Here is a 54,580-nt window from a genome sequence, read left to right as displayed (position 1 = left end):
GACGTGACAAGCTGCTGCTGGATGTCGGAAGCAAGCCTTTCGCTGTCTGCGCCTTCATATGTCGAATTAAAATACGTTTCCGTGCCCGATGCCGTTGATACGGCTGAATTCGTATGGAGGCTGACGAATAAATCGGATTGGCTGGCGCTTGCTTTCGCCACCCGCTCGTCCAAACGTAAAAAAGTATCGTCAGTCCTTGAAGCTACAGGTTTTGCGCCTTCTGTCTCCAATTTGGCGATCACCTTGTTTGACACCGCTAAATTGATGTTTTTCTCAAGCAGTCCATTTCCGCCGGCCCCGCTGTCTTCTCCGCCATGTCCGGCATCGATATAAATGGTTTTCCCTTGCAAAGGTTCAGCTGCATAAGCAGACGGCGCAAGCAGAAGCAGAGCGGCACCGAAGGCAGCAGCGCTTTTTGTCAGTAAACCCACGTTTTTTTCCTCCCCGTTTTCACATATCTGTTTCTTTTTTCAGTTCCTCAAGCCGTAATTGTCCGTTGCTCTCTTTTTTATAGGTGATTTGCACCGCCGTATGTTCAGGCAGAGACTGACATTCAAACCGCTTGGCGAAAGGCACCTTCACCTCTTGCCTTTCTCCGTCAATTTCGACCGCGATTGTATCGTTTCCGGCCGCTTTTATAAATGTTCCTTCCTGTGTAAATGACGGCGCCGCATCAGCCTCCGCGGTATACTCGCAGCCTGATAACAGCCATGCGGTGAAGATCAGAAGTATGACAGACTTCACACAGATCACCTCACGTTTTCTCATTCGGCTTTATCTTTGAACAGAATGGCCGATTTGTAAAGGGAGCCTTCATTCCTCCAGCGCTTTTCCATATTTGGAATGAAGGCTATCTGACCTGCTGTTTACCTGAACTTAGAAAGAAAACAAGCTGATCAGTCTATGAAAAAGGTTCTGTCTGAAGGCCGAATATGCAGAATTTAACGGAAACGGACGACTTTCTGTTCATTTTGAAAAAATATCAGATCGCCAAAAAAAAAGAGCCGCGTCATGCGCTCTCCCGAATAGAAACATTCATATTTATTTTGAGCTTTTCATAAAATGAACGGGACAACTTAAAAGAGCAGCGTATTGGCAGCAATGATGAGAATAATCACTCCGCTCAGCACCGTGCTGAACTGTCCGACGTGAAAAGAACCGATGCGCAATGATGCGGCTTTTTTTCCAAGCGAGCAGCCGATCCATATGGTCAAAAAGCTTCCGACCGCCGCAGTGATGGAAATGGCAGCGGGAGAAAGTCCGATCAACCCCGCGCTTAATCCGTTGGTCAGCGCATTTGCGGATACGGCCACCCCGAGAACCATGGATTCCAATATACCGATTTCTCCCGAACCGTCGGCATCCGCTGCCTCCGGATTTTGCAGCAGACCGGCAAAACGGCCTTTTTTTCCTGACGCGCCAACACGCGCTGTTTTTCTCGGCACAGCCAGCAGAATGATGCGGATACCGATGACAGATAAAATAAACGCCGCCAGCAATACAGGAAGAAAGCCCGGTAAAACGGCTGAAATCCATTTGCCGAAATAAATTCCGATATAACTGAATACAAAACAGATAAAAGCGATCATCATATTCGACGCATGCGATATTTTGATTTTTCTGATGCCGTATGACATCCCCACTCCTAAATTATCAATGCTCGAGGACACTGCCAAACCTAAAATCAATAACCAAGCCATGTTCGTTTCTCTCCATTCTTTGATTTCTTTTCAACATGTTGTGCCGTTGAATCTACACTATCCTATTCAGCCGCACAGAAAAGGTACCTTTTCTGCAAAAATTATTGATTAATGATCATCATTCCGGCGGAAACGAGGTGACACCCTTGACAGAAAATAAAAATAAGACACTGGGGCCCCTTTTAAAATCACTGCTTGATAAGCACTCGCTCTCCATGAGAAAACTCGGCGCCTTAACAAACATTGATACGGCCACCATCTCCCGGATTATAAACGGCAAGCAGAAGGCCAATTTAAAGCATCTTCAGGAATTTTCAAAACATCTCCGCACCCCGCTGGAGGAATTGCTTGAGGCGTCAGGCATAGACATCGGCCATGAAAAAGAAGCTGCGCCGCAAGACCCGATGCACGCGATTCAGGATATGCTGAATATGGCCGAGATGTTTGATCAGCCTTTTTCCCGGGAGCAAATTGAACGCGAACTGACCAGATATGAACAATATGCCAAAACCCAGCAGGGCCATCGCCTGATTTGCGATGAGTTTCAAAAGAAAATGGACAATGAAGAAAGCGTCGGCCCTTTTATTGATCATTTGAAAAACATGCATCATCAGTATATGGATGAATCAACACCGGCTGAAGACCGCGCGATTCTCGGGAGCGCGCTGCTGTATTATATTTTAGCGACCGACGTCATTCCGGATTACATGTTTCCGATCGGCTACCTGGATGACGCCATCGCCGTTCAAATCGCTTTGAACCGGCTGAAAAAAAAGTAAAGGCGCTTAAAAAAGCGCCCTTTTTGTGTTGAAAAATATGAAACACCGCATTACGGTTTTGTCAAAACAGAGACAGCTGTCATATGATACATCAACCTAACAAAAAGGAGGGTGTCTTCTATGGACAGCAACACAGTTGTGGCAGTGTGCGCTCTGTTAAGTGTTGTGATTCAGATCGGAACGATATTCGCCGCAGGAAAGTGGAAAAAAGAATAAACAAATTGACGGTTTTTTCGCACAAGCGTATGCTTATAAATAACCTTGTAAAAGATAAGAAAGAAGATATGCATATGAAAAAAATCATTCTCCTCTTCGCCGCCGCTGTCATATTCAGCTCGATCGGCCATCAAATTTCAGGAGGATATAAAGATCCTGAAAAGGAACGGAGAAAACCGTTTCATTCGTTTAAATGGTTCAGCCGGTCATAACCTCAGGAAGAAGAACAAGCAAAATAATTGCACACAATTAAAACATAAGCTAGAATACGGACGAGTTAAACTCCTAAGGAAGAAGGCGAAATGATGAAGCAAACTTATAAACCGCTGTTTGAACCTTTTACGTTCGAAAGCGGCGTCACCATACCAAACCGTATTTCAGTCGCACCCATGACACACTATTCATCAAATGATGACGGAACGATTTCCGACCGTGAATTAAGCTACATTACTCCCCGTTCAAAAGAAATGGGCATGGTCATTACGGCATGTGCAAACGTAACGCCAGACGGCAAAGCGTTTCCAGGCCAGCCCGGCATCTATGATGATTCTCACATTCCCGGCTTGAAAAAACTCGCTCAGGCGATCCAGTCTCAAGGAGCGAAAGCCGTTGTGCAGATTCACCACGGAGGATTGGAATGCCCTCCTGAACTCGTGCCAAACAACGACGTCGTCAGTCCGAGCGGCTCAGAAGAAGACGGGAGACAAACGTCCCGGGCTCTCACCGAACAAGAAATTGAGCACATCGTGAAAGCATTCGGCGAAGCGACACGCAGAGCGATTGAAGCCGGCTTTGACGGTGTTGAAATTCACGGGGCAAACGGGTACCTGATTCACCAATTTTATTCACCGAAAACAAACCGGCGCACAGACCGCTGGGGCGGAAGCGATGAAAAGCGCCTTGCGTTCCCGCTTGCAGTCGTTGACGCTGTCAAACAGGCAATTGATACACACGCTGAAAATCCATTCGTTCTCGGCTACCGCCTGTCACCGGAAGAGCCGGAAACACCGGGGCTTACAATGAAAGAAACATTCATGCTCGCCGACGCGCTTGCGGAAGAGAACTTGGATTATCTGCATATTTCACTGATGGATGTCAATTCCAAAGCCCGCCGCGGGGCGGATACTTCACGGACCCGGATGGATTTATTAAACGAACGCGTCGGCCATAAAGTGCCGCTGATGGCCGTCGGTTCCATCTATACCGCGGACGAAGCGCTTGCCGTATTAGAAAGCGGAATTCCGCTGGTGGCTCTGGGACGTGTCATTTTGATTAACCCCGAATGGGCGGTGCTGGTCAAAGAAGGCCGCGAACAGGAAATCGAAAAAGCCATTCAAGCATCTGAAATTGAGAAATACCGACTTCCTGAACCGTTATGGGAAATGATTCAGAATACAGGCGGCTGGGTGCCGTTTGAAAAGTAGACTAAAAAAACTGCCGGATGTCCGGCAGTTTTTTTGATTCACAAGTTTTTACCGCTTTGTTTACTCCTATTTCTAACACACAGCGTACATATAGTAAATAGATTAATAGAAAGGAGACCGTATATGATGGCTGGTTTTCCTATTACGATTAACAGTCTTTCCGGAAACGGGGTTGTCAATGTCGGCGGTGCGTTTTCGATAAGTCCTTTAACCGTATCAAAAACCGTCTACGGCTCAGGAGGGGGAAATACAGGGTTGGTCCTGCAAATGAATCAATCCAGTACATCTCAATCTTCAAGCTCTCAATACTCTGATCAAAATGTCACGAAAACATTATGACATCGTATTTCCCTCCCTTTCCGGCTGGCAGCAGCCGGATTCTTTTTGCCGTTTTGTTTAATCTTCTTCCATATCACAGCGTACATATAGTTAGTAGACTGTGAGAGAAAGGAGAAAAAATAGAATGAGCGGTTGCCCGATTACGATAAACAACGTATCAGGAAACGGAGTTGTCAATGTTGGCGGCGCCATATCCATCAGTCCGCTGACTGCATCAAAAACCGTTTTCGGTGCCGGAGGGGGAAATATCGGCATTGTCATTCAAAACAATGCTGTGAGCCACACCAAAATGTTTGAACATCAATTTTCAGATCAGAATATTGTAAAGTCAATTTAAGGGCTGACAAGCAGCCCTTTCAGCATAAATAAAGCAGGCTCACTGATTTCCCGAAAACTAGATTTTTAAACATCAGCGATCACCTTTCCATGTTTTGAATGATTTCAGTTCAAGATGAATAGAATGCAGATTGAAAGCATGAGTACTGAATCTCATTAAGGAAAGAAGGAATCGTGATGAAAAAACTTTGCCGGGAAGTTTGGATTGAAGTTGACCTTGATGCGATAAAAAAGAACGTACGGGCGATCCGCCGCCATATTCCGAATACGTCTAAAATTATGGCCGTCGTAAAAGCCAACGCTTATGGCCACGGGTCTGTGGAAGTAGCGCGGCAGGCACTGGAAAGCGGGGCGAGCGAGCTCGCTGTCGCCAGCGTCGAAGAGGGAATTGTGTTACGGAGAGCGGGAATTACGGCACCTATTCTTGTGCTCGGCTTCACAGCTCTCAGCTGTGTGAAAAAATCTGCCGTTTGGAACATAACATTATCAGCGTTTCAGGTCAGCTGGATCAAAAAAGCGAATCGGATATTGGAAAAAGAAGCAGATTCGAAACGGCTGTCCATTCATATCAATGTGGATACCGGAATGGGCCGGCTGGGTGTGCGTACGGAAGAAGACCTTTTAGCAGTGGTGAAAGCGCTCAAGTCGAGTACATACCTGTCATGGGATGGCATCTTTACACATTTTTCAACAGCGGATGAACCGGACACTGAGCTGACGATGCTGCAGCATGAAAAGTTTATCAGCTTTCTCCGCTTTTTAAAAAATCAAGACATTACGCTGCCTACCGTGCATATGTGCAACACAGCCGCCGCTATCGCATTCCCGGAATTCAGCGCCGACATGATCCGTTTAGGCATTGGGTTATATGGTTTATATCCGTCCGCCTCGATAAAGGAACTGAACCTCGTGGATCTCACACCCGCGCTAAGTTTAAAGGCGCGTATCGCTTATGTGAAAGCTATGGTGACAGATCCCCGGACCGTCAGTTATGGCGCCACATATATCGCCGAACCGGGTGAAATCATCGCGACGATTCCGATCGGCTATGCTGACGGTTACTCCCGCGCCCTGTCCAACCGCGGGTTTATTCTTCACCGCGGCAGACGGGTGCCGGTGGCGGGGAGAGTGACAATGGATATGATCATGGTCAGTTTAGGTGAGAATGAGGGCAAACAAGGAGAAGAAGTCGTCATCTACGGTAAACAACAAGGAGCCGAGATTTCCGTTGATGAAATTGCCGAAATGCTCGGTACGATCAGCTACGAAGTCCTATCTGTGTTAAGCCGCCGCGTCCCCCGCTTTTATTTCAGAGACGGCAAAATCATTAAAATATCAGCCCCGGTATTATACGTGTAGACGGCATAAACCCCGCATTTATGTATAGAACAAGTACCGGCGTGAGTGATTCCCATTGTTTTCGTCAGCAAAATTTCAAAACGCCTTCTCTTCCGCGTTCATGCACGGAATAGAAGGCGCGAAAAAGACATTTAGCCAAAAGCTTGTTACGAAGCTTTATGCTCCAATCTCAGCTTGTCAGCAACCATCGCGATGAATTCTGAATTGGTTGGTTTTGCTTTTGTCATGCTTACCGTATATCCGAACAGTGAAGAGATGGAATCAATATTTCCCCTGCTCCATGCGACTTCAATGGCGTGGCGGATGGCCCGTTCTACACGGCTTGCGGTCGTGTTGAATTTTTTGGCGATGTCGGGATAAAGGACTTTTGTGATGCTGCCGAGGAGTTCAATATCGTTATACACCATGGAAATGGCTTCACGCAAATAAAGATAGCCTTTGATATGGGCAGGCACACCGATCTCATGGATAATGCTTGTAATGCTGGCATCGAGATTTTTCCGCTTCGGCTCCGGCTGGCTGCGGATAATGCTGCTTTGCGCGGACGGCGCACGGTGTGTGACACTGCTGACATTTCCGCTTACCTGGCGGATATGGCCGACAAGGTTTTCCATATCAAACGGCTTCAGGATGAAATAGGACGCGCCTAAATCGACGGCTTTTTTCGTAACGTCTTCCTGACCGAATGCCGTCAGCATGATGACGTTCGGCTGCTTCTCGAGCTCTGATTCCCGCAGACGCTCCAAAACCGCAAGTCCGTCCAGATGCGGCATGATAATGTCTAAAACGAGTACATCAGGATTCTTATCTTTAAACAAAGAAAGACATTCCTGTCCGTTATAAGCAACGCCGATCACTTCCATATCATCCTGTCCCTCTATATATTCACTCAACAGGCTTACAAGCTCTCGATTATCATCAGCAACACAAACTTTAATTTTCTCCACGTTTCTTCCTCCCCCAATGTATTAACAGGACGCAACCCATTTGACTGCTACATGTTACATTCGACAAAACCACTACTTCCCCTTTTAAAAAATCCATATTTACCAATAATAGTGGTATATCTTTGTTTTTCTAGCATTTTCTAGGTTTTTCGACTAAAAATTAAGTTTGACAAATCAGGAAACGTGAATTTGTCGAAAAATCTTCATGTCTTATTTTACATGAATCCAGGAAAGAAGTGAAGAACGCATCACATAAAAAAACTGCCGGATCATCCGGCAGTCAGCTTGCTTTGTCTTTCCCGTAAACATCAACACCCGCTTCAGACAGCATCCATTCGATATGAACGCCGTAGCCGCTTGTCGGATCATTGACAAATACGTGGGTTACGGCTCCGACGACCTTTCCGTTCTGGATGATCGGGCTTCCGCTCATCCCCTGAACGATTCCGCCGGTTCTTTTCAGCAGTTTCGGATCTGTCACTTTCAACACCATTCCCTTTGTCGCCGGGAATTTTTGCGGCGTGGTGCTGACGATTTCAATATCAAATTTCTCTACTTTATCGTTTTCAATAACCGTCAGCATTTGCGCAGGTCCTTTTTTTACTTCATTTGACAAAGCAATCGGAAGCGCTTTGTCGGAAATGTTGTTTTTAATCGGCTGATGCAGTTTCCCGAAAATGCCGAACGGGCTGTTGCGGTTAATATCGCCGATCGTTTTCCGTTCTGACGAAAACCTTGCCAGTTTTTCGCCTGGATTGCCGCCTTTTCCTTTTTCAATCGATGTTACAGTTGAACGGACGATTTCTCCGTCTTCTACAACAATCGGTTTTTTTGTATCCATATCAGAGATGACGTGGCCCAATGCGCCGTATTTTTTTGTTTTCGGTTCAAAAAATGTCATGGTGCCGATGCCGGCTGCCGAATCGCGGATATAAAGGCCGATTCGATATTTCCCCTCGGCTTCGTCCTTTGTCGGAATCAGCTTTGTTTTGATTTTTTGCTTATCGCGTTTCACCAATAAATCCAAAGATTCACCGGTTTTGCCCGCTTTTTGAATAAACGGGGCGATGTCGCTCATTTTTTCAATTTTATGTCCGTTCATTTTAATAATGATGTCGCCAGATTCAATTCCCGCTTGTTCTCCCGGAGACTTTTTCCCATCCTTTGTCATCACCTGGTGAAAGCCGACGACCAAAACACCGACTGAATGCAGTTTTACACCGATGGACTGTCCGCCCGGAATGACCTTCAATTCTGGAAGAACACGCACTTTCGTTTTTTTAATGGGAAACCCGGCAAGATCATATACTACTTCTGACCGGCCTTGTGTTTGCCCTGTTATGTTTGCATGGCCGTGCTCTTCTTTCAGCGTAAAGGCTTCTGATAATTCGCCCTTTTCAGCGCTTATTGATGCATTGACCGGAACGGCTTGTGTCTGGTTTTCAAAGACGCTCATTTCTGACGGTATCAGTAAATATTCTTTAAACGGCTTAAAAAAGCCTACACTTAGTAAAGAAACAAGGAGAATTACACCTATTGCTTTCCTCATGTTATCGTGCATTCATTCCTTCACTCTCCTCGCTCCTATCCCACACCACTTTCTTTTTCTGCTACATCTATACTTTTGCCTTCCTGCGCTTGATTTATAACCGGCATACGAAGAAAAACATTGGATACACTGTTAGAGAAATGGAACAAAAAAATAAGCTGCCTGTATCAGCAGCTTATCCTGTCGTTTTTACCTGTCCGGCCTGTTTTAAAAGCTCTTGTGCATGCCGTTTTGTCAGATCGGTCACTTCAACGCCCGCAATCATGCGGCCGATTTCCGCTACCTTGTCCTGTTTGGAAAGCGGCGTGACATGCGTTGTCGTCCGGCCGTCTTTGAATTCTTTTGCGATCAGAAGGTGCGTATCCGCCATGGCGGCAACCTGCGGCAGGTGTGTAATGCAGAGCACCTGTGAACCGGTCGATACTTTATGGATTTTTTCTGCGATGGCTTGGGCAACCCGCCCGCTTACACCGGTGTCCACTTCGTCAAAGATGATGGAGGTGACATCCTGCTGGGAAGAAAAAATACTCTTCATCGCCAGCATCACCCGTGAAAGCTCGCCTCCGGAAGCGACCTTTGACAGCGGTTTTAAAGGTTCACCGGTGTTTGTTGAAATTAAAAACTTCACAAGGTCAATCCCCTTTTGGGTAAGCTGCACGGGCTGCCCGTTGACAACCGGTGCTTCACTGGCTGACGGATCGGTTTTCACGAGAAATTCCGTATCAAACGTTGATTTGCCCATATACAGACTTTTTAATTCCTGATGAATCGCTTCCGCCAGTTTCTTAGCCCATGCTTTTCTGATTTTTGATAAATTGGCGGCTTCTACGGCCACATCTTTGCCGACCGACTCCAATTCCTTCTTCAGCGCTTCAAGGTGGCTGTCGCGGTTCTCGATTTGATCGATTTCCTCTTCTATTTTGGAGCCGTATTCCAAAATGTCTTCTACCGTCGCTCCGTATTTGCGCTTCAGCTGTTTGATCTCATTTAAACGGGTTTCAATAAAATTCAGCCGTTCCGGGTCATATTCCAGATCATCTAACAGATTGCGCATCTGAAAGGTTGCATCCTCCAGCAGATAATAGGAACTTGACACGCTTTCTGACAGCTTTTGCAGCGGTTCATTGATATCCGAAATATCTTCAAGCTGGGCAGAGGCCATTCCGACCCAGTCAAGCCCCCCCTGCTCGCTGCGGAGCGCATTATAGGCGTTTTGCAATGATTCATAAATTTTTTCAAAGTTGGATATCTGCTTCCGCTCTTCCTGAAGAAGCTCGTCTTCATTCAATTCAAGCTTCGCCGACTCGATTTCTTCAAGCTGAAATTGAATCAGGTCTAACCGATGCGCCATTTCCTGCTCGCTTTCTGACAGCTTCTTCACTTTTTTGAGCAGCTTCATATAACGCTCATAGCCTTCATGGTAAGCCTGAAGCGCGGATTCGGCCTCAGCGCCCGCAAACCTGTCCAACAGCTCTAAGTGTTTATCGTCCTCCATTAACAGCTGGTTATCATGCTGTCCGTGAATATCTAATAAAAGTCTGCCGATTTCCCTCAAAGCCGCAATCGTCACTAATTTTCCGTTGACACGGCAGACGCTTTTTCCTCCGGCATTAATGTCCCTTCTCATGACAATCATGTCGTCAGATGCGTCTATTCCCTGCTCACGGCATACTTCAAAAACGGGATGACCGCTGTCCAATAGAAACAGTCCTTCAAGCTCGGCCTTTGTTTCACCGTAACGGACAAATTCAGACGAGCCGCGGCCGCCGACTAATAGGGAAACGGCGTCTATAATAATTGACTTGCCGGCCCCTGTTTCTCCCGTCAGGACGGTGAGCCCCCGCTCAAACGAAATCGTCAGTTCCTCTATAATGGCAAAGTTTTTTATTGATAGTTCAGCTAACAAACAGCATTCCACCTTTTATCTGATAATTACGCTACAGCAGCTCCAAAAGACGGCTTTGTACGCCTTCCGTATCTTCAGGCGTCCTGCAGATGATTAAGATCGTGTCATCTCCGCAGATCGTTCCCATGATTTCTTCCCATTCGAGATTATCCATCAGAGCGCCGATTGCCTGAGCATTCCCCGGCATCGTTTTTAATACGATCATATGACTTGCTGAGTCAATTTTTACGAACGCATCCATTAATGAACGCTTCAGTTTTGACAGCGGATTGAACCGCTGATCCGCCGGCAGGCTGTATTTATAGGAGCCGTTATTCGTCGGCACCTTTACGAGATGCAGCTCTTTAATGTCTCTGGAAACAGTCGCCTGGGTTACCTTATACCCTTCTTCTCTCAGCATGTCAACTAAGTCATCCTGTGTTTCAATCTCATGGCTTGTAATAAGCTCTCTGATTTTTATATGCCTTTGGCCTTTTGTCATGTAAGCACCTCTGTTTTCAAGCTGTTCTTGTCATTATGTTAACCGCTTCTTGATAAAAAGTACATGATGGCAGAAAAAAGGAATAATAGCCCCCTATTATTCCGGTACATCTGTCTTTTTGGCTTTTAATGTTTCATGTGCTTCGCGGACGGTACGGAGAATGTCTTCTTCCGGCAGTTCAGCGCCGTTTCCGTCTTCTCCGCCCCATTCCAAATGAAGCAGAAACTCAATATTGCCGTCTCCCCCTGTAATCGGTGAGAAGGACAGTCCTTTCACTGTATATCCTTCACAAGCGGCAAATTGATTCATGCGGCGGAGAACGTCAGTATGAACGCCTGGATCTCTGACAATGCCTTTTTTTCCGACGGATTCCCGTCCGGCTTCAAATTGCGGCTTCACCAGTGCGATACAATCGCTCCCCGGTACAAGCAGCGTTTTTAAAACCGGCAGAATGAGGCGGAGTGAGATGAAAGAAACATCGATTGTCGCAAATTCCGGCAAACCCTCTGTGAAATCGGAAGGCTCGGAATAGCGGAAATTCGTCCGTTCCATGACGACGACCCTCTCGTCCTGTCTGAGCTTCCAAGCAAGCTGATTATAGCCGACATCCACTGCGTAGGACCGCTCGGCTCCGTTTTGGAGGGCGCAATCCGTGAATCCCCCTGTAGACGAGCCGATGTCAATCATCGTTTTGCCTTTTACCGAGACGGGAAACACTTCCAGGGCTTTTTCAAGCTTTAATCCGCCTCTGCTGACGTATTTAAGAGGGTTTCCTTTTACCGTTAACGGAAGATCCCGGGCGATTTTTTCACCCGGTTTGTCCAATCGGTTTTCATTTGAGTAAACGATGCCCGCCATAATGGCGCGTTTCGCTTTTTCCCGCGTTTCCGCAAGTCCTTTTTCTACAAGAAGTACATCTAATCGTTCTTTTTTTGCTGTCATGATCCAATTCCTTTATGTGTCTTCGGCGGCATCAGCAGTTTGATCCGGTTCATAACCTCAGCCTTCGTGAGACCGATTTCTTCAAGCAGGGCGGTTACGCTGCCGTGTTCAATAAACCGGTCTGGGATGCCCATTCTGTCAATCGGTGTATGATACATGCCGAGGTCATGAGCGAATTCAAGAATCGTGCTGCCGAATCCGCCTTCAAGCACGGCTTCTTCTATCGTTAAAATCGGCAGACCTTCATTAAGAATGGCCTTCATCATTTGTTTATCAATCGGTTTTATGAACCGCGCATTCACGACACGCACGGACAGGCCTTCTTTATGCAGTTCTTCAGCCGCTTCCAGCGCCATTTCAATGGTCGTACCGAATGTTAAAATGACCGCGTCTTTTCCGGGACGGAGCACTTCCCATGTTCCGATCGGAATGGTTTTCAGCTCTTTATCCATCTTTACGCCGAGCCCGTTTCCGCGCGGGAAGCGCATCGCGATCGGACCTTCCTCATAATTAAGGGCTGTATTGACCATATGGCGGCCTTCATTTTCATCCTTCGGCATCATTAAAACGAGGTTTGGTATATGCCGCAAAAAGGCGATGTCAAAGACGCCTTGATGTGTCTCCCCGTCAGCGCCGACCAAACCGGCGCGGTCAATGCCGATAAATACATTCGCGTTTTGACGGCAGATGTCATGGACGACCTGATCGTACGCCCGCTGCAAAAAGGTCGAATAAATCGCAAGAAACGGCTTCATGCCTTGGAGCGCCATTCCAGCCGCCATCGTCGCCGCATGCTGTTCTGCGATTCCGACATCAAACATGCGTTCAGGAAATTCTTTCGCAAACCCTTCCAGTTTAGAGCCGACCGGCATGGCCGGTGTAATCGCGACAATTCTGTCATCCTCACGCGCCAGCTCCTGCACGGTGCCGCTGACAAGTCCGCTCCATGAAGGCGCCGCGGCTTTCGGCTTGACGAAATCACCCGTATTGATTTTATACGGACCCGTTCCGTGCCATGTGCCGATTGTGTCGGTCTCAGCCGGTTTATAGCCTTTGCCCTTTTTCGTAATGACATGTAACAGGACAGGGCCTTTCGTTTTTTTGGCGTATTGCAGGTTTTCAAACAGTTCGTGGTAGGAATGACCGTCAACCGGGCCTAAATACGTAAAGCCCAGCTCTTCAAAAAACATGCCTGACACAAGCATATATTTCAAACTGTCTTTTATCCGTTCCGCTGTGGCGGCCAATTTTCCGCCGACGGCCGGGATGCGCTTAAATAAATATTCAAGCTCGTCTTTTACCCATTGATATTTGCCGGCAGTCCGAAGCCGTCCCAGCATAGAATGAATCGCCCCGACATTCGGCGCAATACTCATCTCATTATCATTCAGGATGACGATCATGTCTTTTTTCTCATCACCGATATGGTTCAGCGCTTCAAGCGCCATTCCTCCGGTTAAAGCGCCGTCTCCGATAATCGGGATGATATATTCCTTCGATCCTTTAATATCACGGGCGGCAGCCATTCCCATCGCGCCTGAGAGCGAGGTTGAGCTGTGGCCTGTTTCCCATATGTCATGTTCGCTTTCGCTGCGTTTCGGGAAACCGCAAAGCCCTTTATATTGGCGCAAGGTTTCAAACTCCTTACCGCGTCCGGTTAACAGTTTATGAACATAGGACTGATGTCCGACATCCCATAAAAATTTATCTTTCGGACTGTCAAATTCTTTGTGAAGCGCAATTGTCAGCTCGACAACCCCGAGGTTCGGCCCGATATGGCCGCCAGAGGCAGACAGCGATGTGATGAGGAAATTGCGGATCTCCTCACTCAGCTCTTCCAGCTCTTCAATTGACATCTTTTTAAGAAATGACGGGTCCTGTATTGATAAAAGATCCAAAGCGGATCAACTCACTTTCAGCATGAATTTCTGCAAATTAAACAGTGTCTTTTTGAAAAAAGAAAAAGACTCCCTTTGTATTTTCATCGAAACTGCTTACATTTTACCATAGGAGCGGCAGCCCCTTCAAATCAGGACTGTTTTTAATGATCTCTCGCCGCGATTAAATCACAGAGGTCATGCAGCAATTCTTTCTGAAGAGAAAGGCCGGTGATGATCTGTTTCGCCTCGCTGATATGATACGCAAGCTTTTCTTTCGCGCCTTCAAGCGTTAAAAGCGATGGATACGTTGATTTTTCGTTCGACGTGTCTGAGCCGACCGGTTTGCCGATCCTCTCCTCATGCCCTTCAATATCAAGGATGTCGTCTCTGATTTGAAATCCGATGCCGATATGGCTGCTGAACAAACGGAGCTTTTCGACTTCATCCTCCGGTGCATCTGCCAAAATGGCGCCCGCCGTCACGGAAAAACCGAGGAGCTTGGCCGTTTTCCGCTCGTGGATGGATTCAAGCTCCTCAAGCGTTATCCGCTTTTGTTCCGCTTCCATGTCGGCAGCCTGCCCGCCGACCATTCCTTCCGTTCCTGCCGCGCTGATCAGCTCATCGACGAGACGGAGGCGTTTTTCTGCTGAAACCGCCTCAGACACGTAAGATGTGATCAATTTAAAGCTTTCTGTCAGAAGCCCGTCTCCGGCCAATACGGCCGCCGCTTCTCCGAAGACTTTATGGTTTGTGGGCTTTCCCCGGCGCAGATCATCATCGTCCATGCAAGGAAGATCATCATGGATTAAAGAATACGTATGAATCATTTCGACAGCGCACCCAACCGGAATCCCGTCTTTTTCATCTTTTCCGTAAGCATTCAGAACGGCTAAGACGACGAGGGGGCGCAGCCTCTTTCCGCCCGCTTCCAAAGAATACAGCATAGATTTTTTGAGGGTTTCCGGCATCGCAAGCCGTTCTGTATATAAAGAAAGCTGCTGTTCAATCAGTTGTTTGCGCGATGCTAAAAATGCGTCCAGTTTATTTGTCACCTTCGTCTTCCTCCTGAACGCTGAAAGGTGCAAGTTCTCCGTTATCTTTTAAAATAAAGTCCATTTGCTTTTCGACATGCTGAAGCTTTTCATGGCACATTTTTGAAAGGGCCATCCCTTCCTGAAAATAATTAATCGCCTGCTCCAGCGGCACGTCTCCTTCTTCAAGCTTTGCCACAATGCCTTCAAGGCCTTTCATCGCCTCTTCAAATGTCAGCTCTTCACTTTTTTTGGTTTCTGTCATTTTCGTTCGCCTCTCTTTTGCAATACTTCACACGTCAGAACGCCGTCTGTCATCTTTACTTCAAGCGTATCATTTTGTTCCACTTGATCAACGCTTTTGATCAGCTCTTTGTCTTTATAGGCCAGACTGTATCCTCTCTCCATCACCTGAAGGGGACTTAATGCATTCAGTTTACCAAGAACCGTCTGAAACTGCGAATGAAGCTGCTTCAGCTGGACATTCATGCTTCGGGCGAGCTGATTTGAGCGCTCCTCGTACCGTTTTTTCGCCTGTTTCAGCTGGGTTTCAGGGTGGAGCGCCGTTAATCTGTACGTATTCCGCTCCAGCTGCCTTTGTTTCCTGTCCGTAAGCCCTGTGAGCTGTGATTGGAACTGCTGATACAAAAGGTCAAACTGCTGTTCTTTTTGGGTATACAATCGTTTCGGAAAACGGAACGCGTAGGATGACTGGAGCGATTGGACCCGTTCTTTTTTCTTGCTGATATGCTGCTGCATCGCTCTTGTCAGGCGGACTTCCGCCGTTTTTGTCCGTTCCATTAAGTCCGTCGTGTGGGGAACGGCGATTTCTGCCGCTCCTGTCGGCGTTGCCGCCCGGATATCCGCGACGAAATCACTGATTGTAAAATCTGTTTCATGTCCGACGGCTGATATAATCGGAATGGCGGAAGCAAAAATCGCCCGGGCCACGATTTCTTCGTTAAATGCCCACAATTCTTCGATCGAGCCCCCTCCCCTTCCGACGATCAGGACGTCACACATTTTTTGTGCATTGGCTTCTTCAATGCGCTTCACAATCGATCTGCTGGCATTTTCACCTTGAACGAGCGCGGGAAGCACAATGACTTTCACAAGGGGGTATCTTCTTTTGAGTGTGGTAATGACGTCTCTGACGGCTGCTCCCGTCGGTGACGTGACGACCCCGATCGTAGCCGGAAAAGCGGGGATGGCCTGCTTATGCCGGTCATCAAACAACCCTTCGCCGGCAAGTTTTTTCTTTAATTCTTCATATGCTAAGTAGAGCGCCCCCACACCGTCCGGCTGCATTTCTTTCGCGTACAGCTGATAGCTTCCGCTCGGTTCATAGACGGAGATACCGCCTCTTACGATGACCTTCATTCCGTCCTCGGGCTTAAACGCAAGCCTCGAACTTTGCCTCTGAAACATGACGGCCTGCATGCGGGCATGCTCATCTTTTAATGTAAAATAAATGTGGCCTCTCGTATGGATTTTAACATTGGAGAGCTCACCCTTAATCCAAATGTCCTCAAGATGAGGGTCCACATCGAATTTTCGTTTAATGTATTTGGTCAGCGCGGAAACCGTGACATATGCCGCTTCACTCACATCCTGCACTCCTTTCATAAAGGCTTTTTGCCCTAAACTAAGAAAACCCGCTCTGGCTGAAAGGAGCCTTAAGAAGCGGGTATCGTGCTCATTGTCACACTTTTTGTGACTGTCTCCGGTTATCTATGATAACGTACGTCTGGCAGATTTAACAGTATTATGCGCAAGCATTGTGATGGTCATCGGACCTACTCCGCCCGGCACCGGCGTAATGAAAGATGCTTTTTCTTTCGCTTCATCAAACTGAACGTCTCCGCAGAGTTTTCCGCTTTCGAGACGGTTGACGCCGACATCAATGACAATGGCGCCCTCTTTGATTTGATCGGCTTTGATGAAGTTCGCTTTACCGACCGCTACCACAAGAATATCTGCTTTTTTCGTATGCTCAGACATATTTTTCGTGCGGGAATGGCAATATGTGACGGTCGCGTTTTCGTTCAGCAGCAGCTGGCCGACCGGTTTACCGACAATATTGCTTCGTCCGACTACAACAACTTCTTTGCCGGAAAGATCTACGTTCGTCTTTTTCAGTAACTCGACAATTCCGTGCGGCGTGCATGGAAGAAATGTATCTTCGCCAAGCAGCATTTTCCCGACGTTGAGAGGGTGGAAACCGTCAACATCCTTATCAGGGGAGATCCGCTCGATTACGGCTTTTTCAGAAATATGATCCGGGAGCGGCAGCTGGACGAGAATGCCGTGGAATTCCGGATTTTGATTATACTGATCAATCACTGTTAAAAGCTCCGCCTCGGTTAAGCTTGAGTCAAAGCGGTCAAGCTTAAATTTCATTCCCATTGTTTCAGCGGCTTTTTTCTTGCCTGTCACATATGAAACAGAAGCGGGATCGTCTCCGATTAAAATGACCGCCAAGCCAGGCACTACGCCTTGTGCTTTCAGCTCTTCTACTTCTTTTGCCAATTGTTCGCGTTTTTCTTTAGCCGTTTCTTTTCCGTCGATGATTGTTGCAGTCATTTTCTTTCCTCCTATGATTCGATATCAGTTTTAATGTTAGAAAGAACCCCGTTTACGAATTTTGCAGCTTTATCGTCGCCGAACCGTTTTGCCAGCTCGATTGCTTCGTTTAATGACACGTTAGCAGGAATGTCGTCAGAATAAACCATTTCATACACCGCCAGACGCAGGATCGCGCGGTCTACGTTTGCAATCCGGTCAAGCTTCCAATTGACGAGATGGCCGGAAATCATTTCATCAAGCTGAACCTGATGTTCGATCACTCCGTACACCAGCTGTTCAAAGAAGGCATCTGTTTTTTCACCATCGAGCGCGTGCTCAATGGCATCGTTCGGTGCAATATCGCTGACATCAATCTGAAAAAGTGCCTGCAAAGCTTTTTCTCTAGCTGTTCTTCTTTTCATTTTCTTTCTCCTTCAGATCCGCTTTATCCGCTTGTCGTTAAGCTTAAAGAGATCATAACATATTTTTTTCTCAATCGCATGTCGAAATTTAGGTTTTTTCACCCTAATGCCGAATATTTTCACAAACCGTATTAATTTCATTCGGATTTCACAGCATGAAGAAACTCGGCTGCCGTTTGTAAGCCGGCTTTCTTCATGCCTGAAATGACGGGAAACGTATAAAAAACCAAAGGGCTGCCCATCCCCTTGGTTTTTATACGCTCATTACATTTCTTCGTCGATTTCGACTTCTTGGGCTTTCGTGTCAAATTGAATGCCGACGATATGAATATTGATTTCATTAATGGTAAGAGACGTCATGTTTAATAAGGTTTGTCGGATATTCTCCTGAACGCTTGCCGCCACTTTCGGGATCGAGATCCCGAATTGAACGACGCAATAGACGTCGATGGTAATCCCGTCATCGGCTAAATCGACCTTTACGCCTTTGCCGTGATTGATTTTGCCGAAGCGTTCTACGACGCCCGTGGCGAAATTGCCGCGCATTTCAGCAACTCCTTCAACTTCGGAAGCGGCGATGCCGGCAATGACTTCAATGACCTCAGGAGCAATTTCAACCTTGCCTAAATGAGCCTCATCATGATCCATTTTAAGCACACTGTTGTCTTCCATTCAATTCACCTCCCGCAAAAATTATGAGCCCATTACATCATATGTTTCTAAAAACTTTGTATTAAACTCTCCGCTGACAAATGTTTCGTGTTCAAGCAGTTTCAAATGGAACGGAATCGTCGTTTCAATACCTTCAATCACGAATTCGCTCAGCGCGCGTTTCATCCGTGCGACTGCCTCATCACGCGTTGTTCCGTATGTGATGACTTTAGCAATCATACTGTCATAGTACGGCGGGATCGAATAGCCGGGATATGCGGCTGAATCCACGCGTACGCCAAGTCCGCCCGGCGGCAGGTACATGTTAATTTTACCGGGTGAAGGCATGAAGTTTTTCGCAGGATTTTCAGCGTTGATGCGGCATTCAATCGCCCAGCCGTTAAATTCAACGTCTTCCTGTCTGAGCGAAAGCTCCTGTCCGGATGCCACTTTGATCTGTTCTTTGATCAGATCCGTTCCCGTCACCATTTCTGTGACAGGGTGCTCTACTTGAATACGCGTGTTCATTTCCATGAAGTAGTAGCGCTGTTCTCTGTAGTCATAGATGAATTCTACTGTGCCGGCTCCCGTGTAACCGACGGCCTTAGCTGCTTTTACCGCTGCTTCGCCCATCTGCTCCCTGATTTCAGAATCAAGCGCAGGTGACGGTGACTCTTCAAGAAGTTTTTGCAGACGTCTTTGGATAGAACAGTCACGCTCTCCGAGATGGATCGTGTTTCCGTAATTATCCGCAAGCACCTGAATTTCAACATGGCGGAAATCTTCGATGTACTTCTCGATGTACACACCCGGATTTCCGAATGCCGTAGCGGCTTCCTGCTGGGTAATCTCAATGCCTTTGATCAGTTCTTCTTCTGTGCGTGCGACCCGGATGCCTTTTCCGCCTCCGCCCGCAGTGGCTTTTATAATGACAGGATACCCAATTTCACCTGCAAGCGAAACCGCTTCTTCCGTATTTTTTATGATTCCTTTTGAACCGGGCACAATCGGCACGCCCGCCAGCTGCATCGTGTCGCGCGCGATATCTTTTGTTCCCATTTTTGAAATGGCGTCAGCCGTAGGGCCGACAAACGTTACGTTTAATTCCTCGCACAGCTCGGCAAAGTCGGCGTTTTCAGCTAAAAACCCGTATCCCGGATGAATCGCATCCGTGCCGGTCAGCTTTGCGACGCTGACGATGTTCGTTACATTTAAATAGCTTTCTTTTGATGTTTTCGGCCCGATACAAAAAGCCTCATCGGCCATTTGGACATGCAGGGCGTCTTTATCTGCCTCAGAATAAACGGCTACAGTTTCAATGCCCAGCTCTTTGCAGGCCCGGATGATTCTGACGGCGATTTCTCCTCGGTTGGCGATCAATAGCTTTTTAATCATAATAGCAGGTCTCCTTACTCAGCTTTTACAAGAAATAGAGGTTGTCCGTATTCGACCAGCTGGCCGTTTTCAACTAACACTTCAACGATTTCTCCTTTTACTTCGGCTTCAATCTCGTTAAAGAGTTTCATTGCTTCTACGATACAAACAACTGTATTTTCGCTCACTTTTGAACCTTGGTTTACGTAAGGGCCGGCTTCCGGCGATGAAGAAGCATAAAACGTTCCGACCATCGGAGACGTAATTTTGTGCAGGTTTTCGTCTTGTTTCGGCGCTTCCTGAGCAGGAGCGGCTTCACGCGCTTCCGGTTTTGCAGCCTGCGGAGCAGGTGCGTAAGCGGCGGGAACGGCTTGGGCTTGTCCCGTTACATTCACTGCCGGCGCTTCATTTTTTTTCAGTTTTAGGCTTACGCCTTCAATTTCGTAAACAAATTCGTCGATGGAAGATTCATCGATTCTTTTTATCAGTTCATGAATTTCGTTGATTTTTAACATCAGTTTCCACTCCTATGTATAAAAAATAGAAATTTATGGGTTGCTACTAAAAGTACATACTATGTTTATCTTACAGGAGCGCTTGTGTAAATTCAACACTGATCTAAAATGACATCAGAAAAGCCCGCAGCGGGTGCGGGCGGTTCAGGTCTCTTACTTTGTCGGTTCAAACGTGACGGCGACGTCTTTCATCGTCTTGATTTCTTTTTCCACCAGGTCAATGATAGCGGAAGCTTTTGCGTTTGAATGTTTGTCAGACATGACGGTAATGTTGATTTTGTCTCCTTCAGCATCCACGAGCGCATCTTTGTAGCCTTGTGTTTTAATCAGCGTTTCCAGCTGTTTTTCCGTCCCTTCAGCATTGCTCAGCGCCGTCATTTTATCGTAGGCTTCGCTTTTTTCCTTTGCGGTCGCATCATCGCTTGAAACAATGCTGTTTAACTGTTCCCTTTCTTTGCTTCTCGCGTCTTCAAGTTCCATACGGTATGCGGTAAATAAGTTTTCATCAGCTGTTTCTGTGGCAACCGATCCGTCTTTGTCCGATGCTTCGGCTGATGTTTCTTTATCCTCTTTTGTGCCTTTAGAATCTTTCGTTCCTTTTGTGCCGTCTTCTTTTTCCGTGCCGCTTCCGCTCTTATCTTTCGTTTCAGGAGCCGGCGTTTTTTCAGTGGCGACTTCTCCGCTGCTTTTTTCGCTTTTCATCTGCACGGCATTTTTGCTTTCCGGCGACATAATATAATAAACACTTAATACCACGACGAGACTGAGCATTGTTAAAAGCCAAACCGTTTGTTTTTTCAGCATGATTTATGAATCCTCCTTGATTTTTTTAGGGGCAACCGCTACACGATAGCTCGGAACATCGAGCACCCTTGTGACGGCATCAATGATGGTTTTTTTTATTTGAACGTTGTCCACTCCCTGAGCGACAACGAGTACACCGCGGATATCGGGCTTTTTCGTCTGGACGACGACCGGGGTTTCCTGGTCCCCGTTTCGAATCATGACAATTTGTTCTTCAGAGGTTTGATCGGTTACGCTTCTTTTGCCGCCTTCTTTATCGGTTTCTTCAGTGGTGGTGTCTTTTTTCGTTTTATTTTTCTCAAACACTTTCAAAGATGTTGCGTCTACGTTTACGACAATTGAGACATCCTCCACGCCGATAATCGTTTCAAGGATTTCTTTCAGCTGGTTTTCATAGTCTCTTTCGTAATCATCGATCGTGGTTTTGGCGCTGCCGTCTTTCGATGCCTTAAAAACGGGTGCGCTTTTTTGCCCGCTTTTGTCTTCCGTTCGGCCGGACATGACGGTCTGCGCCGTTTGGTCCTTCCCGGTTTTCTCCGGTGAAGAGAACAGCTGGCTGACCAGCATAAAAGATACCCCGAGCACAAACACGAACAGAAAGTAATGATATTTTGTCAGTTTTGGTTTTTCTCCGTCTTTCGCCTGTCCGATCATCAGCTGTTTTTTGAGTATGGTCCATAGTCCGTTTTTATTCATGGCCGTTTTTCTCCCCGCCTTCCATATAAACCGTAATTTTCTCACTGCCGATTTCCCATATATCCGCAAGTTTTCCTTTGATGTCTGCGGCCTCTTTTTTGTCGGCTGCGCCTTCCGGTTCGTATTTGCGGTCTGTGCGGATGTCGATCGGTGCGACGGTTTGCACGGTTTTTTCAGAAGATGGGGCCATATACACGCTGATCGTTTTTACATCTTCTTCTGAACGAACCTGTTCTTCCGCTGTAAGGCGGATGTCGTCTATTTTGTATTCGTCATGACTGAACATCTCCTCCGCTTTCTTTTTTAGTTGGACAGCCATTTCTTCTAAAACATATGCGCGGTTTGATGCTTGTATTTCTTTTTTTTCTGATTTGATTTGATTTTTTATATCAGCGGATTGAGATTGCTCTTGTTTTGTCAAATAATCGAAGATGATTTCCGGGTCTGTTTTGAAAAGTTTGAATATCGGGTTGAGCATGACAATGATTAACAGCAGGCTGACAACCATCTTTGCGTATTTTTGCATACTGGAGCTGGGCAGCAGCATGTCGATGACGATGGCGAATAAGATAAATAAAATAATGCTTGTCAGCCATTCTGTTAAAAAGCTCATATCCAATGGGCCTCCTTTATTTCATCATCATGGTGAGGTTGCCTGCTGTAATAATGACTGTGATGCTGAGGAAAAACATGAGAGAGACGATGGCGAGCGCCGCGAAAATATACAGTACGCTTCTGCTGATGACGCCGAGGCACGTAATGACGGGCCCGCCTCCGAGCGGCTGCAGAATAGCGGCCGCGAGCTTATAAATAAAAGCGAGCGAGAGCACTTTGATCGCCGGAAACGCGGAGATGCAGATCAAAATTCCGACTCCGAGGATTCCCACGGTGTTTTTTAATAGGAGCGAGGCGCTGATGACCGTATCCGTCGCATCCGTAAACATCCGGCCGAGTACGGGAATAAAATTGCCTGTTATAAATTTTGCAGTCCTGAGCGTAATCCCGTCCGTCACGGCAGCCGAAGCCCCCTGTACGGAGATGACGCCGAGAAACACGGTGAGGAATACGGCAAGCGCGCCGATCGCGATATTTCTGAGCAGATTGGCAAGCTGCGTGACTTTATATTGATCCGTCATCGTGCTGACGATGCTTAAAATCGCTGACAGGAAGATAAGCGGCATGACGATGTTTTGAATGAGAAGGCCGCTCGTATTCATCAGAAATAAAATAACGGGGTGAAAAAAAGCTGCGGAGACGGCTCCCCCGGAAGACGCCAAAAGCGCAAGTAAAAGCGGGATGAGCGCGAGAATGAAGCTTGTCATCGTCTGGATCGCTTCACTGGCATAATTGACGGCAACATGAAAGCTGTTTAAAGCGAGAATAATCAGCACCATGTAGACGATTGCATAAGCCACTTTGCTGACGGTGCTCTGCTGGAACGCATTTTGCAGGAGCTGCAGAATGACACAAAAAATGGTGAGAAGAATCAAAGTTCCCAGAAGCTTTCCGTTTGCGAGCACTTCATGAAACAAGTATGAAAATAAAGCCTTCAGCCATGCCTCCGGTGAGAACGTTTTTTCTCCGTTAATAAAGTCGATGATGCTTCCCTTTTGGCTTTCAGGCAGAAGACCGCCGTATTCTGTCATGATGTCGTCCCAAAACTTTCCGATGCCTTCTGTTTTCAGCGCTTCGGCCTGCTTTTTCGCCACTTCATCAGCGGATTCTTGGTGAACTGCGGTTTCCTGCGACGCACCGTCTGTTCCGGCAGCTTGTACACATTCAGTCTGAAAAAATAAGAGGATGAACAAAAAAGCTCCCGCCCACCGAAAGCGCTTCATTTTTTGTGCCCCCCTTTCCATTTTATTTATGATCACGAAGGAATAAGTCCGAGAATCGTTTCAATAATGACGGTGAGTATCGGCACGGCCATTACCAGTATCAAAATTTTTCCGGCCAGCTCTATTTTCGAAGCAATCGCTCCCTGGCCCGCATCCTTTGTAAGCTGCGCTCCGAATTCAGCGATGTAGGCGATGCCGATAATTTTTAAAATAGTTTCCACATAAACCATGTTGACATTTGCATTGACGGCTATTTTTTCTATCATTCTGATAATGTCGTAAATCTGGTCGATGAGATAAAGAAAGATTACGCAGCCGCTGAAGACGACAATCATAAACGCAAAAGTCGGTTTCTGTTCTTTTACGATCAGGGAGAGAAATGTAGCGATCAGGCCTAAACCTACAATTTGAACAATCTCAATCTGTAAGCCCCCCTATCCTTGGAATAGAAACACAGCTTTGATCTTTTTGAACAGGTCATCGACAATCGTCGCCACCATAAATAAAATATAGATAAAGCCAAGCAGCGTCACCCACTGGGCGTATTCTTTTTTTCCCATTTGATCAAGTATGGTGTGCAAAAACGCAACCACGATACCGACTCCGGCGATTTGAAAAATGACATTTACGTCGACTCCCATTTTATGTTTGCTCCCCTCATGTTTACATCAATAGAAGAATGAGTAACAGTCCGGCTAAAAATCCTAAGCTTTTCACCATTTTTTCATTTTTCGCCTGCGCCCGTCCGGCATCCGCTTCCGCCGCTTCCAAATGTGTAAGCGCAAGCTTGATATGTTTCTGCTGAGAAACACGGTCATGGAGCCCGAGCGTCTCTCCGAATTGCTTCAGCACATCATATTCGCTTTTTTTCATCGCCATGGAAGACCAGTTATGTTTCAAGCTCTGTTCCCAAGCCGTTTTGGCGGAATCGCTTCCCTGCTCAAGCCTTCTGCTGAAAGTTTGAAACAATAACGATACAGGTTTGGAAAGCTGTGCGGCAATTTGTCCCGAGGCGGTATGCAGCGGTGTATGCCCGAACATGATTTCCGCTTCTAGCGATTGGAGCGCCGCGCGCAGCTGACGGATCTGCCTCGGCCTTTCAATATACATTTTGGCGATCTCAAATCCGGTCCAAGTCGTCGCTGTCAGAATGAACACGGCACCCAAAAGCTTCAGCATGTCATCACGCTTTCAGCATGCGGAACAGGTTCCCCGCCCTTTCCGTACATCCTGCTGATCGTTCCCGGACCGCGGCGCCTTGACAGTTCAACATACCGGTCAAACACGTTTTCCTCCCAAAGCATTTTCAGCGACGGCCTCTTTACCAAATCTTTCATATTCCACCCGTGCGCAGATACGATAACAGATACGCCCGCATGGAGCGCCTCCAGCAGCGCTTGTGAGTCTTCCATTCTCCCGATTTCATCCACAATTATGACATCAGGACTCATAGAGCGGATCATCATCATCAGCCCTTCCGCCTTCGGACAGGCATCAAGGACATCGATTCTGCGGCCGAAACTGTGCTGGGGAATGCCCCGCAGGCAGCCGGCAATTTCCGACCGTTCATCTACGATACCTGTCTTTTTCGCCGGAATGCGTTTTGATCCGGTGCTGGAAAGCCGGGCCAAATCACGAAGCAAGGTCGTTTTCCCTGTTTGCGGAGGACCGATGATCAGCGTGTTCAGCCAGTTTTCTTTCCATAAGAAAGGAATGAGCGGTTCTGCGATCCCCAGCTTCTCCCGGGCGATTCGGATATTAAAAGAAGTAATATCCCGGAGTCCTTTGACGGCTCCGTTTTCGACGATGACTCTTCCGGCCAGCCCCACACGGTGGCCCCCTCTGATTGTGATGTATCCTTTTTTCAGCTCTTCTTCCAGCGTGTACATACTGTAATTGCTGAGCCGGCTGAGAATCAGCTGTGCGTCGCCGGCCGTGCACACATATGACAAATACAAAGGTTGTCCTTTTTGGATCAGTTCAACCGGCCTGTCGACGCGGATTCTGATTTCTTCTGTATCCCGCCTCGCTTCTTCGGGCACGGCGGAGATAGCATCTCTCAATAATTCAGGGAGAACCTCTGTAATTTCATTCAATAGAGTCTCCTCCTTTTTTACCGATTGGCTTCTTTAAAATGTATGATCCGGGACAGACTTTATGACACCCCGGCCCTCTATTTATGCACACCGGCCAAAATCAGCACCACTCCCGCAAAAATCAATATTAATTTTGCATATGAGAGCTGTCCGGCAATCTGATAAATGCCGATCGTCATTGTGATGATAAAGATCAGCGGGCCGACGATTGCCAAAATACTATTCACCACAACCGCCTTTCTGATGTCGTTTGTCAAAAGCATGATAATAGCGGCCGATAATTCAATGAGCGAGGACAAAACTCGTAAACCGGCCATCGTTAAAACAGTAGAATTGATTGAACCAAACAAAAATTTCATTGCAATCCCCCAACTTCAAGCATTTTGTTACACTATATGCTCTAGCTGACGGAAGTAGTCTCACTATTTTGATATAGAAGAAAGATTTGATGCAGAACACAAAAAAAGCCTGCCCCGTAAAAGGAGCAGACTCCGAATTTCTTTAACTACGCTCTTGACACGTAAGAACCGTCTGATGTATTTACAACAAGCGTATCGCCTTCGTTCACGAAGAACGGTACGTTTACCACAAGACCTGTTTCCGTTTTGGCAGGTTTTGTGCCGCCTGACGCCGTGTCGCCTTTAATTCCCGGCTCTGTTTCAACAACTTTCAGTTCAACTGTGTTCGGCAGTTCAATACCGAGCGTTTCAGACTGATACATCATGATGTGCACAGACATATTTTCCAGAAGGTATTTCAATTCTTCTTCGATTTGGTTTTCGTTCAATTCAAGCTGTTCATATGAGCTTGTATCCATGAACACGTGCTGATCGCCGTTGGCATAAAGATACTGCATCGTTTTTGTTTCGATTTGCGCTTTCGCGACTTTTTCACCTGCACGGAATGTTTTCTCCTGAATAGCGCCCGTGCGCAGGTTACGCAATTTTGAACGGACAAATGCCGCTCCTTTTCCCGGCTTTACGTGCTGGAAGTCAACGACGCGCCAAATGCCGCCGTCTACTTCAATCGTTAGTCCTGTACGAAAATCGTTAACTGAAATCATGTTTGATGTCCTCCTATATTCCGATCACAAAATAATTAATTCTTTAGGGGAATGCGTAATTGTCCGGTTGCCGTCCTCAGTGATGATGATATCATCTTCGATTCTTGCGCCCCCAACTTCCGGTATGTATATGCCCGGCTCAACCGTTACCGCCATGCCCGGCTCAAGAACGGCCGATGACCTGAAAGACAGCCCCGGTGATTCATGGACTTCCATTCCGAACCCGTGTCCTGTCGAATGGCCGAAATACTGTCCGTAGCCTTTCGCGGTGATGTGATCCCTCGTCAGAGCGTCCGCTTCTTTCCCCGTCATGCCGGGTTTAATATGCAGGACACCAAGCGCTTGGGCATCGTATACGACCTGATAAATCTCTTTCAGTTTATCACTTGGCTCTCCGACCGCGACGGTGCGTGTGATATCAGAACAATAGCCTTTATAATAAGCGCCGAAATCGAGCGTGACCAAGTCTCCCTTTTCAATCAATTTGCCGCTTGCCACTCCGTGGGGAAGGCTGGATCTGACTCCCGAGGCGACGATCATATCAAAGGAAGAGCCGTCTGCTCCTTGACGTCTCATATAAAATTCAAGCTCGTTTGCAACTGAAATCTCTGAGATGCCCGGTTTGATAAACGTCAGAATATGTTCAAACGCATCATCCGCAATCTTCGCAGCTTCCTCTAATATCTTAATCTCTTCACTTGACTTAATCAAGCGCAACTTTTCAACGGAATCCGCGACGGGAACCATCTCCGCTTCCTGCAGCACCGCTTGGTAGGATGCATATGTTCCGTACGTCATGCTGTTTTGCTCGAAGCCGAGTTTTTTAATGCCGTACTCAAGAATCGTATCCGCAGCCGTTTGGATTAAGCTTCCGCCGTGCTCGATAATGTCAAAACCCTTCACTTGCGTCTTCGCCTGCTCGGTGTAACGGAAATCCGTGATAAATGCCGCACGTTCTTTCGATATGACCGCAAGGCCTGACGAACCCGTAAATCCCGTCATATACTGCAGATTGGCGGAGCTTGTCACCAACATTCCGTCTATATCCAGCTGACCGAAAAGATTTCGCAATTTCTCAAGTTTCATTCCCTTTCTCCTCCTCGCCGATTCTTGACTGCCGCCTGATACCGCGGGAGCATCCCCGCCCGGTTTTCAGCATAAAAAATGTTCACTTCTCGTGAACATTTTACCATACCGGACAGGGATTATACACTTATTCACTTGTTGCCGAGCGCCCTTGCAAGCTTGTCTGACGTAAGTTCATTGTAGTTGAAGGAAATTGAGTAGCCGACAAACAAACCGTACAGAATGTAAAGGCAAAGCGTCGTCACGATTGTATCTGATTTCAATTCAGTGATGGATTTCACATCTTCGAAAATCGGATTGAATAAGAAAAAAACCGCACACCATAAAATGACGCCGTACACCATCCCCGGCCACATCGTTTTAAAACGCTTCAGGCAGACGAAATAAATAAACGCCCCGGCAATTGAAATGAATCCGATGACAACGATGCTGACCATCGTGCCGAGCCATTGTTTTTTCCATTCTCCGATCATAAACGGCTGAAGAATCATGTTGGGGCTGATCTCTGAAAAATGAAAGACATACCCGAGATAGCCGATCAAACTCCAAAATACACCGCCGGCAAATCCGATACCGCAAATTCTGCCGGTAAATGAAACAGGCTGCTGATCATCATCCCGCTTCTTTTTTTCTTCCTGTTCTGAATGTTTTTCGCTTGTCATCATGGCACCTCCAGTCATAGACTGCCCCAAAATTGAAAAGTCATAAAAAGCTGCGCCATATTTTCATTCAATGAGTAAAATCTAAAGAAACGGGGTATACTGCATGTAGAAAAAGCATTGATTTTCCGGCTGTCTAACTAGAGGTTTACCGCGGTTTCCTGTACAATAGAGTGAAAGGAAATGGTTAGTAAATCCTAAGAAAACAGGCAGGTTGATAAACAATGTCCAAACAAAAAACGCCCCCTGCATACGGCGGGCAGGCTGTCGTTGAAGGGGTCATGTTCGGCGGCAGAAAGAATTATGTTACCGCCATCCGCAGGAATGACGGAAGCATTGATTTTTTCAAGCTTCCGAGAGTGCCGAACGCCAAGCTTTCGGCTTTAAAAAAGATTCCTTTTTTGCGGGGAATCGTCGCCATCATTGAGGCGAGCGCCAACGGCACAAAGCATTTAAACTTTTCCAGCGAACGTTACGGGCTTGATCCTCAAGATGACGCCAAGCTGGAGCAGGAAAATAAGAAAGGTTCGGGCTTATCGATGTTTTTCAGCCTGGCGGTGATCGGCGTTCTGTCGTTTTTGTTCAGTAAATTCGTTTTCACGCTCGTCCCGGTCTTCTTAGCGGAGCTTGTAAGGCCCGTCTTTTCCTCAGACGCCGCGCAGATCGGAATCGAAAGTCTGTTTAAGCTGCTTCTGCTTCTCGGCTACATTTATTTTTTATCAATGACGCCGTTAATTAAAAGAGTGTTTCAATATCATGGAGCCGAACATAAGGTCATAAACTGTTATGAACAGAATTTGCCAATTACAATAGAAAATGTTCAGAAACAGTCACGGCTTCATTACCGTTGCGGTTCAAGCTTTATTTTATTTACGATCATTGTCGGCATGTTCGTCTATTTACTCGTTCCGACAGATCCGCTTTGGGTGCGGATTTTAGACAGGATTGCGCTTATACCGGTCGTTCTCGGCATCTCCTTTGAAGTGCTCCAGCTGACGAACAGAGTGCGGAATATCCCCGTTTTGAAAGTGCTCGGTTATCCCGGCCTGTGGCTGCAGCTTTTAACGACAAAGGAACCGGCGGATGACCAGGTCGAGGTTGCCATAGAAAGCTTTAACGAGCTTCTCAGACTGGAAGACATTTCAGAACAGAGCGAAAAACCGTCTCACAACGTAATTTGAACCGTTACCGTTATTATTTTGGAGGTGGGCAGTTATGAATCATCGTGTACAACCTTTTTTTGCTGTATTGATAGCGCTTGGCGCATTCGGTTTCATTTATGCGGCGGTAACCAACCCCGGGCAGATGATTTCAAGAGCGATCACCGTTATTATCGCAGGCATCATTATTTATTTTATCGTGAGGACGGTCCTGAACCGCCGCACCGGCCGTGACGGAACCGCTTTCAGAAAAGCGGCCAGACAATCGCGGCTCCGAATGAAGGAGCAAAAAGCGAAGCACCGCGCCGGACACAGAGGCCGGGTCAGCCATTTGCGGAGCGTGCCGAGCAGCAGCAGACCGAAGCCGATGATTCTTAAGAAAAAAAGCCAGACCCAGCTTACCGTCATAGAAGGCAAAAAGAATAAAAAGAAAAACAGAGCGCTTTTTTAATAGCTCCATTGCTTCAAAAATTGCTCTGTTCTGCTTTTTCCTAGCTCAATGAGAGCTAGTTTTTTTTGCGGTGTAAGATGAAACTCAGTCGCCATCACATGTTCCACCGGAATAAAAATAATATTCTGTTCGTACTTTGTCGCGATATGCCTGGCATCATGAGCGTCTTTCATCGTTTCAAACAAAGCCCCGAACAGCTCAAAAGCGTTGCGGATTGATTTTTTCGGGCGCTCTTTTTCGTTGGGCGAAAGTGAAATTCCGATGACCGGCCGTTTGCGTTCTTTTGAATACAGCCAAATCGGGAAATTGCTTAACACGCCGCCGTCAACGACCGTCGAGGTGCCTTTTTCGGTCTTCAGTTTTATCGGTTCAAAAAAATAAGGAATGCTGCAGCTCATTCTGACGGCTCTGGCAACCGGGAACATCTCCGGATTTAATCCGTAGCGGGGAAGATCGTCAGGAAGCACGATCATCGTTCCGTTCGTCAGATCTGAAGCGATGAGACGGAGCGAACCTTTTTTCAAATCGCCGAACGCGATGATGCCCTTCGCTTTTAATTTATCCGCAATCCATTTTTCCAGCATATCGCCTCTGTATAGTCCGAGGCGCCAATATATCGACACCCACTGCAGGATTTTCAGCGGGAGGAATGAGTATCTCTGATCAAGCAATTGCCTTCCGTCCACCTCATCTATGATGGAATGAACCTCTCTGCTCGTATAGCCCGCAGCGATAAATGCGGCAATAATTGCGCCGGCGCTTGTTCCGGCGAGCCTTTCAAAGCGAAAGCCCTTTTCTTCCAGCGCTTCATAAGCGCCGGCAAGCGCCACCCCTTTTATCCCCCCGCCCGAAAATACGCCGTCAATCTGCATAGCGCGCCCTCTCCCTTCCATCTCAAGGTGTATTATTATTTTAAGAAACGGCTGGGCGAAATAGACCAAAGAATGAAGACATTAAAAAAAGGGCGCCCCATTTCGGGCTGCCCTTTATTCACCGGGATTTTCGGTTTTTTTCTGTACGGATTTCAATTCTTTTTTCCGGCTTTCGTCATCTTCGAAATACTGAACGAGGTCGCCGATGCGGTCAATGCTGTTCCAGCTCAGATGATGTTCGATTCCTTCAACATCATTGTAAATCTTCTCTTCATCAACACCAATGATTCTTAAAAACTGCTCAAGCAATTCGTGTCTGTATACGAGCCGTTTGCCGATCTTTTTGCCTTTTGACGTCAATACGAGCCCGCGATATTTTTCATAAATCAAATACTCGTCTTTATCTAGTTTTTGAACCATTTTCGTTACAGAGGAGGGGTGGACTGCCAAAGCTTCCGCGATATCAGAAACCCGTGCATATCCTTTTTCTTCTATCAGCATATAAATCTGTTCAATATAATCTTCCATACTTGGTGTTGTCATAAGTAACCCTCCCAAAAAGCACCTTAACTTTATAAACCATTACAAGTTTACACTAACGGTCATGAAAAAACAAGGATGCTTCCGGTCTGTCAAGCCTTATCAGCGCTTATAATTCCATTCATCAGACGCGTATTTCGTCTCAGCCAGCTCATTGACAAATGCAAGCTCTTCAGACGTGAGTGTGTAAGGCTCAAGATGAATGTTCAGCCCTTCCTCAAAACCGGCTTTAAAAGCGATTCTGGCCTCATCCATCGTTACCCGTTTCGGCGCTAAGGCGTTGATGGCTACCGCTTTGTTTTTGAAATTCCGCTGCATACGCTCACGGACTCTGTCGCTCGGATATAAAAACAGATCAAACAGCTTATCCTCATCAATGTCAAGCAGGATGGAACCGTGCTGAAGAATGACGCCTTTTTGGCGTGTCTGTGCGCTTCCGGCAACTTTCCGTCCTTCGACGACCAGTTCATACCACGAAGGCGCATCAAAGCAGACGGACGAGCGCGGATTTTTCAAGCTTTCTTTTTCTTTCTCCGTTCGCGGAATCGCAAAGCAGGCATCAAGTCCAAGGTTTCTGAATCCCTGCAGAATACCTTCTGAAATCACCCGGTACGCCTCTGTCACCGTGGCCGGCATTTCCGGGTGATCCTCTGAAACGATTACGCTGTATGTCAATTCTTTATCATGCAGAACACCCCGTCCGCCTGTCGGTCTTCTGACAAACCCGAGGCCGTGTTTATGTACTGCGTCAAAGTTAATTTCCTTCTTAATATTTTGAAAATACCCGACAGACAAAGTTGCCGGATTCCAGCCGTAAAAACGGATCACCGGAGGAATTTTTTTTTGGCTGTGCCAATATAAAAGCGCTTCATCCAGCGCCATGTTAAATGCCGGGCTTTCATTCCCTGAGTCAATAAACCGCCATGTTTCTTTTTCCATACACCTTGAACCCTTCTTTATCGTTTTAATAAAATTAGTTTAACAAACTGCCGCGAAAATGAAAAATATTTCGTTTCATTAAGGATGACAATCGCTTCATGCTTTACTATAATAGTATTTGTCCCAAAACGTCCGGTAAGCCTTGTTTTCAGGAAGCAGGGTTTTGATTTTATAAGCTAAAGGAGTAGAATCGCATTGTCTAATATGATTGCTTTAATTATTGTTGCGGCGTTTATCGTTTATATGATCGTGTCGTATTTTTACCAGCAGCGTTTAATGAAAACACTTACGGAAGAGGAATTCCGCGCGGGCTACAGAAAAGCGCAGCTGATTGACGTCCGTGAGCCGAATGAATTTGAAGGCGGCCATATTCTCGGCGCGCGCAACATTCCGCTGTCACAGCTGAAACAGCGCAAAAGTGAAATCCGTCCTGATAAACCCGTTTATCTGTACTGCCAAAACAATGTCCGCAGTGGACGCGCGGCACAGACGCTCCGCAAACACGGCTGTAAAGATATTTACAACCTGAAAGGCGGATTTAAAAAATGGGGCGGAAAAATTAAAGCAAAAAACTAATCATAAAAAAAGAGCTGTCCGTTTTATACGGAAGCTCTTTTTTTACACCGTGTCAGCGGCTGACGTCAGGTGTATGTTCGTACTTTAAAACCGGCTTTCTTGCCGCCTTGGTTTCATCCATTCTTTTGACAACTGTTGTATGCGGCGCCTCCTGAACGATTTCAGGCGATTCCTCCGCTTCCCGCGCAATTTGAATCATGGCATCTATAAACGCATTAAGCGTTTCCTTTGATTCCGTTTCCGTCGGTTCGATCATGATGCTTTCTTCAACATTGAGAGGAAAATACACAGTCGGCGGATGATAGCCGAAATCCAAAAGCCGTTTGGCAATATCAAGCGTTCGTACGCCAAGCTTTTTCTGCCTTCTACCCGATAACACAAATTCATGCTTGCAATGACGGTCATACGGGAGATCATAATAAGGCGCGAGTCTTCTCATCATATAATTTGCATTTAAAACCGCGTTTTCGGTCACAGCTTTTAAGCCGTCAGGCCCCATGGAACGAATATACGTGTAGGCTCTGACATTAATGCCGAAGTTACCGTAATAAGGTTTTACGCGCCCGATCGACTGCGGCCGGTCATAGTCAAAAGTCAAACGGCCCTCTTTTTTCGTGAGAACGGGTTTCGGCAGATACGGAATGAATTCTTTTTTTACGCCGACCGGCCCTGAGCCAGGTCCTCCCCCGCCGTGCGGCCCGGTAAATGTTTTATGAAGATTAAGGTGAACGACGTCAAATCCCATATCTCCCGGTCTTGCTTTACTTAACACGGCATTTAAATTCGCTCCGTCATAATAAAGCTTTCCGCCGGCCTGATGGACGATTTCAGCCATTTCCGTAATGTTTTCCTCAAATAACCCGAGGGTGTTCGGATTCGTCAGCATCAGCGCCGCTGTTTCTTCATTTACCGCTCTTTTCAAATCTTCAATGTCAACCAGCCCGTGCTCATTTGACTTGACGGTAATCGTTTCAAAACCGGCGACCGTGGCGGATGCCGGATTCGTGCCGTGGGCTGAATCAGGGACAATCACCTTCGTCCGTCCGAAGTCTCCCCGCGCTTCGTGATAGGCGCGGATCATCATCAGACCGGTCCATTCGCCGTGAGCGCCCGCCGCAGGCTGCAGCGTCACCTCGTCCATGCCCGTAATCTCCTCCAAGTGTCCGCTTAAATCGTATAAAAGCTCAAGCGCCCCCTGAACCGTGTCCTCGTCCTGAAGCGGATGAATAGCGGAAAAACCTGCGATCCGAGCAATTTTTTCATTTAATTTCGGATTGTATTTCATCGTACAAGAGCCGAGCGGGTAAAAGCCTGAATCAACTCCGTGGTTCCTCTTAGAAAGAGCGGTATAATGCCGCATAATATCGAGCTCTGATACTTCCGGCAGCTTTGCGTCTTCATCGCGGATATAGTCACCGGGAAGAAGACTTTCAAGCTCTGTTTCCGGCACATCAAGCTCCGGAAGGCTGTAACCGATACGCCCTTCGCGGGACATTTCAAAAATAAGCGCCTGATCTTGATTATTCATGTTGATCCCCCAATCCCGCAATAAGCGAATCAATCTCTTCTTTTGTTCTCAGCTCTGTGACGGCAATGAGCATATGCTGATTCAGTTCCGGATACGCAAGGCCTAAATCATATCCGCCGATTATGCCGTCTTGCAGGAGCCGCCGGTTTGCTTCCTTGACGGGAAGATTCAGCCTGACGGCAAATTCATTAAATATCGGGCCGTCAAATGCTACGTGCAAGCCGGCTTTTTCCGCTTGGCGTCTCGCGTAATCAGCTTTCAATATATTTTGGCGGGCCATGTCCTTGACGCCGTTTTTTCCGAGCGCCGTCATCGCGACTGAAGCTGCTAAAGCATTCAGCGCCTGATTTGAACAAATGTTAGACGTGGCTTTGTCTCTTCTGATATGCTGCTCGCGCGCCTGAAGAGTGAGAACAAAGCCTCTTCGCCCGTTTTCATCTTCCGTTTGGCCGACAAGCCGGCCCGGCACCTTTCTCATCAGTTTTTTCGTTACTGCAAAATAGCCGCAATGCGGGCCGCCGAACGCCGCAGGTATGCCGAAAGGCTGCGCGTCCCCGACGACGATATCAGCTCCGCATGCCCCGGGCGGTGTCAAAATACCGAGCGCGAGCGGGTTTGAAGAAACAATCAGCTGGCTGTTTCCTTTATGTGCGAGCGGCTCAATGTCCTTTAACGGCTCGATTTGTCCGAAGAAGTTCGGATACTGGACGATCACGGCGGCCGTTTCATCACAAACGGCATGTTCCAATGCCTCAAGATCTGTAACGCCGTTTTTCGCGGGCACCTCTACAACCTCAATATATTGGCCCTTTGCGTATGTTTTCAAAACATCCCGTGATTCCGGATGAACGGCTGCGGAAATGACGATTTTTTTCTTTTTCGTATGGCCCGACGCAAGCATCGCCGCTTCCGCCAGCGCCGTTCCCCCATCGTACATAGAGGAGTTTGCGATATCCATTCCCGTTAATTCACAGATCATCGTTTGAAATTCAAAAATCGCCTGCAGCTCTCCTTGTGAGATTTCAGGCTGATAAGGCGTATATGCCGTGTAAAACTCTGATCGGGATATCACATGATCGACGATAACCGGCTGGTAGTGATCGTACACTCCTGCACCCAGAAAAGATGCATATGTAACAGCGTCTTTATTTTTCGCCGCAAGCTTTGTCAGCTCTCTCGTCAGCTCAGTTTCTGACTTTGCTTGTTTAATGCGGTAGTCTTTTTGAAACCGTACATTTTCCGGAATATCGGCAAACAGTTCATCAATTGTTTCTGCGCCGATGGCTTTCAGCATTTCTTTTTTATCCTGTTCTGTCGCGGGCAAATATCGATGCTTCATATGACTCTCCTTTTTCAGCTCTGTTTTGGACGTTTATAAAACGGTGTGCGGACAATCTTCGCTTTTACCGTTTTTTTACGGATTTCCACTTCTACTTCCGTTCCGACTTCACTGAATTCCGTTTTGATTAAGGCAAGGCCGATATTTTTCTTTAAAGTCGGAGATTGCGTGCCTGTCGTGACTTCACCGATCGGAACACCGTCTTTTTTCACGGCGTACCCGTGTCTCGGAATCCCTTTTTCAATCATCTCAAGTCCTACCAGCTTTCGCGGGGCTCCTTTTTCTTTCTGTTCGCGCAATACAGACTTCCCGAAAAAATCGGAATCTTTCTTGTGTTTCACGGCAAATCCGATTCCGGCTTCAATCGGTGTAATATCTTTCGTCAATTCCTGACCGTATAAAGCAAGCTTTGCTTCAAATCTCAGCGTATCACGGGCGCCGAGGCCGCACGGAACGAGACCTTCATGCTCTCCCGCTGCAAGTATCTCCTTAAATAGATGAACTGCATCTTCATTGCGGCAATATAACTCAAACCCGTCTTCACCGGTATATCCTGTTCTTGAAAGCAGGACTTGTCGTCCGGCAACGTCCGCCCCATCAATAAACGTAAACGGCTTTAAGGAGGACAAATCACATTCAGTCAGCTTCGCAAGAACCGACTGAGCATTCGGCCCCTGAACGGCAAGCAGTGAAATCCCGTCAGACTGATTCGTCAGCGTGACATCGCCTTCCGCATGTTCCGTCAGCCAAGCGATGTCTTTTTCAATATTGGACGCGTTAATCACGAGCAGGTAGCAGCTCTCGCTTTTCTGATAGATCAGCAAGTCATCGACCGTACCGCCGTCAGGATAACACATGGCAGTATAGAGCGCGTTTCCCGGCTTTAAATCGGCAACGTCATTTGTCATCATTTTTTGCAGAAAAGACAGGGCGTCTTTACCGGATACTTCAACTTCCCCCATATGGGACACATCAAACAGACCCGCTTTTGTGCGGACGGCTTCATGCTCCTCTTTAATAGAAGAAAATTGAACCGGCAGCTCCCATCCTCCAAAATCAATTGTTTTTCCGCCGTATTCTTTATACACGTCATAAAGCGGTGTTCGTTTCAGCATCATCTTCCCCCTTCAGTCATTGGCGCATTGTAAAAACATATAAAAAAGGACAGAGAAACACCTCATGAAAATGAAGGTTTCTCTGTCCCGGCACCTGAAAGTTTACTTTATGAACATATCATAAAGACGTCCCCTTTGGTGGCCTGCTTCTTCTAAGTGCAGACACTCTCCAGAGTTGCGTCGAGCAAGAGTTCTTTTGCCTGAGAGATTCACTCCGCAGTTTGCTCCTTCGGCGCCCGGACGCACATCTTTCGTCCGAGTCTCTCCCCTTGCTGTCATTCGCTCATATTTACCAATTTTATGGACATACTAAAGCAATATCTTTTAGTGAAATCATTACTTATATCCTACCACCCTCATTTACGTCCGGCAACAAAAATTATGATAAATCAGTTTTTTAAAAGAAAGGCGGTTTTGTTACATATGACAGCAGAGATCATATTTGATGCAAACTGGCCGGGAGAGTTTTCTGAGCGGCTGAAAACGGACGGTCCCTGGTCAAATTGGGAGATGTACAAACTGTCGGCTGAAGTCCAGCAGACCCTTGCCATTCCTGAATTTGAAGGATTGAGGGCTCCTTTATACCTGCCCGATTTCACTCCGCTTCCCCATCAGCTTGAAGTCGCGCAGAAAGTCGTTGAAAAAATGAACGGCAAGGCGATTTTAGCTGATGAAGTGGGGCTCGGAAAAACGGTGGAAGCGGGCCTGATTTTAAAAGAATACATGATTCGCGGGCTGGCCAAAAAAATCCTGATTCTTGTGCCGGCATCACTCGTTTCCCAGTGGGTCAAAGAGCTTCAGGAGAAGTTTTTAATACCCGCTGTTGAACAGAAGAAAAGCTATGTGTGGGAACAGTGCGATATCGTCGTTTCTTCTATTGATACGGCCAAACGCTCGCCTCACAAAGACATTGTGCTTTCTATTCCGTATGATCTCGTCATTATTGACGAGGCGCACAAGCTCAAAAACAGCAAAACGAAAAATTATGAATTTGCGAGAAGTCTTGTGAAGAAATACTGCCTGCTTCTGACGGCGACGCCGATTCAAAACCGGATCGAAGAAATCTTCAATTTAGTGTCACTGTTAAAGCCCGGCCATTTAGGAAATGAAAGCGGATTTCAAGAAACCTTCAATCAGAAGGACGGGATTGACGCTCATGAGCATTTGAAAGAGCTCGTCAATAAGGTGATGATCCGCAACACGCGGAGCGACACCGGCCTTACATGGACGAAGCGCCACGTGGAAACAGTGCCGATCACCTTTTCACCGACGGAACAGGCGCTTTACGATGACATTGCCGCACTGAAAAACGGCACGGAAAAGCCCGCAAGCGCATTTTCCATTATGACGCTGCAAAGAGAGTGCTGTTCAAGCAGGGAAGCCGTGTATATGACGCTCAAAAAAATGCTTGACCAAAAAGACAAACATGCGCCCGCATTCGATGATCAGACGATCGCTAATTTAATGGACCGCATCAATCAAGTCACGCAAAACTCAAAAGCGATTCAAGTTGTTGACTTGATCCAAAAGATTAATGATAAAGTCATTATTTTTACTGAATACAGGGCGACACAGATTTACCTGCAATGGTTCCTTCAGCAGAACGGCATAAGCTCCGTTCCGTTCAGAGGCGGATTTAAACGCGGAAAAAAAGACTGGATGAAGGATCTCTTCCGCGGCAAAGTGCAGGTGCTGATCGCTACAGAAGCCGGAGGCGAAGGGATCAACCTGCAATTTTGCAACCATATAATCAATTATGACCTGCCGTGGAACCCGATGCGGCTTGAACAAAGAATCGGAAGGATTCACAGACTCGGTCAGGAAAGAGATGTCCATATCTACAATATGGCGACAAAACATACGGTGGAAGAGCATATCTTAAAACTTCTGTATGACAAAATTCATTTATTTGAAAATGTCGTCGGAGAATTAGATGACATTTTAACAAAAATCAAAGTGAGCAATTTTGAAGACCATTTGCATGATATTTTATGCCATTCGCTGACAGAGGAAGAAATGAGAATCAAAATGGACAATCTCACCTCTTTTCTGTCGTACGGTACGGACAAGCCCGCCAGAAAAAAAGGATCTTAATCTAAAAGGAGGAAGCGCGACATGAGACAGCAGGAGGTTCACGAATTTTTACTGCGCTTTTTTGAAGCGAACCACTGTCCGATTACAGAACACGGGCCGGGTTTTATGACGGTTCAGTTGACGGTCGAGATGGACAAACAAATTATGAACCGCCCGTTTTATTGGCATTGGCGTGAAAAAACGGGCGGCGAACCGAACCCGATGAAGATCACGTTCATCACTGATAAAGAAACGGCTCCGGAGGATATGGACGGCGAATTTATTTACTTTGGAGCCCCGCGCCTCTTTCAAATCTTTCAAGCAGTTAAACAAAATGGGAGATTTACAAGAATATATGAGAAAATTGTATCAGCCGGAGCCAGAGTGCCGCTTCAGCCCTGGCTAGGATTAAATGTAGTGATTTCATACCAATCCGACATGAAAAAAGACAGACTTTTGTCTTTAGGCCTGCATCTTGTTTCTGGAACAATTATAGAAGGGTTTCAGCAGAAGCTTGCACCGCTTCCGCTGACCTCGCAAATATCAGACTATTGCTTTACCATATCGCCGATGATTAAGCCGGAAAGCGGGATTAAAAGGATGGAGCATTACTTAAAAGACGCTGCCGCCAAAGAGCCGTCAGACTGGGCTGACAGCGCGATCGCCAGATGGAAAAAGGACCTCAGGCTGCTCGATCAGTTTTATGAGCAGACAGAGGAAAAACCTGAGGAATACCATTTGGAAAAACAAGCGCTGAAAGCCTTATATCAGCCGAAAATTCACATTCAGATTGAAAACGGCGGTTTATTTTTCCTGCAAAGTAATTTTTCTGGATAAGCGTTATCCATTCGACACCTTTCCCGTTTTTTCTGGAAATTCTATATTATAATAAAAGTATATAGAAAAAATTTCTGGCGTTTCGCATGCGATGAATCACTTCCAGACATGTAAAGATAAGGTCATGGCCGGATTGGCTGAAATACATAAACAAGTATTTTAGGAGGAGAAAATGCATGAAAAATGCAAAAACAGAATTTTCGCAATTAGATAAGGAATGGGTTGAGCTGATATTAGAAGCCCAAAAAGCAAATATCAGCCTAGAAGAAATACGCAAATACCTGCTTTCGAATAAAAAGTCTTCTCAACATATCCAGGCAGCCAGAAGTCATACCGTAAATCCTTTCTGAATGTGCTATAATATCACAAGGAAGGTGATGACATTGATTGGCCAGCGTATTAAACAATACCGAAAAGAAAAAGGCTACTCACTATCAGAACTAGCTGAAAAAGCTGGGGTAGCGAAGTCTTATTTAAGCTCAATAGAACGAAATTTACAGACGAACCCCTCCATTCAATTTCTCGAAAAAGTCTCCGCTGTTCTGGACGTCTCGGTTCATACTTTACTTGATGAAAAACATGAAACCGAATACGATGGTCAATTAGATAGTGAATGGGAGAAATTAGTTCGCGATGCAATGACATCCGGGGTATCAAAAAAACAATTTCGTGAATTTTTAGATTATCAAAAATGGAGAAAAGCGCAAAAAGAGGAGTAGTGCCGCCATATGTGCACAACTCCTCTTTTAACTGTCCGACTTTCGGATTAGTTTTTATCCTCACTGTGAGCCTTTTCATTTTCCTTGACGTAACCGTCTTTATCCGTATGATCTTTCGTAATGGTCAAGCCGTTCCACTGCGTTGCTTCAAAAGAGAATTGAAGAGAAATCGCATTGCCTTGGAACTTGTTTTGCACACTTAATCCGTCTGCAGTTTTTGCGGTGTCATTTTTAAATTGGATTTCCATTCTCACCTGGTCATAATCAGCAGGCGTTTTCGGAACTCCGTCGTACTCAGGAGCTGTTTTACCGTTAATGGTTGCTACATTGACTTTTCCGCTCTCACTCAGGAATTTCGGATCAATGTGCTTGCTGATCGCTTCGGCAGCTGCTTTATCCTGTTTTGTTGACATTAAGTATAAGTCTTTCAGGCTGGCCGCCTTCAAAATGATATTTTTAGGATAGCCGTTGCCCCCTTCTTTACCGACTGTCAGAACCGTAATTTCAAACTGGCTGAGGAAATCCTCCGCAGATTCATTTCCTTTCTTTGCTCCTTTAAAGTCAGTAAAATTCAAAGCCATCAGCACTTCTTTAATGGCAAGTGAACCGTTGTTTCTGAATTCGAAATCTTTCGTCAATTTATCGCCTGGTTTTAAGTTTGACAAATTGACATTGGCTGATTGTTCTTTAGCCGATAAATCAAGTGTTCCTGACGCAAATGTAGCGTCCGTCGACTTCACATCATTAAATGCGGCCCATGTGCCTCCTCCTACTAATGCTAAACCGAGTGCGGCTGAGGCAACGCCCAAGCTTAATTTCTTTTTCATACCCATGTTTGTACTCTCCCCTTACTTTTTATTTTTGTTATCAAATCCTGTCGCCAGGTTGCAACCGTATTCATGTGGAGATGGTTCCCTTTTTTGCATGTTCTTCCAGCGCTTTCGTTTTCCGCTCAATATCGCGGAGGGCGCTGATAATGACTGTTATTGAGTAAATCAAAAGCATGACGCCGGGAACGATTAACAGAATCGCCGTTCCGATCGGCTGGCTGGCCAAATGTATGACATATCCGGCATACGGAAGCTGATATCCCGTATACTGGGCCGCCACTTTTTCAGCTTGAACGGGTGCGGCATCCGGGGCGGCATTATGGTCCCCTTTTGTCTCAAACAGCAGGTTCCCGTCCTTTTTTGTGATCCCGATTATTCTGTGTGTGACGGCTGTTCCGTCATCTTGCGTAAAGGTGATCACATCCCCTTTTTTTAAGTCATTCACGTCAGAAATTTTCTTTACCGCTATGAGCGAACCCGTCTTAAATTCCGGGTCCATTGAACCCGACAGCACGGATTTCAGCGTATAGCCGAAAATGGCCGGCTCACCCCCGGAAGCCCGGGTCGAAATCACCGTTAACGTCAGCACAATAATCAAGCTGAAGATGACGGCATACAAAATATTACTGATCAGTTTCAGCGTTTTTTTCATGTTCTTCCCCGCTTTCTTTTACCGGCTCAGCCGGCTCTTTCTCCGTTTTCTTTAGATCGGAAACGGTCGCCTGTTCCCGGCATTTGACGAGTTTCATCGGTTTTGACCACTCAAATTTTTCTTCGTCGGCCGGGTACCCTTCAGGCTTGTAAACCTTGAATGCGTATATGCCCGGCTGCAAAGACCGCTTTGACTCAATTTTATAAATCGTTTTGCTTTTTTTATCAGTAATAAGCCCTTTATCCACAACATTGCCGTTTCGTAAAGGCTGCTGCTGAGAAGCGATTTTATGGAGCTCCCATTTCCAGTCAGAAACAGTCCGCTCTTTTCCCTTATTCTCCAGCTCGGCATAGAGCTGAAGCGGCGCACACACGGTGCCTGACGTATCAGTTTGATTTGTTATATGTAAATCACTTTGATCCCAGCGTTCGTCATAACGGCAATCGTCATCCGTATATTGAAAATCTCCGCACGTTTGAACCGGGAGACTGAAGCTTTTCACATCATTGAAGGAGGAACTTGTATCACCTGTGAACTGAGCACATATCATCACGGACAGGCAAAAAATGAACGAAAGCCGTAAAAATAGCATCATCCGCCATCTCACCTTGCCCTTTTTTTCCATTCGCAACAATCGGAACATGCCTTACCCCCTGTAAAACTGTTAATAAATATGACAACCGTTCTCTTTAAAGAACTGTATGAACAAAGTATAATCAAGGATTATCGTCTTGAAAAATGTCAAATTCGGTCAAATTGTTCGTTTTTGAGAATGGTATCTTTCAAAAACATCGTTTTGCTTCAAATTACACACCTTTTTGGAATTTTTTCTAATAAAACGTGAGAAAATAACGAGGTGCCTAGCACAAAATGGAAAGTATATACAGCGAAAGGACGAAGAATGATGATCAAACAAAGTCTGATTTGCCTTTCTCTTCTTGTTTTCGGGGTTTCGGGAACAGCTCAGGCGGAAACGGTGCCTTATTATGCTGTTCACCATCAATCAAAATGGGAAAAGTTAGCAGAAAGAGAAGCTAAAAAAAGATATCCGCTCGCCCAAACGTTATTTATTCAAAAGGTGTGGGATCGGAAAAGAACGGACGAAGCAGTCAAGCAATACCACTTGACATTGCGGGATGGCGCAAAAGAATTTGGTGTGTTTGTTACGATTTCTTTTAATCCCTACAGCCAAAAAGTAAATAAAATTGCCGTCATTGAGGAATACCAATAAGGCCCTCCTGTATCAGGAGGACCTTTCGTGTGATTCAACTTTATTTTTTCCGCTGCATCCACAGCTTAAAACTGTACGGCAATATTCCGAACCAGTGTTGAGAAGCCGGCACTTTCTTTTCTTTCCGCACTTCTTTTCGCTCTCTCCGTTCCTGTTTCGGCGTATCGAAATATTTAACGAATTGCTCAGTCATATATTTTACATAATCATTTGTTTTCACGGCTCTCACCTCATAGTGCTGTCTTTATTATGAAGTGTTGTCCCGCCGCCTCTTTTTTATACTTCCGTCCATTGAATCAGCTGTTTCTTCTTCTGATCGAACAAAAGGGTAGCCTCCCGTCTCGTGCCTGTCATGGTTTCCGCCTGAATTGTAACCTTAACCGTTTCCCGGCGATCACTCCCGGTGATGTGAAAAGAAACGGTGCCGTACGGAAAACGCTGTGTACCAGTTTGGCCCTTTTGTCCCTGTGTCATATGGCGGCTTGACAGCAGCGCGCCGTTTTGGAGCAGGTTCTCTCCGATCCAGTACTCCCCGGCCTCTTTTGCAAATGTTTTTCGGGTGATGAAATCAGATGAAGTATAGCTGATGACAAGTAAAACTGCGGCAGAAACAAACAGAACCGCGGGATATATAAAACCGTCAGATTTGTACATTTAATCACCTTTTAAAGAGCTGTAAACCGGAATGACCGCCTGATTCTTTTTACCTGTAACGCTTGAGATCTCTAATAAGAGCAGGCCGTTTTTCACATCAGCCGTTAATGATGCCGCGTTTTGCAGGATCGGCACGTGGCCTTTTCCGTTTACTCTTTTCCTTATCATCTTATGATAAATTTCAAAACGCACTTCTTTGCCTCCTGTTTTCCGGCATGCTAACGCCCGTCCGCCGTCCGCCGGCTTCACAGTCTCAGCCTGTTTACATTCGTTCATGATCTGCTGAACGGCAATTTGATGCTCCCGGCTGTCTAATCCGCCGTTATCGGTCCGGTTTGATAAGAACAGATGTAAAATCGGGCCCAGGGTGCCTGATAGGAAAAGACAGACTGCCAAGGAGAACAAAACATTAAGAAGCGTAAAGCCAGTCTGTTTTGAGAATGCTGAGGCACATTTCTTTTTCACCGCGGTCAGCCGCACACACTTTGTAATACTCACCATCCTCCTTCCACTTCACATCGGGAGACGGCGGCTTTTTTCCGGTCATCATATAAGTGCTGATATGTTTCTGAAGAAGCTGGTACGCTTCCTGGCGATCTTCTATTTTCAGACCATCTGTCATCATGCCCGTCCAGACCGGAATGATAGACGTCATAAGGAACAGCCAAATGGCCATTGCTGATAGCGTTTCAATAGTAGAGAACCCCTTATTTCCGTTTAGCATGGACATTTCCGCTCCCTAAGTAAACTGTGATCTCATAGGTGAACCCGGCGCTCTTCAATTGTATCTTTCCTCCCGAATTCGGATGGCCTTTTTCGTTAAATTCAAGGCTCTCCGGTAAAGTCACAAGCGTAATGTGAAGCGAATCAAAAGAACGCTCGACAATCCTTCCGCCTGACTGCAGTTTGTATTTATGCTCTTTTGGAAGAAAAGTGATTTTTGTTCTTTTATGTTCTGCGATAGCCGTTTCCTGAGCAAGCTGAATATCTTTTTGGAGCTGTTCTGTTTTTTGCCGCACGGCAAGGTGGGTGCAGACCGGCGGAACCGTCGTGAACAAAACCGTCAGCAGGACGGACGCCAGGCTTAACACAATCAGGCTTTCAAGTAGGGTAAACCCATTTTCTGTCCGCCTGTTATTGTTCAACTGTAACTTCTCCGCCACTAATTAAGATCTGTTTACCATTCGGGCAGGCTGTATTCTTTTTGATATACCCCTCTGATTGTAAATCGTTCATATCCGGCATTTTACCTTCATGGTCGATTTCGTACGCCGTCACTTGGGCTTTCACCATATTCTGCAGTCCTTCACAGCCTTTACGCTGAATGCTTTGATTATGTTTTGTAACGTTAGGAATGGTGATTAAAAGCAGAATGGAAACGATAAATAAAACAATCAGCATTTCAATTAAAGTAAATCCATCTTGATTTTTCAGACGAAGCACTCCCTTACATTTGGTTCATCATCTGGTACATCGGCATCAGCATTGACATGTAGACAATTAAAATCATACCGGCCACAACACCGTAAATGACAGGCTGGAGAATGCCGGTATACTTCGCCGCGTTTTGTTCAAGACGCTCCATCATAAACTGGCTGTACGTATAAAGTTCGCGGTGAAGCCGGCCGTTTGCCTGTCCGTGGCTGACTGCAGCCGCAAGGTCTTTTTCATAGCACGGATGCCCGGAAAGAGCGGATTCTATGGTTTCTCCGGCTTTCAGACGTGTAATGAGCATCTCTGCTTCTTCACGATAAAAAGGCAGAAAAGATTGTTCTTTAAAAGCTGTTAAGCTGTCATAGATAGAAAGGCCGGATTTCAGAAGACTGCTGAGCTGTAAAGAGAAAAAGTAGCTGTTAAAAAGAACGGCCGCTTTTCCTAATAGTGGTATTTTCACAACAATCAGCATTTTATCTTGCGGGGATTTTTTCTTACATAAGAACCAAACGTACAAAAACAAGCAGAAAGCGGCGGACAGCGCCAGTGCGCAGGCTTCATGAAAATGCCGAAAAAATGCAAAGATGAAAGCAGTCGCACCGGAGGTATTCATATTCATTGATTGATAAATCCCAGAAAACTGCGGAATGATTAAACTTTGCAGGATATAAAACATGACACAGACGGAAGAAATTAAAAACATCGGATACCGGAGCATTTTTTTGATTTGATTCGTCTGCATGAGCTTTCTCTGTAATAATTCGCCGCTTTGTTTCATCGCCCCCGGCAATTCCCCGTGTTTCTCAGCGAAATAGCAGATAGAGACGGCTTCTTTGTGAAAAGACAGTGCCTCAAGCACTTGGTAAAACGCATCACCTTCCCTCAACCGGCGGATTCCGTCCGTCAGCTCTGCAAGCTGACGTTTATGCAGCTGGAGTTTCAGCAGTCTTAGCCCTTCAATCAGACTGTATCCTTTTTCCGTCATTTCACCGAGCCTTTTCAAAAAAGCCGCTTGATCCTTCAACGGCCAGGTTCGTTTAATCCGCTTCATGATACACCCACCGATCGTAATTGTCGGTCGTGACATAGCCGAGCGCGATTCCTTTTCTGATCAGCCTGCGGAGCGTCTGATATTGAAAATTGGCGTGCTCTCCCTTTGCTTCCTGAAAGCATTGGGTGAGGTTTTTCCCGTAGAGCAGTTCATAAATGCCCGCACGGCGTGTCTGCCTGTACATCCGGCAGTACACGGAACAGTTTTCCTCTTTGCAGAACGGACATGTTAAATCAACCAGACGCTGAGCGGCAATGGCAATGACGGTTTGTTCAATTTCTGTCATGTTCACGCCAAACTCCAGCAGCCTGTATATGGCGCCCTTAGCATCTCTTGTATGCAGGCTTGAAAGAACGAGGTGTCCCGTCATTGCCGCGCGGACTGCGATTTCAGCCGTCTCGGCATCCCTGATTTCCCCTAAGATGATCATATCGGGATCATGTCTTAAAATCGCTTTTAAACCGGCGGAATATGTGACTCCGGCTTTTTCATTCACCTGAACTTGCAGCACATCCTCATCTCTTGTTTCTACGGGGTCTTCAAGCGTGACAATCCGCCGGTTGAAATGCCGTTTTGCATAGTTGACAAGCGAGTAAAGAGTGGTCGTTTTTCCAGATCCGGTCGGGCCGGTAAACAGAAGCAGGCCGTGCGAATGCTTCAGAAAGGACAATAGTGCGGCGCCTGCCCCCCGAAATAAGGACAGTTTATCCAGAGGGGGAATCTGCTGCTTAGGCAAAAGCCTGATGACAAGACTTTCATCATTCATTGTCGGCAAGGTTGACATTCTCAAATGAACGGTTTCTGTCGGAAGCGGCAGAGACAATGACCCGTTTTGCGGCTTTCGTCTTTCTCCTATATCCATGGCCGATAAAAACTTGAAATGAGAAATAAGCCTTACACATTCCTCTTTTTTTAAGACTCTTTTTTTCACAAGAGCATGGCCGATGCGAAAATGAATGAAAGCATCCCTTTCTCTCGGCACAATGTGTATATCTGAAGCCCTTGCCGTATAGGCCTCGTTTATGATGTTCCTGCTGTATGTTTCAATATTTTTCACAAGACTTCCCTCCTTCCGCACGTATTGTAAATCAGATACACAAAAGCCGGCAAAGGAGAGATTATGCGTTTTACACTGTGTAAAACGCAAAAAAATAAAAAACAAGCCCCCTGACATTGATTTACCGAATGAAATCCGGAACCATTCGGCCATTTTCAGCCATCAAAAAAAGCAGGCGAATGCCTGCTCTTCTTAGCGTTTCTTTTCTTTCCGCAAATATTTTTTTTGATGCTCCCTCAAAATGTCCCCTGTCCAGCCTTTGTGCCGCAGATAAATATAAATCAGCAGGGTTGATACAATAATGAGCACGATGGAACAGATATACGCATATTTCCAATGAAGCTCCGGCATGTTATCAAAGTTCATCCCCCAGAGAGCTCCAAGCGCCGTCATCGGTGTAAAGAGTGTTGTAAAGATCGTCAAGGCTTTCACAATTTCATTTCCTCTTTGGGAGGTAATGACTTCCTCGGCGTGCAGCAGATTGCTCAATTCCTGATCAAACTCATTGATATATGTAATTCCTCTTTCCATCTTTTGATGAGCTCTGAGGTAATCTTTCTGCCTGTCATTTTTCGGAAGAAAAGCTTCTTTTAAAGCCATTTCTACTTTTTTAGCCCCCAGTGTAAGACCTTTCCAAATGAACAGCTCATGGCGCAGTTTATGCACATTTTCCAAGATTCCTTTGCTGTTGTCATCATGAATCTGCCATTTCAGCGTCCGCTGCTTGACTTCAAATTCATCCAGTCCGATCAGATAGGAATTCATCAGCTCTCCCAGTAAAACAAAAAAGCCTTCAATCGGATTTTCACAGGTTTGAATCTGCTGTGTGGCATGCTTTTCTTTTACACCGCGCAGCAGCGAAAAATCAAAATTAATTGTAAAAAAGAAGTCTCTCGTAATATAAAAGTGAAATACGGTATGGTTTTTTTCATCATCTAATCCTTGATGATAGATTAAAGAACCGAAAACCGCTTCATTATTCTGATCATTTGTATCTGAGCGCAGAAAGTTTATATGATTTTCATGTTCAAACCACTTTTCGCATTGCGGCCAGTGATTGTGATGGATCATTTTTTTCGCTTCCGTTTTTTCATGCGGACCGAGCTGGTACCACAGCCAGTCCGCACCCGAATGTACCTTCATCTCTTGTCATCCTCCAGTATCGCTTTCTTGTTTTATTACCGTAAATGAAGCAGGCTAAACCAGGTTCGATGTTTGAGCAGCCTTCTACAGTGGTATTATTCCGAAAAAAGGGAGGTGCAAGCCTTCCTTCGCGAAGGCGTTACATTGTATATCATCAAACTATCTGCCATCGTACTATTTATTTTATTAACGGCGTGTTTTGTCGCCATAGAGTTTTCAATCGTTAAAGCAAGGCGCTCCCGCATTAATCAGCTCATTGAGGAAAATGTAAAAGGAGCAAAAGCAGCCAAGCATGTCATTACACACCTTGATGAATATTTATCGGCATGCCAATTGGGCATCACCGTCACCGCTTTGGGAATCGGCTGGCTGGGTGAACCGACAGTCAAAGCGATGCTTCAGCCGTTATTTTTAAAGACCGGAGTTCACGAAGCGGTTGCCCAAGTCCTGTCATTGATCATCGCCTTTCTGCTGGTTACATATGTGAATGTCGTCATCGGCGAACTCGCCCCGAAAAGTTTTGCTATCCAAAAAGCCGAGCGGATTACACTTTTGTCTGCCAGACCGATGATTTTGTTTTATAAGTTAATGTTTCCGTTCATCTGGCTGCTCAATCATTCCGCCCGCCTGATTACAGCAATGTTCGGCTTGAAGCCTGCTTCCGAACATGAAATGGCTTATACGGAAGAGGAATTGCGGGTGCTCCTTGCCGAAAGCTATCGAAGCGGCATGATTAAAAAAAGCGAGCTCCATTACGTAAATAACATTTTTACATTTGATAAGCGCACTGCCAAAGAAATTATGGTGCCCCGGAATGAAATGGTGAGCCTGCCGTTAGACAGCGGATCGGGACATATGCTCCGGGACATTATCAAAACAAATAAATATACCCGGTATCCCGTAGTAAAAGGAGATAAAGATCATGTAGTCGGCATCATCAATATAAAAGAAGTTTTATTCAGATTCCTGTCAGAAGGAGCGGCGTTTACAAAACACGAACTCAGCCCTTACATCCAGCCGGCGATCCATGTGATTGAGACGATTCCGATTTATCAATTATTCGTTAAAATGCAGCGGGAACACGCCCATATGGCCATTCTCATTGATGAGTACGGCGGAACCGCGGGATTAGTAACGGCGGAAGATATCATTGAAGAGATCGTCGGCGAAATCCGCGACGAATTTGATACGGATGAAACACCTTCCGTTCAAAAGCTTGGGAAGAACCGCTATCTCCTGAACGCCAAATTGCTGATCAGTGACGTCAATGATGTACTCGGAACAGAGATTACGGCTGATCAAGTCGATACACTCGGGGGCTGGTTTCTTACTCAGCATATTGACGCGAAGCCCGGGAGCACCATAGATTTTGAAGGCTACACATTTACGGTAAAAGAAATCGACAGCCATCATATCATTACGATTGAAGCTGACAAAGCTGAATAGCTGAGGGAGAAATCCCTCCCGGCCATTCAGCTTTTTATCATCTTAATGATTCTTTTACGATAAATCCGTTTTTTGCCAGCGCTTTCGCCAGACTCTGCTCCGTTTTCACCTGAGAAAAATCGATGCCGAGCTTCACGACGGTCTGCGCGATTTCCGGTCTGATGCCTGAGATTGTCGTTTCTATGCCAAGAAGTTTTGTGCTGTCAATCACTTTAAAAATCTGATAAGCGACCATCGTATCCACAATCGGCACACCTGAGATATCTAAAAATAAATAAGAAAGCCGGAGCGAGGAACATTGGTCAAGCACCGATTCCAAAATCATTCTTGCCCGGTAGGTGTCAATTTCACCGACGAGCGGCAAAATTCCAATACCGTCGGCAATCGGCATAATCGGCGCGCTTAGTTCGTTAATCATTTCTTTTTGGGCGTTTAATTGTGTAACCGTCACTTTATAATATTCCTCTGTAAATACTTCAATCATATGGTCAATTGCTTTGTTCAGCTTCTCTCCCCAATGGAATACCGCATTCGCCCCAGGCTTCTCAGACATTGTTTCACAGCATGTCTGTATGCGGTTCCAGACCAATCTCCGGAATTCTTTAAAGCTCGTGACGCTTTCATAGACCGGTACTTCATGGACGGCCCGGTCCCTTGCGAACTGAAGCGCCCATTTTGTCAGCTCCTCTTCCCCGCCGTCTTTTTCCGATAAAATGCCGGCAACGATTTCAATTAACAGACGGTGCTGCATTTCCGCTTTCTGATCATCTGAAGGCCGCCCCGATTTTGGTATGAGCAGCCACTGGCGTGTGATTTCACCTGATTCTTCAATTAAGGTTCGAGATAATGTTTCGTTCAAATGTTTCACGGGTCTCCTCCATTCAAATTCCTTTGTATGTATAAATCGGCGCCGGACGCACATACTGTAATTACATCCGATGGGCTATAGCCAAGCGGTAAGGCAATGGACTTTGACTCCGTGATCGTTGGTTCGAATCCAGCTAGCCCAGTCCCGCAACCGCAAAAAACGAAGATTAGCTGATAAATTTTGATCAGCGGATCTTCGTTTTTCTCTTATGATACAGATTGATGTACCGTTTTTTTCTTCGTCAGCTTCATCAGCTCTCCCGGATTGTATCCGATAACGAGCTTATTGCGATCGATCAGAATCGGACGCCGCAGCAGTTTCGGCTTCTCAGTCAAAAGCTTCAGCACTTCATTTACAGTCATTTCTTCAATGTTCAGGTTGAGGTTTTTAAATGTTTGGCTTCTCGTCGCCAATATTTCATCAATTCCTTCAGTCGTTAATGATAAGATCTGCTTCAATTCATCAATTGTCGGTGTCTCCCTGAATAGATGGCGCTCTTGAAAGTCAACATTGTGGGCTTTTAACCAATGTTTCGTTTTTCGGCATGATGTGCAGCTCGGGTATGAATAAAAAATAAGTTCTTTCATTTTTAAAAATTCCTCCCTCGGATAATCCGTCTCTTTGTTAACATAAGTACCCTGAACTTTTTTTCATTAAACATATTTCAAAAAAATTTTCGGATCTTTTTCAGAGAGCGGCATAAGATATAAAACACAGGGAAAGACATAAATTCCACAATAAATATAATCATGAAAATGTTTACATTTCGAGTGCCGATCTATTATAATAAACTTCAGATAGACTCTCGGGAGGGGATAAGGAATGAATCGCATGTTCCGGGTGTTAGGATTTTGGACGGGGATATTTGCAGTCATGTTTTTTTTAGGGGGCATGAAAGACGCTTCTCTTTTGTTTTTTGGACAGACGATCTTTTTCGTATTTCTTTCTTATTTGAATCTGACTGAGCGGATGTATATTTATATTTTCGGAGCTTACTTAACCGTATTTTTCGCCGGATTTACATATTATTCAATTTTTATTATGACACCGGGCGGCGGAACCCACTGACAGAAAAAGACAGACCGATTAGGTCTGTCTTTTTTCATTTACAGTGAAAAACCATTAATAAACGGGTTTCGCTCCTGCTCTGTCTGGATATCCGTTTCCGGCCCGTGTCCGCTTAATACAAGTGTATGTCCGGGAAGCGTGAGCAGTTTTTGATGAATGGAATCAAGCAATACGTTCTGACTTCCGCCGTGTAAATCAGTGCGGCCGATGCCTCCCTGAAAGAGCACATCACCTGAAATCACCAGATCCGCGTCCTTCACATAATAAGAAACGCTTCCCGGTGAATGTCCCGGCGTAAACAATGTCTCCAAATGGAAAGGCCCGATGTCCAAAATGCCGTCGCCTTCGATCAGCCGTTCGGCGGGCCGTGCCGTTACGGCGATGCCCCGCAATATGCCTGATCCGTTTAAGGAAGAGTCTTCCAGCCACTTTTCTTCATTTTTGTGAAGATATACGGGAACATCCCATCTGTCTCTTACTTCGTCAAGCGCGCCGATATGGTCAAAATGAGCGTGCGTCAGTAAGATGGCCAGCGGCTTCAGATTGTTTTCTTTTATGTAATTGTTGATTTTGTCCGCTTCCCCGCCCGGATCAAAAATAAGACAGGACCGATCCTCACTGACAAGAAAATACGCGTTTGCCTGAATCGGACCGGCCGGCATTCGTCTCCATTTCACTTTCATCACCTCTTTATGTATATGCCCTTATTATGAAGGTTTTCTGCGGAAGATTCAATGAATGCGGCCGGGAAAACGCTATCGACAAACAAAATGAAAACGGTTAAAATGAAATGGAAAGATTTTCAGGTTCCAATGACAAAGGAGGAGCATCATGTTACTTGTTGTAATCTTCGGCCTTGTCGCATTATTAGCTGTATTAGGAGTCCTGCGGGCTGTCAGACAGAGAAATATCCTGGGATTTTTGTTAGCCGCCGCCACGCTGGGCGTGTTTGGCTGGTTTACCGTTATGACCGTTGTAACCAGCGGCTATCCGACTGCACATTAAAAGCCTGTATCCAATGGATACAGGCTTATTTTTTATTGCTGCAAATGTTTGCTGACACTTTTGATTTTGCTCTCCAGCGTCGTTTCTTTATCACGTCTGTCATCAATGCGGATATTTGTCGCCACTCTGTGCAGCCCTTTTTGGAACGGGGCTTCGTGAATGTCCTGAATGACTGCGAATAAGTCGCTCAGCTCACCTTCAATCAACGTGTTCATCGGCGTGAGCTGAAATTTGATTTTGCCGGCAGCTTTGTAACCCTCCAAAATGTTTTGCACATCCGCTACATACTCACTGACGCTCGGTGTTTTTGTTCCGATCGGAATGATTGTCACATCTGCAATTGCCATTTGGTTCAAACTCCTTTTTCATTTGTTATGATTGGTTCTGTCATGCCTGTTTTCAATGAAATCAGACGGTCATACGTAAAGCCGTATAAAGCGTATTCCCCGTTCGGAGAGATCTGAATCGGCTCCATTTCCGTGTTTTTGAGCACCGTCCGCTCCCGTTCGTCTCCTAAGTCAAAGCTGATCAGATTGTAAGAGCGGCCTTCAGGCTTAAATATGTAAAACCGCTTGTGTGTCTGATCGTAATCATATTCCATCGGCGCAAAGCTCTTATACTTTTTTTGGAGAGGAAAACGGTGTGTCACGGATGCCGGCTTTTGGAAAAGGAACTCGCCGTCTCCGTCCGATTGATCCGTTTGTCTGACGGCAATCGTCATGCCCGGGCGGGAATCGGCCCAGATGACGTGATGAAGCACTCTTTTTTCTTTTTTTGTCTGCAAGTCATAAGAATATAAAGGACCCTCTTCCTCCGTTTTTCCTTGCTTAATATATTGGAATTCATCAGTGGAGGTCCAATGGACAAAAGGGGCCTGAACGGGACTCTTTTTTAAAATGCCGTTTTTCATATCGGCCGTATAGGCTGTGAAGTCCCATGTTTCAGTAAAAACGGTAATCATCATTTGATACGGGTCATACGGATTCCAAGCCGTCTCCAGCTCATAAGAGTTAAAGGCTTTGTGATAAAGTCTTTTCCCCTGCTTGTTCATAAGCACAAGCTCAGTCTGACCGCTGCTTGTCACCTGTACGAGAATCAGCTGTTTTTTCCGGCTGATCTTTACATTGACAATATGGCCCTTTGTTTCATAGAGCCGTTCGGATTTTCCGCTGAAAAGATCATATTTCATCAGCTGATGATGTGCTGTATACAGAATTGTTCTGTTATCCAGCCATCCTTCCGTTTTCTCCGCTTCCTTTTTACTGAGCGGAACGATTTTCTGTTCTGCCGATTTTGCCGAAACGCCTGTGTCTTGCTGCTGATGAGATGGTTCA

The 54,580-nt window shown here is 46.1% G+C and carries 69 protein-coding genes, 1 tRNA gene and 1 riboswitch (2 of these 71 running past the window's edge); of the genes, 18 read left to right on the top strand and 52 right to left on the bottom strand.

Annotated elements, in window-relative coordinates; genetic code table 11:
- From CXL14_RS11585 to ytaF, 3 genes are all read right to left on the bottom strand, one after another.
- Positions 1–431: the 5' portion of an N-acetylmuramoyl-L-alanine amidase family protein gene (locus CXL14_RS11585; protein WP_017418119.1), read on the bottom strand. Its footprint begins 196 nt before the window's first position; only the first 431 of its 627 coding nucleotides appear in the window; its start codon is at positions 429–431; its stop codon lies off the left edge, out of view.
- 19 nt (positions 432–450) lie between these two features.
- Positions 451–768 (bottom strand): hypothetical protein, encoded by a 318-nt coding sequence (locus CXL14_RS11580; RefSeq protein ID WP_014721488.1) that lies wholly within the window; start codon positions 766–768, stop codon positions 451–453.
- 308 nt (positions 769–1,076) lie between these two features.
- Positions 1,077–1,700: a sporulation membrane protein YtaF gene (ytaF, locus tag CXL14_RS11575; protein WP_007408366.1), complete on the bottom strand. Its 624-nt coding sequence runs from the start codon at positions 1,698–1,700 to the stop codon at positions 1,077–1,079.
- A gap of 146 nt (positions 1,701–1,846) precedes the next feature.
- Between ytaF and CXL14_RS11570 the strand changes: the two genes are divergently transcribed.
- From CXL14_RS11570 to alr, 6 genes are all read left to right on the top strand, one after another.
- Positions 1,847–2,479 (top strand): helix-turn-helix domain-containing protein, encoded by a 633-nt coding sequence (locus tag CXL14_RS11570; RefSeq protein WP_014418348.1) that lies wholly within the window; start codon positions 1,847–1,849, stop codon positions 2,477–2,479.
- A gap of 290 nt (positions 2,480–2,769) precedes the next feature.
- Positions 2,770–2,907 (top strand): hypothetical protein, encoded by a 138-nt coding sequence (locus CXL14_RS20185; protein ID WP_014470646.1) that lies wholly within the window; start codon positions 2,770–2,772, stop codon positions 2,905–2,907.
- Between the two features lie 93 nt (positions 2,908–3,000).
- On the top strand, positions 3,001–4,119 hold the full coding sequence (locus CXL14_RS11565; protein WP_032863662.1) for an NADH-dependent flavin oxidoreductase: 1,119 nt from the start codon (positions 3,001–3,003) through the stop codon (positions 4,117–4,119).
- Between the two features lie 126 nt (positions 4,120–4,245).
- On the top strand, positions 4,246–4,458 hold the full coding sequence (locus CXL14_RS11560; protein WP_029973891.1) for a spore germination protein: 213 nt from the start codon (positions 4,246–4,248) through the stop codon (positions 4,456–4,458).
- Between the two features lie 124 nt (positions 4,459–4,582).
- Positions 4,583–4,795, top strand: a complete 213-nt coding sequence (locus CXL14_RS11555) for a spore germination protein (RefSeq protein WP_014418351.1) — start codon at positions 4,583–4,585, stop codon at positions 4,793–4,795.
- 176 nt (positions 4,796–4,971) lie between these two features.
- Complete coding sequence (alr, locus tag CXL14_RS11550) at positions 4,972–6,153, top strand: alanine racemase (protein ID WP_007408361.1); 1,182 nt, start codon at positions 4,972–4,974, stop codon at positions 6,151–6,153.
- A gap of 146 nt (positions 6,154–6,299) precedes the next feature.
- Here alr and spo0A read toward each other — a convergent pair whose 3' ends face one another.
- The 26 genes from spo0A to CXL14_RS11420 all read right to left on the bottom strand — a co-directional run bounded on the left by spo0A (position 6,300) and on the right by CXL14_RS11420 (position 28,661).
- On the bottom strand, positions 6,300–7,100 hold the full coding sequence (gene spo0A / locus CXL14_RS11545; protein ID WP_003153177.1) for a sporulation transcription factor Spo0A: 801 nt from the start codon (positions 7,098–7,100) through the stop codon (positions 6,300–6,302).
- A gap of 280 nt (positions 7,101–7,380) precedes the next feature.
- The gene (spoIVB, locus tag CXL14_RS11540) at positions 7,381–8,661 is read right to left on the bottom strand and encodes a SpoIVB peptidase (protein ID WP_014418352.1); all 1,281 of its coding nucleotides are present in this window, start codon (positions 8,659–8,661) and stop codon (positions 7,381–7,383) included.
- Between the two features lie 163 nt (positions 8,662–8,824).
- The gene (gene recN / locus CXL14_RS11535) at positions 8,825–10,555 is read right to left on the bottom strand and encodes a DNA repair protein RecN (RefSeq protein ID WP_007408359.1); all 1,731 of its coding nucleotides are present in this window, start codon (positions 10,553–10,555) and stop codon (positions 8,825–8,827) included.
- A gap of 31 nt (positions 10,556–10,586) precedes the next feature.
- Positions 10,587–11,036, bottom strand: coding sequence for a transcriptional regulator AhrC/ArgR (ahrC, locus tag CXL14_RS11530; RefSeq protein WP_003153173.1), 450 nt, complete (start codon positions 11,034–11,036; stop codon positions 10,587–10,589).
- Positions 11,037–11,132: 96 nt separating this feature from the next.
- Positions 11,133–11,978 (bottom strand): TlyA family RNA methyltransferase, encoded by an 846-nt coding sequence (locus CXL14_RS11525; RefSeq protein ID WP_014418353.1) that lies wholly within the window; start codon positions 11,976–11,978, stop codon positions 11,133–11,135.
- Entirely contained in the window at positions 11,975–13,876 is a 1,902-nt protein-coding gene (gene dxs / locus CXL14_RS11520) for a 1-deoxy-D-xylulose-5-phosphate synthase (RefSeq protein WP_014418354.1), read from the bottom strand. Before dxs ends, CXL14_RS11525 begins: the two co-directional genes overlap by 4 nt.
- A gap of 143 nt (positions 13,877–14,019) precedes the next feature.
- Entirely contained in the window at positions 14,020–14,910 is an 891-nt protein-coding gene (locus tag CXL14_RS11515) for a polyprenyl synthetase family protein (RefSeq protein WP_014418355.1), read from the bottom strand.
- Positions 14,900–15,154, bottom strand: a complete 255-nt coding sequence (locus tag CXL14_RS11510) for an exodeoxyribonuclease VII small subunit (protein WP_007408352.1) — start codon at positions 15,152–15,154, stop codon at positions 14,900–14,902. The genes CXL14_RS11515 and CXL14_RS11510 overlap by 11 nt, the downstream gene beginning before the upstream one ends.
- Complete coding sequence (xseA, locus tag CXL14_RS11505; RefSeq protein ID WP_003153166.1) at positions 15,151–16,497, bottom strand: exodeoxyribonuclease VII large subunit; 1,347 nt, start codon at positions 16,495–16,497, stop codon at positions 15,151–15,153. The genes CXL14_RS11510 and xseA overlap by 4 nt, the downstream gene beginning before the upstream one ends.
- A 123-nt stretch (positions 16,498–16,620) precedes the next feature.
- Positions 16,621–17,472 (bottom strand): bifunctional methylenetetrahydrofolate dehydrogenase/methenyltetrahydrofolate cyclohydrolase FolD, encoded by an 852-nt coding sequence (gene folD, locus CXL14_RS11500; protein WP_007408350.1) that lies wholly within the window; start codon positions 17,470–17,472, stop codon positions 16,621–16,623.
- Positions 17,473–17,483: 11 nt separating this feature from the next.
- Positions 17,484–17,876, bottom strand: coding sequence for a transcription antitermination factor NusB (nusB, locus tag CXL14_RS11495; RefSeq protein WP_007408349.1), 393 nt, complete (start codon positions 17,874–17,876; stop codon positions 17,484–17,486).
- 264 nt (positions 17,877–18,140) lie between these two features.
- Positions 18,141–18,548 (bottom strand): Asp23/Gls24 family envelope stress response protein, encoded by a 408-nt coding sequence (locus tag CXL14_RS11490; protein WP_003153156.1) that lies wholly within the window; start codon positions 18,546–18,548, stop codon positions 18,141–18,143.
- Positions 18,549–18,569: 21 nt separating this feature from the next.
- Positions 18,570–19,922 (bottom strand): acetyl-CoA carboxylase biotin carboxylase subunit, encoded by a 1,353-nt coding sequence (gene accC / locus CXL14_RS11485; RefSeq protein WP_007408348.1) that lies wholly within the window; start codon positions 19,920–19,922, stop codon positions 18,570–18,572.
- Positions 19,923–19,936: 14 nt separating this feature from the next.
- The gene (accB, locus tag CXL14_RS11480; protein WP_007612510.1) at positions 19,937–20,416 is read right to left on the bottom strand and encodes an acetyl-CoA carboxylase biotin carboxyl carrier protein; all 480 of its coding nucleotides are present in this window, start codon (positions 20,414–20,416) and stop codon (positions 19,937–19,939) included.
- 153 nt (positions 20,417–20,569) lie between these two features.
- Positions 20,570–21,220 carry a SpoIIIAH-like family protein gene (locus CXL14_RS11475; protein ID WP_007408346.1) on the bottom strand — a complete coding sequence of 217 codons (651 nt, stop codon included), beginning with the start codon at positions 21,218–21,220 and terminating at the stop codon, positions 20,570–20,572.
- 3 nt (positions 21,221–21,223) lie between these two features.
- On the bottom strand, positions 21,224–21,916 hold the full coding sequence (gene spoIIIAG, locus CXL14_RS11470; RefSeq protein WP_014418358.1) for a stage III sporulation protein AG: 693 nt from the start codon (positions 21,914–21,916) through the stop codon (positions 21,224–21,226).
- A complete protein-coding gene (spoIIIAF, locus tag CXL14_RS11465; protein ID WP_014418359.1) occupies positions 21,909–22,529 on the bottom strand; it encodes a stage III sporulation protein AF in 621 nt (206 codons plus the stop codon). The genes spoIIIAG and spoIIIAF overlap by 8 nt, the downstream gene beginning before the upstream one ends.
- A 16-nt stretch (positions 22,530–22,545) precedes the next feature.
- Positions 22,546–23,754, bottom strand: a complete 1,209-nt coding sequence (gene spoIIIAE / locus CXL14_RS11460) for a stage III sporulation protein AE (protein ID WP_003153145.1) — start codon at positions 23,752–23,754, stop codon at positions 22,546–22,548.
- A gap of 32 nt (positions 23,755–23,786) precedes the next feature.
- Entirely contained in the window at positions 23,787–24,176 is a 390-nt protein-coding gene (spoIIIAD, locus tag CXL14_RS11455) for a stage III sporulation protein AD (protein WP_071392571.1), read from the bottom strand.
- A gap of 12 nt (positions 24,177–24,188) precedes the next feature.
- Positions 24,189–24,395, bottom strand: coding sequence for a stage III sporulation protein AC (gene spoIIIAC / locus CXL14_RS11450; RefSeq protein ID WP_003153142.1), 207 nt, complete (start codon positions 24,393–24,395; stop codon positions 24,189–24,191).
- A 22-nt stretch (positions 24,396–24,417) separates the two neighbouring features.
- Entirely contained in the window at positions 24,418–24,933 is a 516-nt protein-coding gene (spoIIIAB, locus tag CXL14_RS11445) for a stage III sporulation protein SpoIIIAB (protein ID WP_014418360.1), read from the bottom strand.
- Entirely contained in the window at positions 24,927–25,850 is a 924-nt protein-coding gene (gene spoIIIAA / locus CXL14_RS11440; protein ID WP_014418361.1) for a stage III sporulation protein AA, read from the bottom strand. Before spoIIIAA ends, spoIIIAB begins: the two co-directional genes overlap by 7 nt.
- 77 nt (positions 25,851–25,927) lie before the next feature.
- A complete protein-coding gene (locus CXL14_RS11435; protein WP_003153124.1) occupies positions 25,928–26,209 on the bottom strand; it encodes a YqhV family protein in 282 nt (93 codons plus the stop codon).
- 146 nt (positions 26,210–26,355) lie between these two features.
- Entirely contained in the window at positions 26,356–26,913 is a 558-nt protein-coding gene (gene efp, locus CXL14_RS11430; RefSeq protein ID WP_003153123.1) for an elongation factor P, read from the bottom strand.
- Between the two features lie 24 nt (positions 26,914–26,937).
- A complete protein-coding gene (locus tag CXL14_RS11425) occupies positions 26,938–27,999 on the bottom strand; it encodes a M24 family metallopeptidase (protein WP_003153122.1) in 1,062 nt (353 codons plus the stop codon).
- Positions 28,000–28,130: 131 nt separating this feature from the next.
- The gene (locus CXL14_RS11420; RefSeq protein WP_014418362.1) at positions 28,131–28,661 is read right to left on the bottom strand and encodes a YqhR family membrane protein; all 531 of its coding nucleotides are present in this window, start codon (positions 28,659–28,661) and stop codon (positions 28,131–28,133) included.
- Between the two features lie 221 nt (positions 28,662–28,882).
- Between CXL14_RS11420 and CXL14_RS11415 the strand changes: the two genes are divergently transcribed.
- Both CXL14_RS11415 and CXL14_RS11410 read left to right on the top strand, forming a co-directional pair.
- Positions 28,883–29,839: a DUF1385 domain-containing protein gene (locus CXL14_RS11415; protein ID WP_094296035.1), complete on the top strand. Its 957-nt coding sequence runs from the start codon at positions 28,883–28,885 to the stop codon at positions 29,837–29,839.
- A 34-nt stretch (positions 29,840–29,873) separates the two neighbouring features.
- Positions 29,874–30,269: an SA1362 family protein gene (locus CXL14_RS11410; protein WP_007408340.1), complete on the top strand. Its 396-nt coding sequence runs from the start codon at positions 29,874–29,876 to the stop codon at positions 30,267–30,269.
- Here CXL14_RS11410 and CXL14_RS11405 read toward each other — a convergent pair.
- From CXL14_RS11405 to CXL14_RS11395, 3 genes are all read right to left on the bottom strand, one after another.
- Positions 30,266–31,141: a patatin-like phospholipase family protein gene (locus CXL14_RS11405; RefSeq protein ID WP_003153118.1), complete on the bottom strand. Its 876-nt coding sequence runs from the start codon at positions 31,139–31,141 to the stop codon at positions 30,266–30,268. The genes CXL14_RS11410 and CXL14_RS11405 overlap by 4 nt on opposite strands.
- Positions 31,142–31,255: 114 nt before the next feature.
- A complete protein-coding gene (gene mntR, locus CXL14_RS11400) occupies positions 31,256–31,684 on the bottom strand; it encodes a transcriptional regulator MntR (protein WP_007408338.1) in 429 nt (142 codons plus the stop codon).
- Positions 31,685–31,783: 99 nt separating this feature from the next.
- Positions 31,784–32,620 (bottom strand): lipoate--protein ligase family protein, encoded by an 837-nt coding sequence (locus tag CXL14_RS11395; protein WP_003153114.1) that lies wholly within the window; start codon positions 32,618–32,620, stop codon positions 31,784–31,786.
- A 195-nt stretch (positions 32,621–32,815) separates the two neighbouring features.
- Here CXL14_RS11395 and CXL14_RS11390 point away from each other — a divergent pair, with 195 nt between their 5' ends.
- Entirely contained in the window at positions 32,816–33,196 is a 381-nt protein-coding gene (locus CXL14_RS11390; RefSeq protein WP_007408335.1) for a rhodanese-like domain-containing protein, read from the top strand.
- A 52-nt stretch (positions 33,197–33,248) separates the two neighbouring features.
- Here CXL14_RS11390 and gcvPB read toward each other — a convergent pair whose 3' ends face one another.
- From gcvPB to gcvT, 3 genes are read right to left on the bottom strand one after another with little or no spacing between them, the layout of a single operon-like run.
- A complete protein-coding gene (gcvPB, locus tag CXL14_RS11385) occupies positions 33,249–34,724 on the bottom strand; it encodes an aminomethyl-transferring glycine dehydrogenase subunit GcvPB (protein ID WP_014418364.1) in 1,476 nt (491 codons plus the stop codon).
- Positions 34,717–36,063 (bottom strand): aminomethyl-transferring glycine dehydrogenase subunit GcvPA, encoded by a 1,347-nt coding sequence (gcvPA, locus tag CXL14_RS11380; protein ID WP_014418365.1) that lies wholly within the window; start codon positions 36,061–36,063, stop codon positions 34,717–34,719. Before gcvPA ends, gcvPB begins: the two co-directional genes overlap by 8 nt.
- A gap of 14 nt (positions 36,064–36,077) precedes the next feature.
- Entirely contained in the window at positions 36,078–37,178 is a 1,101-nt protein-coding gene (gene gcvT, locus CXL14_RS11375) for a glycine cleavage system aminomethyltransferase GcvT (protein WP_014418366.1), read from the bottom strand.
- A gap of 178 nt (positions 37,179–37,356) precedes the next feature.
- Positions 37,357–37,457, bottom strand: a riboswitch (glycine riboswitch).
- 144 nt (positions 37,458–37,601) lie between these two features.
- Here gcvT and CXL14_RS11370 point away from each other — a divergent pair.
- The 4 genes from CXL14_RS11370 (at position 37,602) to sinR (ending at position 40,807) form a co-directional block, all read left to right on the top strand.
- Complete coding sequence (locus tag CXL14_RS11370; RefSeq protein ID WP_021494309.1) at positions 37,602–39,272, top strand: DEAD/DEAH box helicase; 1,671 nt, start codon at positions 37,602–37,604, stop codon at positions 39,270–39,272.
- A gap of 21 nt (positions 39,273–39,293) precedes the next feature.
- Positions 39,294–40,088: a YqhG family protein gene (locus tag CXL14_RS11365; protein WP_014418368.1), complete on the top strand. Its 795-nt coding sequence runs from the start codon at positions 39,294–39,296 to the stop codon at positions 40,086–40,088.
- A gap of 176 nt (positions 40,089–40,264) precedes the next feature.
- A complete protein-coding gene (gene sinI / locus CXL14_RS11360; RefSeq protein ID WP_014418369.1) occupies positions 40,265–40,438 on the top strand; it encodes an anti-repressor SinI in 174 nt (57 codons plus the stop codon).
- Positions 40,439–40,471: 33 nt separating this feature from the next.
- The gene (gene sinR / locus CXL14_RS11355; RefSeq protein WP_003153104.1) at positions 40,472–40,807 is read left to right on the top strand and encodes a transcriptional regulator SinR; all 336 of its coding nucleotides are present in this window, start codon (positions 40,472–40,474) and stop codon (positions 40,805–40,807) included.
- Between the two features lie 47 nt (positions 40,808–40,854).
- Here the strand turns inward: sinR and tasA are convergent, their stop codons facing one another.
- The 3 genes from tasA to tapA form a co-directional block, all read right to left on the bottom strand.
- Positions 40,855–41,640 carry a biofilm matrix protein TasA gene (gene tasA, locus CXL14_RS11350; protein WP_007408329.1) on the bottom strand — a complete coding sequence of 262 codons (786 nt, stop codon included), beginning with the start codon at positions 41,638–41,640 and terminating at the stop codon, positions 40,855–40,857.
- A 64-nt stretch (positions 41,641–41,704) separates the two neighbouring features.
- The gene (gene sipW / locus CXL14_RS11345) at positions 41,705–42,289 is read right to left on the bottom strand and encodes a signal peptidase I SipW (protein WP_014418370.1); all 585 of its coding nucleotides are present in this window, start codon (positions 42,287–42,289) and stop codon (positions 41,705–41,707) included.
- Positions 42,261–42,932: an amyloid fiber anchoring/assembly protein TapA gene (gene tapA / locus CXL14_RS11340; RefSeq protein ID WP_014418371.1), complete on the bottom strand. Its 672-nt coding sequence runs from the start codon at positions 42,930–42,932 to the stop codon at positions 42,261–42,263. The genes sipW and tapA overlap by 29 nt, the downstream gene beginning before the upstream one ends.
- A 258-nt stretch (positions 42,933–43,190) precedes the next feature.
- Between tapA and CXL14_RS11335 the strand changes: the two genes are divergently transcribed.
- A complete protein-coding gene (locus CXL14_RS11335) occupies positions 43,191–43,520 on the top strand; it encodes a DUF3889 domain-containing protein (RefSeq protein ID WP_014418372.1) in 330 nt (109 codons plus the stop codon).
- 40 nt (positions 43,521–43,560) lie between these two features.
- On the opposite strand, the gene CXL14_RS11330 is transcribed toward CXL14_RS11335, so the two are convergent.
- The 9 genes from CXL14_RS11330 to CXL14_RS11290 all read right to left on the bottom strand — a co-directional run bounded on the left by CXL14_RS11330 (position 43,561) and on the right by CXL14_RS11290 (position 48,859).
- Positions 43,561–43,740 carry a YqzE family protein gene (locus tag CXL14_RS11330; protein ID WP_003153093.1) on the bottom strand — a complete coding sequence of 60 codons (180 nt, stop codon included), beginning with the start codon at positions 43,738–43,740 and terminating at the stop codon, positions 43,561–43,563.
- A gap of 56 nt (positions 43,741–43,796) precedes the next feature.
- Positions 43,797–44,174, bottom strand: coding sequence for a competence type IV pilus minor pilin ComGG (gene comGG, locus CXL14_RS11325; protein ID WP_014418373.1), 378 nt, complete (start codon positions 44,172–44,174; stop codon positions 43,797–43,799).
- A complete protein-coding gene (comGF, locus tag CXL14_RS11320; RefSeq protein WP_014721501.1) occupies positions 44,175–44,570 on the bottom strand; it encodes a competence type IV pilus minor pilin ComGF in 396 nt (131 codons plus the stop codon).
- A 13-nt stretch (positions 44,571–44,583) separates the two neighbouring features.
- Positions 44,584–44,898 (bottom strand): competence type IV pilus minor pilin ComGE, encoded by a 315-nt coding sequence (comGE, locus tag CXL14_RS11315; RefSeq protein ID WP_032863566.1) that lies wholly within the window; start codon positions 44,896–44,898, stop codon positions 44,584–44,586.
- Positions 44,882–45,319, bottom strand: coding sequence for a competence type IV pilus minor pilin ComGD (gene comGD / locus CXL14_RS11310; RefSeq protein WP_007612572.1), 438 nt, complete (start codon positions 45,317–45,319; stop codon positions 44,882–44,884). The genes comGE and comGD overlap by 17 nt, the downstream gene beginning before the upstream one ends.
- Positions 45,309–45,575 carry a competence type IV pilus major pilin ComGC gene (gene comGC, locus CXL14_RS11305; protein ID WP_050496152.1) on the bottom strand — a complete coding sequence of 89 codons (267 nt, stop codon included), beginning with the start codon at positions 45,573–45,575 and terminating at the stop codon, positions 45,309–45,311. Before comGC ends, comGD begins: the two co-directional genes overlap by 11 nt.
- A gap of 46 nt (positions 45,576–45,621) precedes the next feature.
- Complete coding sequence (comGB, locus tag CXL14_RS11300) at positions 45,622–46,659, bottom strand: competence type IV pilus assembly protein ComGB (RefSeq protein ID WP_014418377.1); 1,038 nt, start codon at positions 46,657–46,659, stop codon at positions 45,622–45,624.
- Entirely contained in the window at positions 46,646–47,716 is a 1,071-nt protein-coding gene (comGA, locus tag CXL14_RS11295) for a competence type IV pilus ATPase ComGA (RefSeq protein WP_014418378.1), read from the bottom strand. The genes comGB and comGA overlap by 14 nt, the downstream gene beginning before the upstream one ends.
- Before the next feature lie 192 nt (positions 47,717–47,908).
- Positions 47,909–48,859: a magnesium transporter CorA family protein gene (locus CXL14_RS11290; protein ID WP_014418379.1), complete on the bottom strand. Its 951-nt coding sequence runs from the start codon at positions 48,857–48,859 to the stop codon at positions 47,909–47,911.
- A gap of 144 nt (positions 48,860–49,003) precedes the next feature.
- On the opposite strand from CXL14_RS11290, the gene CXL14_RS11285 reads away from it, so the two are divergent.
- A complete protein-coding gene (locus CXL14_RS11285) occupies positions 49,004–50,305 on the top strand; it encodes a hemolysin family protein (protein ID WP_029973873.1) in 1,302 nt (433 codons plus the stop codon).
- Between the two features lie 37 nt (positions 50,306–50,342).
- Here the strand turns inward: CXL14_RS11285 and CXL14_RS11280 are convergent, their stop codons facing one another.
- Entirely contained in the window at positions 50,343–51,173 is an 831-nt protein-coding gene (locus CXL14_RS11280) for an STAS domain-containing protein (RefSeq protein WP_014418381.1), read from the bottom strand.
- A gap of 71 nt (positions 51,174–51,244) precedes the next feature.
- Here CXL14_RS11280 and CXL14_RS11275 point away from each other — a divergent pair.
- Positions 51,245–51,315, top strand: a tRNA-Gln gene (locus CXL14_RS11275).
- Between the two features lie 64 nt (positions 51,316–51,379).
- On the opposite strand, the gene CXL14_RS11270 is transcribed toward CXL14_RS11275, so the two are convergent.
- Positions 51,380–51,760, bottom strand: a complete 381-nt coding sequence (locus CXL14_RS11270; RefSeq protein ID WP_003153079.1) for a Spx/MgsR family RNA polymerase-binding regulatory protein — start codon at positions 51,758–51,760, stop codon at positions 51,380–51,382.
- A 235-nt stretch (positions 51,761–51,995) separates the two neighbouring features.
- Between CXL14_RS11270 and CXL14_RS11265 the strand changes: the two genes are divergently transcribed.
- Positions 51,996–52,241 carry a DUF2626 domain-containing protein gene (locus CXL14_RS11265; protein ID WP_003153078.1) on the top strand — a complete coding sequence of 82 codons (246 nt, stop codon included), beginning with the start codon at positions 51,996–51,998 and terminating at the stop codon, positions 52,239–52,241.
- A gap of 38 nt (positions 52,242–52,279) precedes the next feature.
- On the opposite strand, the gene CXL14_RS11260 is transcribed toward CXL14_RS11265, so the two are convergent.
- The gene (locus CXL14_RS11260) at positions 52,280–52,918 is read right to left on the bottom strand and encodes an MBL fold metallo-hydrolase (protein WP_032863564.1); all 639 of its coding nucleotides are present in this window, start codon (positions 52,916–52,918) and stop codon (positions 52,280–52,282) included.
- Between the two features lie 154 nt (positions 52,919–53,072).
- Between CXL14_RS11260 and CXL14_RS11255 the strand changes: the two genes are divergently transcribed.
- Positions 53,073–53,246 carry a DUF2759 domain-containing protein gene (locus CXL14_RS11255; protein ID WP_003153076.1) on the top strand — a complete coding sequence of 58 codons (174 nt, stop codon included), beginning with the start codon at positions 53,073–53,075 and terminating at the stop codon, positions 53,244–53,246.
- 32 nt (positions 53,247–53,278) lie between these two features.
- On the opposite strand, the gene CXL14_RS11250 is transcribed toward CXL14_RS11255, so the two are convergent.
- On the bottom strand, positions 53,279–53,593 hold the full coding sequence (locus tag CXL14_RS11250; RefSeq protein WP_003153073.1) for an MTH1187 family thiamine-binding protein: 315 nt from the start codon (positions 53,591–53,593) through the stop codon (positions 53,279–53,281).
- Between the two features lie 5 nt (positions 53,594–53,598).
- Positions 53,599–54,580, bottom strand: the 3' portion of a protein-coding gene (locus tag CXL14_RS11245; RefSeq protein ID WP_032863563.1) for a YqgU-like beta propeller domain-containing protein. Its footprint extends 56 nt past the window's final position; the window shows 982 of its 1,038 coding nt (coding positions 57–1,038); its start codon lies beyond the right edge, outside the window — the gene reads right to left on this strand; it ends in the stop codon at positions 53,599–53,601.

This window comes from Bacillus sp. SJ-10, from assembly GCF_002843505.1.
GTDB lineage: Bacteria > Bacillota > Bacilli > Bacillales > Bacillaceae > Bacillus > Bacillus velezensis.
Note: the sequence above shows the minus strand (reverse complement) of the source record. Positions and strands in the feature narration are given on the sequence as shown.

What these genes read in the sequence shown, in the direction of transcription:
- CXL14_RS11580 (WP_014721488.1), bottom strand. Translation starts at nt 768, where the DNA reads ATGAGAAAACGTGAGGTGATCTGTGTGAAGTCTGTCATACTTCTGATC.
- ytaF (WP_007408366.1), bottom strand. Translation starts at nt 1,700, where the DNA reads ATGGCTTGGTTATTGATTTTAGGTTTGGCAGTGTCCTCGAGCATTGAT.
- CXL14_RS20185 (WP_014470646.1), top strand. Translation starts at nt 2,770, where the DNA reads ATGAAAAAAATCATTCTCCTCTTCGCCGCCGCTGTCATATTCAGCTCG.
- CXL14_RS11565 (WP_032863662.1), top strand. Translation starts at nt 3,001, where the DNA reads ATGAAGCAAACTTATAAACCGCTGTTTGAACCTTTTACGTTCGAAAGC.
- CXL14_RS11560 (WP_029973891.1), top strand. Translation starts at nt 4,246, where the DNA reads ATGGCTGGTTTTCCTATTACGATTAACAGTCTTTCCGGAAACGGGGTT.
- CXL14_RS11555 (WP_014418351.1), top strand. Translation starts at nt 4,583, where the DNA reads ATGAGCGGTTGCCCGATTACGATAAACAACGTATCAGGAAACGGAGTT.
- alr (WP_007408361.1), top strand. Translation starts at nt 4,972, where the DNA reads ATGAAAAAACTTTGCCGGGAAGTTTGGATTGAAGTTGACCTTGATGCG.
- spoIVB (WP_014418352.1), bottom strand. Translation starts at nt 8,661, where the DNA reads ATGCACGATAACATGAGGAAAGCAATAGGTGTAATTCTCCTTGTTTCT.
- ahrC (WP_003153173.1), bottom strand. Translation starts at nt 11,036, where the DNA reads ATGACAAAAGGCCAAAGGCATATAAAAATCAGAGAGCTTATTACAAGC.
- CXL14_RS11525 (WP_014418353.1), bottom strand. Translation starts at nt 11,978, where the DNA reads ATGACAGCAAAAAAAGAACGATTAGATGTACTTCTTGTAGAAAAAGGA.
- CXL14_RS11510 (WP_007408352.1), bottom strand. Translation starts at nt 15,154, where the DNA reads ATGACAGAAACCAAAAAAAGTGAAGAGCTGACATTTGAAGAGGCGATG.
- folD (WP_007408350.1), bottom strand. Translation starts at nt 17,472, where the DNA reads ATGACTGCAACAATCATCGACGGAAAAGAAACGGCTAAAGAAAAACGC.
- nusB (WP_007408349.1), bottom strand. Translation starts at nt 17,876, where the DNA reads ATGAAAAGAAGAACAGCTAGAGAAAAAGCTTTGCAGGCACTTTTTCAG.
- CXL14_RS11490 (WP_003153156.1), bottom strand. Translation starts at nt 18,548, where the DNA reads ATGGAAGACAACAGTGTGCTTAAAATGGATCATGATGAGGCTCATTTA.
- accC (WP_007408348.1), bottom strand. Translation starts at nt 19,922, where the DNA reads ATGATTAAAAAGCTATTGATCGCCAACCGAGGAGAAATCGCCGTCAGA.
- accB (WP_007612510.1), bottom strand. Translation starts at nt 20,416, where the DNA reads ATGTTAAAAATCAACGAAATTCATGAACTGATAAAAAGAATCGATGAA.
- CXL14_RS11475 (WP_007408346.1), bottom strand. Translation starts at nt 21,220, where the DNA reads ATGCTGAAAAAACAAACGGTTTGGCTTTTAACAATGCTCAGTCTCGTC.
- spoIIIAG (WP_014418358.1), bottom strand. Translation starts at nt 21,916, where the DNA reads ATGAATAAAAACGGACTATGGACCATACTCAAAAAACAGCTGATGATC.
- spoIIIAF (WP_014418359.1), bottom strand. Translation starts at nt 22,529, where the DNA reads ATGAGCTTTTTAACAGAATGGCTGACAAGCATTATTTTATTTATCTTA.
- spoIIIAE (WP_003153145.1), bottom strand. Translation starts at nt 23,754, where the DNA reads ATGAAGCGCTTTCGGTGGGCGGGAGCTTTTTTGTTCATCCTCTTATTT.
- spoIIIAC (WP_003153142.1), bottom strand. Translation starts at nt 24,395, where the DNA reads ATGGGAGTCGACGTAAATGTCATTTTTCAAATCGCCGGAGTCGGTATC.
- spoIIIAB (WP_014418360.1), bottom strand. Translation starts at nt 24,933, where the DNA reads ATGCTGAAGCTTTTGGGTGCCGTGTTCATTCTGACAGCGACGACTTGG.
- CXL14_RS11435 (WP_003153124.1), bottom strand. Translation starts at nt 26,209, where the DNA reads ATGAAATTTTTGTTTGGTTCAATCAATTCTACTGTTTTAACGATGGCC.
- efp (WP_003153123.1), bottom strand. Translation starts at nt 26,913, where the DNA reads ATGATTTCAGTTAACGATTTTCGTACAGGACTAACGATTGAAGTAGAC.
- CXL14_RS11425 (WP_003153122.1), bottom strand. Translation starts at nt 27,999, where the DNA reads ATGAAACTTGAGAAATTGCGAAATCTTTTCGGTCAGCTGGATATAGAC.
- CXL14_RS11420 (WP_014418362.1), bottom strand. Translation starts at nt 28,661, where the DNA reads ATGACAAGCGAAAAACATTCAGAACAGGAAGAAAAAAAGAAGCGGGAT.
- CXL14_RS11415 (WP_094296035.1), top strand. Translation starts at nt 28,883, where the DNA reads ATGTCCAAACAAAAAACGCCCCCTGCATACGGCGGGCAGGCTGTCGTT.
- CXL14_RS11410 (WP_007408340.1), top strand. Translation starts at nt 29,874, where the DNA reads ATGAATCATCGTGTACAACCTTTTTTTGCTGTATTGATAGCGCTTGGC.
- CXL14_RS11405 (WP_003153118.1), bottom strand. Translation starts at nt 31,141, where the DNA reads ATGCAGATTGACGGCGTATTTTCGGGCGGGGGGATAAAAGGGGTGGCG.
- mntR (WP_007408338.1), bottom strand. Translation starts at nt 31,684, where the DNA reads ATGACAACACCAAGTATGGAAGATTATATTGAACAGATTTATATGCTG.
- CXL14_RS11395 (WP_003153114.1), bottom strand. Translation starts at nt 32,620, where the DNA reads ATGGAAAAAGAAACATGGCGGTTTATTGACTCAGGGAATGAAAGCCCG.
- gcvPB (WP_014418364.1), bottom strand. Translation starts at nt 34,724, where the DNA reads ATGAATAATCAAGATCAGGCGCTTATTTTTGAAATGTCCCGCGAAGGG.
- gcvPA (WP_014418365.1), bottom strand. Translation starts at nt 36,063, where the DNA reads ATGAAGCATCGATATTTGCCCGCGACAGAACAGGATAAAAAAGAAATG.
- gcvT (WP_014418366.1), bottom strand. Translation starts at nt 37,178, where the DNA reads ATGCTGAAACGAACACCGCTTTATGACGTGTATAAAGAATACGGCGGA.
- CXL14_RS11370 (WP_021494309.1), top strand. Translation starts at nt 37,602, where the DNA reads ATGACAGCAGAGATCATATTTGATGCAAACTGGCCGGGAGAGTTTTCT.
- CXL14_RS11365 (WP_014418368.1), top strand. Translation starts at nt 39,294, where the DNA reads ATGAGACAGCAGGAGGTTCACGAATTTTTACTGCGCTTTTTTGAAGCG.
- sinI (WP_014418369.1), top strand. Translation starts at nt 40,265, where the DNA reads ATGAAAAATGCAAAAACAGAATTTTCGCAATTAGATAAGGAATGGGTT.
- tasA (WP_007408329.1), bottom strand. Translation starts at nt 41,640, where the DNA reads ATGGGTATGAAAAAGAAATTAAGCTTGGGCGTTGCCTCAGCCGCACTC.
- sipW (WP_014418370.1), bottom strand. Translation starts at nt 42,289, where the DNA reads ATGAAAAAAACGCTGAAACTGATCAGTAATATTTTGTATGCCGTCATC.
- tapA (WP_014418371.1), bottom strand. Translation starts at nt 42,932, where the DNA reads ATGTTCCGATTGTTGCGAATGGAAAAAAAGGGCAAGGTGAGATGGCGG.
- CXL14_RS11335 (WP_014418372.1), top strand. Translation starts at nt 43,191, where the DNA reads ATGATGATCAAACAAAGTCTGATTTGCCTTTCTCTTCTTGTTTTCGGG.
- comGG (WP_014418373.1), bottom strand. Translation starts at nt 44,174, where the DNA reads ATGTACAAATCTGACGGTTTTATATATCCCGCGGTTCTGTTTGTTTCT.
- comGE (WP_032863566.1), bottom strand. Translation starts at nt 44,898, where the DNA reads ATGCTAAACGGAAATAAGGGGTTCTCTACTATTGAAACGCTATCAGCA.
- comGC (WP_050496152.1), bottom strand. Translation starts at nt 45,575, where the DNA reads ATGCTGATTGTTTTATTTATCGTTTCCATTCTGCTTTTAATCACCATT.
- comGB (WP_014418377.1), bottom strand. Translation starts at nt 46,659, where the DNA reads ATGAAGCGGATTAAACGAACCTGGCCGTTGAAGGATCAAGCGGCTTTT.
- CXL14_RS11290 (WP_014418379.1), bottom strand. Translation starts at nt 48,859, where the DNA reads ATGAAGGTACATTCGGGTGCGGACTGGCTGTGGTACCAGCTCGGTCCG.
- CXL14_RS11270 (WP_003153079.1), bottom strand. Translation starts at nt 51,760, where the DNA reads ATGAAAGAACTTATTTTTTATTCATACCCGAGCTGCACATCATGCCGA.
- CXL14_RS11265 (WP_003153078.1), top strand. Translation starts at nt 51,996, where the DNA reads ATGAATCGCATGTTCCGGGTGTTAGGATTTTGGACGGGGATATTTGCA.
- CXL14_RS11255 (WP_003153076.1), top strand. Translation starts at nt 53,073, where the DNA reads ATGTTACTTGTTGTAATCTTCGGCCTTGTCGCATTATTAGCTGTATTA.
- CXL14_RS11250 (WP_003153073.1), bottom strand. Translation starts at nt 53,593, where the DNA reads ATGGCAATTGCAGATGTGACAATCATTCCGATCGGAACAAAAACACCG.